The organism is Nocardia sp. NPDC051981 (assembly GCF_040680715.1).
In the GTDB taxonomy this organism is placed as follows: domain Bacteria; phylum Actinomycetota; class Actinomycetes; order Mycobacteriales; family Mycobacteriaceae; genus Nocardia.
This window is the reverse complement of sequence record NZ_JBFAXK010000001.1, coordinates 1-55,939: the sequence shown is the minus strand read 5'-3', so window position 1 is coordinate 55,939 and position 55,939 is coordinate 1. Positions and strand designations below refer to the sequence as shown.

The window sequence follows — 55,939 nt, the reverse complement described above, 5'->3', positions numbered from 1 at the left end:
GCGCGGACAACGCCACCGTCGGTCTGTTCACCTACCCGGTGCTGATGGCCGCCGACATCCTGCTCTACCGGGCTCAGCTGGTGCCGGTCGGCGAGGACCAGCGCCAGCACCTGGAGCTGACCCGAAACCTGGCGCAGCGCTTCAACACTCGCTACAAGAAGACCTTCGTGGTGCCCGAGCCGCACATCGTGACCGGCACCGCCAAGATCTACGACCTGCAGGATCCGACCGCCAAGATGAGCAAGTCGGCCAACAGCGACGCGGGCCTGCTCAACCTGCTCGACGATCCCAAGGTCTCGGCGAAGAAGATCCGCTCCGCGGTTACCGACACCGAGCGTGAGATCCGCTACGACCCGGAGACCAAGGCGGGCGTGAGCAATCTGCTGGTCATCCTCAGCTCGCTGACCGACACTCCGATTGTCACGCTCGAGCAGGACTACGCCGGCAAGGGCTACGGCGACCTGAAATCGGACACCGCCGACGCACTCATCGAGTTCGTGACGCCGCTGCGCGCGAAGGTGCAAGAATACATGTCCGACCAGGGTGAACTCGACCGCATCCTCGCAGCGGGGGCCGAGCGGGCGCGGGAGGTCGCCGGGAAGACTCTCGCGCAGGTGTACGACCGGGTGGGCTTCCTGGCCCGCTGAACCGGCCGCCGCGCGGCCGGGTGTGCGGAGGTGGCGGTGTGTTCGGGAACGTGAAGGCGTGGATCGCGCGGCAGATCCAGCGTCGTCCCTGGCTGGATCACGTGGTCCGCGCGGGCGAGCGCTATCAGCGTCAGCGCGGCGACTACTACGCCGCGGGCATCACCTATTTCACGGTGCTGTCGCTGTTTCCGCTGCTGATGGTGGGTTTCGCGGTGGCCGGCTTCGTGCTGTCGCGGAATCCGCAGTGGCTCACCGATATTCAGAACAAGATCGTCGAGAATATTCCGGGCGACGCGGGCGGCCAGATCAACGACCTGATCAATCGGGCCGTGGAGTCGCGGACGGGCGTGGGCTCCATCGGTCTGGTGACCGGCGCCTACGCCGGGCTGGGCTGGATCGGCAACCTGCGGGCAGCGCTCAGCGAGCAGTGGGATCAGCCCAGTAAGCAGCGAAACTGGTTCCACGCCAAGGTCTCCGACGTGCTGGCGCTGATCGGGCTGTTCCTCGCCATCCTCGTCTCCCTCGGCCTGTCCGTGCTGGCCTCCGGCGGCCTGATCACCCACCTGCTCGACCGCCTGCACGTGCACGAGGCGGCCTGGGCGAAGGTCCTGCTCACCGTGGCGTCGCTGGTGCTGGCGGTGGTGGCGAACTGGGCCGTGTTCGTCTGGATCATCGCGCGCCTGCCGCTGCATCCGGTCACCTTCCGCAGCGCCGCCCGCGCGGCCATGATCGCGGCGGTCGTCTTCGAGGCGTTCAAGCAGCTGGCCTCGATCATTCTGCGATCGGTGGTCAACGGCCCGGCCGGGGTGGTCTTCGGGCCGATCATCGGCCTGATGGTCTTCAGCTACTTCACCGCGCGGATCATCCTCTTCGCCACCGCCTGGGCCGCCACGGCCGCGGACAACGAGGTGCCCGCCGAGATCCCGCCGCCCGCCCCCGCGATCATCCGCCCCCGGATGACCGCGGGCGGACTCTCCGCCGGAGCGGGTGCGGCCTGGTTCGGCGCGGGAGCCCTTGCGGCGACACTGCTCTCGATGCTGCGCCGCCGCTGACCGCTCAGCGGCGGCGGTTCATCCGGCGCGCGCTCAACAGCAGCACCAGGACCAGGACCACGCCGACGGCCATCAGGGCGATCCGCAGATCGTGGTGGTCGGAGCTGGAACCGGAATCCGCGGCCGGGGCGGGCTCGGCATCGGTCCGGGCGGGCGGACTCGCCAGTGCCACCGAGGGATTCGCGCCTTCGGAGCTGCCGTCGGGCATGCTGCCCACGGTCGCGCCGGCCGGTAGCGCGAAGGCGTAGTCGAGCAGTTTGGCCGCCTGCTCCCACGGCCGGAAGGGCCGCACGTCCGCCTTGAGCAGCGTCACCACATAGCGGTGGCCATTGCGCTGCGCGGCCGCGACGAAGGTCTGCCGGGCGTCGTCGGTGTAGCCGGTCTTGCCGCCGATCGCGCCGTCGTACTCGAAGAGCAGATGGTTGTCGTTGCCGATCGGGAAGCCCGGATGATCCTTGTCGTCAGGGTTTTTCGGGTCGGCCGGGTAGCCGGGGAAGTCCACCTGCTCGGTGTGGATCAGCTCCGCGAACAGCGGCAGCGTCATCGCGTGCCGGAACAGCAGCGTCAGGTCGTAGGCCGAGATGCTCATGCCCGGCCCGTCCAGACCCGAGGGCGTGGCGGCCCGGGTGTCCAACGCCTGCAACTGTTTCGCGAGTGTGTTCATCTTGGCGACGGTGGCGTCGTCCCCGCCCAGCTGGGTCGAGATGGCATGCGCCGCATCATTGCCCGACGCCATGATCAGCGCCTGGAACAGCTGCTTGTTGGTGTAGTGCCCACCCGGTCCGATGCCGACCCGGGTGCCGTCGGCATTGGCGTCGTCCTGCGTGCCGATCACCGTCCTGTCCAGGTCCAGCGCCGGGATCGCCACCGACGCCAGCAGCACCTTGATGGTGGAGGCGGGCCGGTAGCGCCCATGCGGATCCTTGGCCGCGATGACCCGCCCGGTATCCAGATCCGCCACCTCCCAGGCGGTGGCCGAGATCCCCTCCGGCAGCGGCCCCGCCCCCGACGGCAGGATGACGCCGCACCCGCCGAGCTGCTTGCCCCCGATCGGCGGATTCGGAATCGGCAGCGCCGCCGGCGCCGTCTGCCCCGGCTCGGGCGTCTCGGAGGTGTCGATGGGCGGCGGCGGAGCCGTCTTGTTCGGGCAGCCGTCGGTATTGGGTGTGGTGAACGGCGTTGTCGTGGCGGACGGTTGGGCCTGCGCCGCACCCGGTAGCGGCCCGAAGGCGACCCCGGCGAACACGGTGAGACCAGCCGCCAGGGCCGCGACGGTGACAAGGGGGGCGCGCCGCCGACCAGCGGCCGGGTGCACGGTTCGGCGCGAATACCTGCGGATACTCATCGCGCCAGACTCTATAGCCGACCGGTCACCCCGGCGCGCGATGTGCCGCGGCGCGGCCGCGACCGTGTCGGCTTGGGGGAGCGGCTAGTTGGCGGTGTGGGTGACCGGGCAGCCGTGGGCCAGGGGGCCGAGCAGCTTGTTGTTGTCGTAGAAGTGCTCGAGCTCGAGGATGCGCAGGTCCTCGGAGACCTTGGCGATGGTGACGCCGGTCATCTCGATGAGTTCGCCGGTGGGCTGGTGGCCCTTGTACTCGCCCTCGTAGCGACCCCAGTGGCGCCACTTGAAGGTGACGGTCGGCGGGCCGGACAGCACCTCGAGCACCTCCCAGAAGAAGCCGCCCGGGAACGCGGTGTGGAAGATCTTGTGCGAGGTCTCGAAGGTCTCGCCCGCGGCGTCGTAGAAGGGGTTCTCGCCGATCAGGATGTTGTAGGACCCGATGCTCGCGAATTCCTCTGCGTCCTGCCAGTTTCCGCCGTTGACGCGGCCGCGGTAGTGCTCGGCTACCAGCGACACCCAGGTGGCCGGGTCCTTCTTGTGCGAGACCTCCATTTCGAAGACCTTCACCAGCTCTTCGACGATGTGCTCCAGCGAATCCGGCGCGTGCTGGGTGGTGCGCTCGACCGGAATGACTTCCTTGCTCAGGTGGTAGTCGGGCGCGCCTTCACGCCAATCCTCCGGTGCCGCAGCGGCTATGACGGCGTCACGGCCCTGCAGGTGCAGCGGGGTCTCGACGGATTCGGTTGCTTGGTCGGTCATTTCGTGCCTCACGTGTCCAGACCCGTTGGGGGGTCATCGATCTCAGAAACGGACCGCATGACGGTAACAGCACGGGGACTTCATGTCGCGACAAGCATTTGGGACTCCAGTACCAGACAGCGGAATGGTGATTCACCCCATCCCGGTCCGCCTCGACCCATGACACGACAAGAATTGACAGTCTCTCCGAAATGAGAGATTCTCTCATTATCGAGAAGATCCCAAATGATTGGAACTGTCATGAAAGCTCAGGGAGTGCGCCGCTGGCTGGCGCTGGGAGCCCTGGCGGTCGCCATGCTGACCATCGGCCTCGACGTCACCGTGCTCACCGTCGCCCTGCCCACCCTCGCGGTCGACCTGCACGCCGATACCTCCGCGCTGCAGTGGTTCAGCAGCGCCTACACCCTGGCCCTGGCCGGCTTCATGCTCCCGGCGGGAGCCCTCGGCGACCGATACGGGCGCAAGAAGTTCCTGCTCGCCGCGCTGCTGCTGTTCGGCGTGGCCTCGGTGGCGTGCGCCTTCGCCACGTCCTCCGGCCAGCTCGTCGCCGGCCGCGTGGTCCTCGGCCTGGCCGCGGCGATCATGATGCCGCTGTCCATGGCGGTGCTGCCCACCCTCTTCCCCGAGCAGCGCGAACGGCAGCGGGCCATCACCATCTGGATCACCTCGACCGCCATCGGCCTGCCCCTGGGCCCGATCGTGGGCGGCTGGCTGCTGCAGCACTACTGGTGGGGCTCGGCCTTCCTGCTCAATGTGCCGCTGGTGATCATCGGCGCGACCGCCGTCGGCCTGCTGGTCCCGGAATCCAAGAGCGAGAGCACTTTCCGCATCGATCTGCCCGGCACTCTGCTGTCCGCGGCCGGAATGCTCGGCATCACCTACGGTTTCATCCGCTGCGGTCAGGAGGGCTGGGGCGACGTCCTGGCCTGGACCGCCATCGCCGCGGGCGTCGTCCTGGGTGGAGCATTCGTGCTGTGGCAGCGTCGCACCGCGCACCCGCTGGTCGACCTCGGACTCTTCGGTGAGCCCGGATTCCGTTGGGGCACAGTGTTCATGGTGCTGGTGAACTTCGCGATGTTCGGCCTGTTCTTCACCATGCCGCAGTACTTCCAGGCGGTGCTGGGAGCCGATACGCTCGGCAGCGGCCTGCGCCTGCTGCCGCTCATCGCGGGCCTGGCCGCCGGCTCTCGGGTGGTGGACAAGCTGCTGCCGAAGGTCGGTGTCCGCACCGTGCTGGTTGCCGGATTCGCCTTGCTCGCGGCCGGTCTCGCCATGGGCGCGCTCATCACCGCGGACAGCGGATACGGCTTCGCGGCCGCTTCGCTGGTACTGCTCGGACTCGGGATGGGATTCGTGATGCCCGCGGCCATGGGCGCGGCCACCGACGACCTCACCCCCGAGCGGGCTGGTTCCGGATCCGCGCTGCTGCAGGCGCTGCGGCAGGCGGGCGGCACCATCGGCGTCGCCATCCTCGGCACCGTGCTGTCCACCCAGTACCGCTCCGGCCTGGGCGATCTCGACCGCGCACCCATCTCCGACGGCGTGAACGCCGGGGTCGGCGTGGCCCGCAAGCTCGGCGACCCGGCCCTGCTGGCCCACGTGCAGAGCGCCTTCGTCGACGGCATGAGCGCAATGCTGTGGGTCTGCACCGCCATCTGCGCGGTCGCCGCGGTGCTGGCCGCCTTCGTGATCCGCCGCAAGGATCCGGTCGTGACCACCGATCTCGATGCGGGACAATCGGTTCATGTCGGCTGAGACTGCCTCCGCGACGCCTCCGGCCCCGGTGAAGACCGCGGCCGGGGGCGGCCTGCGTGAACGCAAGAAGGAACGCACCCGCCGCACCATTCGCACCGAGGCGTTCCGCCTGTTCCGCGAGCAGGGCTACAACGAGACCACGGTCGAGCAGATCGCCGCGGCCGCCGACATCTCGCCCAGCACCTTCTTCCGGTACTTCCCCTCCAAGGAGCAGGTGGCGCTGGCCGACGATCTGGACCCGATCATGATCGCGTCCATCGAGAAGCAGCCGAAGGAACTGTCCATGCTGGCCGCGTTCAAGCAGGCCACCCTCGATTCCTTCGCGTCCCTGTCGCCCGAGGAATTCGCCTTCGAGCAGCAGCGGGTGGAATTGCTCTACTCGATTCCGGAGCTCCGGGGAGCGGTGGCCCGGGAGTTCGAGCGCAGCATCGAACTGATCGTCGAGATCATCGCGCGGCGAACCGGCCGTGCCGCAGGGGATTTCGAGGTGCGGGCCTTCGCGGGTGCGCTCAGTGGAGCGATGATCGCGTTCATCGGCGAGGCGCCGTTCACCCCGGAGCAGATCATGCGCGTGATCGACTTCCTCGAGGCGGGTATGCCGCTCTAGGCTGGTTCCACTGCTGTGAGCCGCTCCACCGTCTCATCGGTCATGGTCTCGAAGAACCCGCCGACCACATCCTCGATCTCGCCGACGGATTCGGCGCAGTACAGAATCGGCTGGTAGTGGGTGATGTCGTAGGAGATGGTCCCCATGGCGTGAATGTCCAGCGGCCGCAGCTCGGCCTGGCGGAACTCCTCGATCTCCCCGAACGAGGACAGCAAGCCCGCGCCGTAGCAGCGCACTTCGCCGTGCTCGCGCAGCACCCCGAACTCCATCGAGAACCAGAACACGTCGGCCAGGAACTTCAGCGCCCGCTGGGTCTCCAGGCGGGCCACTGCCGCGCCGACCGTCTCGTACACGGCCGCGAAGCGCGGGCTGGCCAATTGATTGGCGTGCCCGAGGATTTCGTGCACGGCGTCCGGCTCGGGGGTGTAGAGCGGCGCGGAGTGGTGGCGAATGTACTGGGTGGAGTGGAAGATCCGGTCGGCGAACGAGCCGAAGAACTCCCGCAGCGGCACCAGTCCGGCGGCAGGCGCGTACCGGAATCCGGTGAGCGGCAACAGCTTCGCGGTCACCTCGTCGAGTTGCGGAATATGGTCCGAGGGCAGCCCGAGGCGCCCGGCCGCCGTGATCACCTCCGCGCACGCGTAGCGCTCCCGCTTGCGCGCCAGTTCGGCGGAGACGATCCGCCAGACCTGCTGCTCCTCCGCGGTGTAGTCGATGCGCGGCACCTGTGCCCCGGGCCGGTACTCCAGCGCCATGGCGGCGATCGCATTGCGGCGGGCCCGGTACACGGGGTCGTGCACACCCGGATGCTCGTCGCTCAAGTGCACTGTCACATCGCCGTCGGTCCCCTTTGTGACCGGCGAGTACAGCTGAGCCTCGGTGAACATACTTCGATGCAAGCACCGGCATGTGATCTAGACAACGAAAAGCCGCCCAGCTGGTCAGATTGACCAGCTGGGCGGCGTCGGTGTCGATGAACGACGAGTGGCGAGCCGCTGTCAGGTAGGCATTTGTACCCGTATCCAACGCGGCGGCTCGGCCGGTCTCCCGGCGGGCCCGTTTGCAGCCGGGCCCGCCGGGAGGTGGTGATCAGCGCGGCGCGTTGGCCGGGTCGAGCAGGGTCGGGGTGCGGCCCTCACGGTGCGCCTGCTTGGCGTCCTCGAAGAACTCGCGGCTGAACAGGGCCGACAGCACCGCGATGCCGCCGCGGTGGATGCGGAACTCGCTCTTGGTGCTGGAACCGGTGAGCCGGATGACGCGGCCGGCCGCATCCTGCGGGCGGGCCATGTCCTTGACCCGGCCGCGACCGGTCCAGGCCAGCGCGGTCTGGTCGATGACCGCGTCCTCGGGGACCAGCAGCTTGACCATGGCGTGGTCGAGGTCGGCGTGCACCACGATCTCCTGCTCGCCCTCGATCCAGGGTGAGCGCAGGTCGATGACGACGCTGCCGTAGCGGGCCTTCACCTCGAACGAGGAGGAGTGGGTCCAGTCGCCCAGATGCTTGGTGGTGGCGTGGTCGGTGTGGATCTTGACGGTGTCGGCGCCGGTGTTCATGGCTCTGTCCTTTCGGAGTGGTGGTGCTGGTCGGGTTCGCCTGCTCCTCAATAGTGGCACATAAACTAGTTACTATGCAACTAGTTCTTCGAAACTAGTTTTTGGGCACCTAGTAGAATGGGCGGTATGACAGCATCGACGCAGGCCACGCCGTTCAAGCGGTCGCCCCTGGCCATGGCGGTGCTCGGCATCCTGCACCTGGAGCCGATGCACCCGTACGCCATCCAGCGCCGCATCAAGGAGTGGGGCAAGGACAAGGTCGTGAACGTGGGGCAGCGCGCGCAGCTCTACAAGACGATCGCGCGCCTGCAGGAGGCCGGCCTGGTGGCCGTGCGGGAGACGGGGCGCGATCAGCAGTACCCGGAGCGCACCGTCTACGAGATCACCGACGCGGGCCGGACCTCGTGCATCGCCTGGATCAACGAGATGGTCAGCACGCCGCGCAACGAATTCCCGGAATTCCCCGCGGCACTGTCGTTTCTGATGCTGCTCACCCCCGCCGCCGCGCACGTCGAACTCGAGAAGCGGGCCGCCGCCCGGCGGGCCGACCTGGAGGCGATCGACGCGGGCATGGCGCAGGCCGGGCAGTTCGGGCTGCCGCGCATCACCATGCTCGAGGACGAATACCAGCGCGCTCTCATCGCCGCCGAATCGCACTGGCTGGAAGGCGTTCTCGCCGACCTCGCCGACGGCAGCCTGACCTGGTCGTGGGAATCCCTGGCGCGCTTCCAGGACCAGACCACGGTGTAGGCGAACAGCGCGCACCACACGCGAACGGCCTTGGCCCGCAATACGACAAGGCCGCCCGCATCCGAAGATGCGGGCGGCCTTCGAGTTTCGCCCCGGGCTCCGGGGTTTCAGGGGTTCACCCCTGAGGGTCCCGGGAGTGGGTAATCCTTACCGTGCGAACAGGAGGGCGCGCTTGACCTCCTGGATCGCCTTCGTGACCTCGATGCCACGGGGGCAGGCGTCGGTGCAGTTGAAGGTGGTGCGGCAGCGCCACACACCCTCGACATCGTTGAGGATGTCGAGGCGCTCGCGGGCGCCCTCGTCACGGCTGTCGAAGATGAAGCGGTGCGCGTTCACGATCGCGGCCGGGCCGAAGTAGCTGCCGTCGCTCCAGTACACGGGGCAGGAGGTGGTGCAGCAGGCGCACAGGATGCACTTGGTGGTGTCGTCGAAGCGGGCGCGGTCGTGCTGGGACTGGATGCGCTCGAACGTCGGCTCGTTGCCACGGGTGATCAGGTACGGCTTGACGGCCTTGAAGGCGTCGAAGAACGGCTCCATGTCCACCACGAGGTCCTTCTCGACGGGCAGGCCGCGGATCGGCTCGACGGTGACCGTCAGCTCCTTGCCGCCCTTGGGCAGCATGTCCTTCATGAGGATCTTGCACGCCAGGCGGTTGACGCCGTTGATCCGCATGGCATCCGAGCCACACACGCCGTGCGCGCAGGAGCGGCGGAAGGTGAGCGTGCCGTCCAGGTAGGACTTGATGTAGATCAGCACGTTCAGGAACCGGTCGGTCGGCAGCACCGGAACCTTGAATTCGTCCCAGTGCTGGCCCTTCCCGTCCTCCGGGTTGAAGCGGGCGATCTTGACCGTGATCATGGTCGACCCGTCCGGCACCGGAGCCGGCTTCTGTGGCGTTTCAGCGACAGCAGTCATCAGTACTTACGCTCCATCGGCTCGTAGCGGGTCTGCACCACCGGCTTGTAGTCCAGGCGGATGTCGGAGATGAGCTCCGGGCTGGTCTTGTAGGCCATGGTGTGCCGCATGAAGTTGACGTCGTCGCGGTCCGGGTAGTCCTCGCGCGCGTGGCCGCCGCGGGATTCCTTGCGGTTCACCGCACCCGCCACGGTCACCTCGGCCAGCTCCAGCAGGAAGCCCAGCTCGACGGCCTCGAGCAGATCGCTGTTGTAGCGACGGCCCTTGTCCTGCACGGTGATCCGCGAGTAGCGCTCCTTGAAGACCTGGATCTCCTCGAGCATGGACTTGAGGCTCTCCTCGGTGCGGTACACACCGGCCTTGTCGTCCATGGAGTTCTGCAGCTCGGTGCGGATGTCGGCGACGCGCTCGTTGCCGTGGTCGCTGAGCAGGCCGGCCAGCCAGTCCTGCACCATCTGCGCGGGGTTCTCCGGCATGTCCACGAACTCGGCACGCGCGGCGTACTCGGCGGCGGCGATGCCCGCGCGCCGGCCGAACACGTTGATGTCCAGCAGCGAGTTGGTGCCCAGACGATTGGCGCCGTGCACGGACACACACGCGCACTCGCCCGCGGCGTACAGGCCGGGAACGATGTCGGTGTTGTTGCGCAGCACCTCGCCGCGGATGCGGGTCGGGATGCCACCCATGACGTAGTGACAGGTCGGCATGACCGGCACCGGCTCCTTGACCGGGTCCACACCCAGGTAGGTGCGGGCGAACTCGGTGATGTCGGGGAGCTTCTCCTCGAGCACGTCCTCACCGAGGTGGGTCACGTCGATGAGCACGTAGTCCTTGTTCGGGCCGGCGCCGCGGCCCTCGCGTACCTCGAGCACCATGGAGCGCGCGACGATGTCACGCGGCGCGAGGTCCTTGATGGTCGGCGCGTAGCGCTCCATGAAGCGCTCACCGGAGGCATTGCGGAGAATGCCGCCCTCACCACGCACGGCCTCCGAGATCAGGATGCCCAGGCCGGCGAGGCCTGTCGGGTGGAACTGGTGGAACTCCATGTCCTCCAGCGGAAGCCCCTTGCGGAACACGATCGCCATGCCGTCACCGGTGAGGGTGTGGGCATTGGAGGTGGTCTTGTACATGCGGCCCGAACCACCGGTGGCGAAGATGATCGCCTTGGCGTGGAACACGTGCAGCTCACCGGTGGCCAGCTCGTAGGCGACCACACCGGTGGCGACGGGGCCACGGTCGGTGTCGGTGAGGATCAGGTCCAGCACGTAGAACTCGTTGAAGAACTGCACGTCGTGCTTGACGCAGTTCTGGTAGAGCGTCTGCAGGATCATGTGGCCCGTGCGGTCGGCGGCGTAGCACGCGCGGCGCACCGGCGCCTTGCCGTGGTCACGGGTGTGGCCGCCGAAGCGACGCTGGTCGATCTTGCCCTCGGGCGTGCGGTTGAACGGCAGGCCCATCTTCTCCAGGTCGAGCACGGCGTCGATGGCCTCCTTGGCCATGATCTCCGCGGCGTCCTGGTCGACCAGGTAGTCACCACCCTTGACGGTGTCGAAGGTGTGCCACTCCCAGTTGTCCTCTTCGACATTCGCGAGCGCGGCGCACATACCGCCCTGCGCCGCACCGGTGTGCGAGCGGGTCGGGTAGAGCTTGGTCAGCACGGCGGTGCGGACCCGAGGACCGGCCTCGATCGCCGCACGCATTCCAGCGCCACCGGCACCGACGATCACGACGTCGTAGCGGTGCTCCTGAATCGGTCGGGATTCACTCATCGAGGTGGCCTGTTCCTAACTGATGTTGGGGTCGAAGGTGAAGATCACGTAGGTGCCGGTGACCATGACCAGGATCATGGACACGACCAGCAGCGTCTTCAGCCAGAAGCGGGTGGAGTCCTTGCGCGCGTAGTCGTCGATGACGGTGCGCAGGCCGTTGCCGCCGTGTAGCTGGGCCAGCCACAGCATGGTGAGGTCCCAGATCTGCCAGAACGGCGAGGCCCAGCGGCCGGCGACGAACGCGAAGTTCAGGCGGTGCACACCGCCGTCGAGCATCAGCATGATCGTCATGTGGCCGATGACCAGCACGACCAGCAGCAGGCCGGAGGCACGCATGAACAGCCAGGCGTACTTCTCGAAGTTGTTGCCGCCGGCGCGACGGGGGGCGCGCGGAGCGTCGAGGGAGGCGGGGCGGTCGTAGGACTTGCCGAGAACGGGTGCGGTCATGTCGGCTCTCAATTCGTCAGCAGGTAGAAGAACTGGCGGCCGACGCCGGCGCCGGCGACGACGATCCAGATCGCCAGCACGACCCAGAGCATCTGCCGCTGATAACGGGGGCCCTGCGACCAGAAGTCGACCAGGATGATGCGGATGCCGTTGAACGCGTGGAACAGCACGCAGACAACGAGGCCCATCTCCATCAGGGCGACGACGGGGTTCTTGTAGGTCTCGATCGCGTGGTCGTAGGTGTCCGGGCTGACTCGCACCAACGCGGTATCGAGGACGTGGACGAACAGGAAGAAGAAGATCGTCACGCCGGTGATGCGGTGCAGAGCCCAGGACCACATGCCGGGGTCGCCTCGGTACAGGGTCCGCTTCGGCTTGGCCGGAGCTTCTAGCGTGGTCATAGAGTGCGGTGCCTCCAACGTCGTTGATGGACCCGGTCAGAATCCGGCGCGGAGCCTTCGGACTGTCGAAACCACCTGCTCACGAGCGGAATCACACGTCCGGTGGCAGTGCTGCAGGCCCGCTTCGGGTACCTGAACCGATCTGTCGTGAACTCTAAACCCCGCTGTGAAGGGGAACTAATTCGGCGTGCCGCTCGTTGGGCCAAATTGTTGTGAGTTAGGTTTGCCTTTCCTGATTTTTGCGACCAGGCGGAACGCCTATCGCGCGGGTGCTGCCACGTCCATGGGAGGATGGTCCGAAATGTCGGATATTGACTGGAAGACCCTGCGTGGCAAGGCTTTTGAAGTCATGCAAGAGGCTTACGCCCCTTACTCCCGATTCCCCGTCGGGGCCGCGGCTCTCACCGCCGATGATCGCGTGGTGAGCGGCTGCAATGTGGAAAATATCTCATACGGTTTGGGCCTCTGTGCCGAATGTGTACTGGTCGGTAACTTGATTTCGACCGGAGGCGGGCGACTCCGGGCGGTCTCGGTCTGCGATTCCCGAGGCGCCGTGCTCATGCCCTGCGGACGCTGCCGGCAGATCCTGCTCGAACACGGTGGCGGCGAGTTGCTCGTCGATCACCACGACGGCCCGCTCACCCTGAACACCCTGCTGCCGGACTCCTTCGGCCCCGGCGACCTCGCCGCCGGACAACTCTGACCGTCGGTGCTCGAGTGCTATAACCGCTGATCGCCGTGGCGCGCGCGGGAATCCGTGCACATCGGGCCGGGCGCATGCCAGGGTGGAGGGTGTGAGTGTGCACTCGGCGGTGGACGTGATTCGGGCCAAGCGTGACGGCGGTGAACTCAGCGACGCGCAGATCGATTGGGTGGTGGACGCGTTCACCCGCGGAGAGGTGGCCGACGAGCAGATGTCGGCGCTGGCCATGGCCATCGTGTGGCGCGGCATGACGCGGCGCGAGACCGCGCGCTGGACCCGGGCCATGATCGACACCGGGAAGCGTTTGGACTTCACCGATCTGGGCCGTCCGACCGTCGACAAGCACTCCACCGGCGGGGTGGGGGACAAGATCACGCTGCCGCTGTCGCCGCTGGTCGCGGCGTGCGGGGCCGCCGTGCCCCAGCTGTCCGGGCGCGGATTGGGCCACACCGGAGGCACTCTCGACAAGCTGGAGGCCATTCCCGGCTGGCAGGCCGACATTCCGGTGGACCGCATGCGGAAACTGCTGTCGGATCCCGCCGTCGGGGCCGTAGTGTGCGCCGCCGGGGCCGACCTCGCGCCCGCCGACAAACGGCTCTACGCCCTGCGTGATGTGACCGGGACCGTGGAGTCCATCCCCCTGATCGCCAGCTCCATCATGAGCAAGAAGATCGCCGAGGGCACCGGGGCGCTGGTGTTGGACGTGAAGGTCGGTCGCGGGGCCTTCCTGAAGCAGCTGGATCAGGCACGCGAACTCGCCACCGCCATGGTCGAACTCGGCACCGACGCGGGCGTGCGGACGGTGGCGCTGCTCACCGCCATGGACACCCCGCTCGGCCATACCGCCGGAAACGCCCTGGAGGTCTGCGAATCCCTGGACGTGCTGGCGGGCGGCGGCCCCGCCGATGTCGTGGACCTGACCCTCGCCCTGGCCCGGGAGATGCTGGCGCAGGCCGGGATCACCGGCATCGACCCGGCCGACGCCCTCGCCGACGGCCGGGCCATGGACCAGTGGCGAGCCATCGTGCGCGCCCAGGGCGGCGACCCGGACGCGCCGCTGCCGCAGGCCCGCCACACCGAAACCCTGCGCGCCGACGGCGGGGGCACGTTGACCCGCCTCGACGCCCTCGATGTCGGACTGGCCGCGTGGCGGCTGGGCGCGGGCCGGGCGCGGCAGGGTGATCCGGTGCAGGCCGGGGCGGGTATCGAAATGCATGCCAAGCCAGGCGATTCCATAGTTCCGGGGCAGCCGCTGCTGACCCTGCACACCGATACTCCGGAGGCGTTCCCGGTCGCGCTCGAGATCCTGCGGGGCGCGTACACCATCTCCGAGACCGAGCCGGTGGAACAGCAGCCGCTGATTCTGGGCCGCATCACCGCCTGACCCGGCCTAGCCTGGGATTGTGAAGCACAGAACCGATTTCCGAGGCCGGGCCGCGGCGGCGGCCGCGCTGGGCGTGTTCGGCCTCGTCGCGCCGCTGGGTGCGGTGCTGCCCGCCGCGTGGTCGCCGGCGCCGGTCGCGCAGGCCTCGCCCGCGGACAATATTCCATCCGATTCCTCCGGAGACCATCAGCCGAACTCGCTCTCGCGCGGCGATGTCACGCCGCCCTCGACCGAGAAGAAGGCCAAACCGTCACCCGTCTACACCAGCTGTGAACAGGTATGGGCGCAGGGCGGAGGCCCGATCTACCTGGGCCAGCCCGGGTATTCGGTGCTGCTCGATCCGGACGGGACCGGCGTCGCCTGCTCCCGCTAGGTGCTCGCCGGTGCCCGATAGGTGAAGGATTCGTATTGGTCAGCAACGTGACGGCAACGACATGCCGAACTGTGGGGTGAGTCCGGTCAACCGCCCTGCTGCGGCACGGGAATGCGGCTAACGTTGCTACATGACTGGACCGATGCCCCTCACTCTCGCTTCGATCCGCCAGGCTCCGAAGGCGGTCCTGCACGATCACCTCGACGGCGGGCTGCGGCCCGCGACCGTGCTGGAGCTGGCTCGCGCCTGCGGCTATGACCAGTTACCGGCAGGCGATGCCGCCGCGCTGGCGGACTGGTTCCGGGACGCGGCCGACAGCGGCTCGCTCGAGCGCTATCTGGAGACCTTCGCGCACACCGTCGCCGTCATGCAGACCCCCGAGGGCCTGCGCCGGGTGGCCCGGGAATGCGCCGAGGATCTCGCCGCCGACGGCGTCGTCTACGCCGAGGTGCGGTTCGCGCCCGAGCAGCACCTCGAGGCCGGGCTCACCCTCGACGAGGTGGTCGAGCACACCATCGCCGGATTCCGCGAGGGCGAGGCCCTGGCCGCGGCCGCCGGCACCCCGATCACCGTGGTCTGCCTGCTCACCGCCATGCGGCACGCGGCCCGCTCCCGCGAGATCGCCGAGCTCACCGTGCGCTGGCGCGACCGCGGCGTCGGCGGCTTCGACATCGCGGGCGCGGAGGCGGGCTATCCGCCCAGCCGCCATCTGGACGCCTTCGATTACATGCGGGCCAACCTGGCGCACTTCACGATTCACGCGGGCGAGGCCTTCGGGCTGCCGTCCATTCACGAGGCCGTCGCGTTCTGCGGCTGTGAGCGCCTCGGCCACGGTGTGCGCATCACCGACGACATCACCGATTCGGCCGACGGTCCCAAGCTCGGCGTGGTCGCGAACTATGTGCGGGACATGCGAATCCCGCTCGAACTGTGTCCGTCCTCCAATGTGCAGACCGGCGCGGTGCCCTCGCTCGACAAGCACCCCTTCGATCTGCTGGCCCGCCTGCGCTTCCGGGTGACGGTCAATACCGACAACCGGTTGATGAGCGACACGACCATGAGCAAGGAGATGCTCAAGCTGTCGGAGACCTTCGGCTACGGCTGGAGCGATCTGGAACGCTTCACCATCAATGCCATGAAGTCGGCGTTCATCCCGTTCCCGGACCGTCTGCGCCTGATCGACGAGGTGATCAAGCCGGGCTACGCGGTATTGCTGGGGTAGGTTGTCCCGCAAAGCAATTCGGGCCGCACCCGGAGGTGCGGCCCGAATCGTGTCTCCGATCAGCCCTTCTGCAGGCGTCCCTCGAAGGCCGACTCCAGGACCTTCCAGGCATCCGCTTCCGCCGCGAACGGCGGGTTGGGGGCCATCCGGGTCGGGTCGGGGTTGAGCAGGTAGGAGACGTACCAGCCCAGCGGGGTGGACACGGCCAGGGCCGATTCGACGGAGTCGTCCTCCGCATAATCGGCTGCGTCGGTGAACAATTCGACGGCCAGGTCGAGCTGGTCGGTGTCCACGGACTTGGGGCCGGCCGCCAGATCCTCGGACAGGCCCGGCAGGACGTAGACGTTCTCCTCGTCGACCTCGACATCGAGGGAGCCGTCCACGGCGGCGGTCTGCACCTCGCCGTAGGTGCTCACCCGGGCCAGGTCGTGGTTGTGGTCGTCGGCCAGGTAGCGGGCCAGGGCGCGCTCGGAACCGAAGACCGTGATGTTGCCGTCCTTGCCCAGGAAGATGGGCTCGTCGTCGACGTAACAGCGCAGGGTGAAGACGGTGCCGTCGGAGGTGACGATCTTGACCGGGTCGATGCCGACCTCGTGCCAGAACGAGAGCTCCTCGTCCTCTTCGTCGTCCTCGTCCAGGTCGACGGCCTCGATCTCGTCGTCATCGCTCTCGGCCGCGTCCTCGGCGTCGACGATGTTCTCCTGCGCCGCAAGCAGTTCCGCCTCGGCGACCGAGACCGCGTCGGCGTCCACCTCCGGAATCGTCACCACCGAGTCGATGGCGTCGATGACCGCTTCCCAATCCTTGGCGATGGCCGCGCCGATCTGGTCCCACAGTTCCTCGCCCTCGCGCCCGGCGAAGGCGCCGACGCCGCCGGCCAGTGCGCCCAGCACCGGGTGCGAGCCGAAGAACTTGGTGACGGTGTCGAGTTCGCACACGTCGCCGATATTGCGGACCATCTCGAGGGTCTCCTCGAGCTCGGAGACCACCTCCGGGTCGGGGTCGTCCGCGGCCAGCTCGGGCACGCCGACCAGATCGAAGACGTACTGCTCCTCCGGCTCCAGTTCGGCCGCCGACAATCCGGCGATGATCTTCCAGGCCGGATGATCCACCAGATCGTTGTCGGAGTTGGTGCGGATGAACGCGGCCAGCTCCGCGACGGACTCGAATCCGTACAGGTCTTCCTCGTGACCGAGGAACGCCTGCCACTCATCGTCACCGTCTCGCCAGCGGGGTGCCCAGAGGGTGACAAGATCGCCTTTGGTCAGGCCGAGCGCGATCGGGACGATGTCTCCAGAAGCCATGACCGGAAGCCTATCCAGTCGTCGCGTCAGGCACTATCCGGGCCGCCCCCCAACATTTCTGGAGGCGTCTCCGCCGGACAGTGAGTCGTTCAATCGGGCAATGATTCGGGAGCGGCGCGCGGTCGCCTCGGCGACCGCCTGCCGACACGTCCAGAGGATCAGCCGCGACACCTCGGCGGGAGCGCGCGAGGCCACCGACTCGGCCAGCCACAGCCTGGTCAGCGCGCCGTCGCCATCGACCTCGGCGGTCACCGCACCGTCCTCGGATGTGCAGCGGCCCCTTATTCGGGACAGCCCGTGCAGCGTGGCCTCGAGCGCTTCCAGCTTGTCGTTGACGCCCTTGACCAGTGCGTCCATTTCGGCGCTCATCAGTTCCACAGCCAACTGGTCTGTCCGGTATCGGTGTCGTCGAGCCGGTCCAGCTCGTCCGCCGCGGCCCGCCCGGTGGGCAGGCCCAGCCGGTCAAGCATCGCCTCCGGGACGCCGGCCTCGGCCAGCTGCTCGCGCCGCCGCGCCCGGGCCACGATCGCCGAGCGCTGGGTGAGCCGCAGCATCTCGGCGGCGAGAGCCGGTGCGCCGTACCGGTATTCAGCGCGCTCGAACCGGATCTCCACCGGTATGCCGTGATCGGTGGCGCGCACCGTCATCGTGCCGGATCGATTGGTGGCCGCGGCGACGGTCACCGCCGGAATCTGTGGTCGCGTCATCCTGTCTCCCTTCGAAACGCCTGTTCGTGGCCCGAATGCCACAGCTGTGGGCCGGTAGTACCTAGGCGGTGGGCCGGTAGAAACCGAGGAACCGCATCCCGCTGTTCTCGGTCCGGATCGGCCCGACCCGAACCGGATCGCCCGCCTCCACCAATTGCCCGTTCCCGATCACCATCGCGACGTGGCCGTCCCACACCGCAAGATCTCCGGGCATCAAGTCCCCTGGACCGACCCGCTGGTGCCCGTACCCCTGCTCCTGCGCCAGCCGCGGCAGCGAGACACCCGCCTGCGCATAGGCCCACTGGGTCAGACCGCTGCAATCCATCCCTGCCCCGGGCGTCTCCCCACCCCACACATACGGCGTCCCCACCGCGCTCAACGCATTCCGAACCGCGTCCGCCGCCTGCTGATTCGGCGCTTCGACGGTGCTCCCATCCGGCAGCGTCACCCGCACCCCACCCCCTTGCGGCCGCGTAACCGTCGAATCATGGCCGCGATCAGGCGTCTTCAGCGTCGCCACCGATGCCGGGCCGGTGTGCAGGCCGCCCGGCGAGAGCCCGGACCCGAGCAGTGTGTCCCCGGCCACCGCGACCGCGCCCCCGGCGGCCGCGAGGCTCGCGCCGGCCTGCGGCGCCACACTGTCCATCGGCATGCTCGCCGCCGGTACGACCACCGCATCGCCCGGTCCGGACGACCCGGGTGTCACCTGGCCGGGCGCCGGGACAGGTAGCGCCAACTCCGCCATGAGCGCAGTCTCCGAATCCAGTTCGGCCCGCACCCGCTCGACCACCCGCATGGCCTGCCCGATGTGATCGATCGCCGACTCCACCAGGGCCGCGACCCCACCCGCGGTGAACCCGGCCGCACCCATCGCCTCGACTTCCACCGTGAACGAACGCAGAATCTCCTCCACCTCCCGCCGCCCGGCGGCGACCTCCGCATCCGCCCGCGCCACGATCGCCGCCATGGCCCGCCCCCGCTCCGCCGCCATGGCGGCCGAGGTCTGGACCCGCAGCCCCTCGACCACCGCCGCATCACCGGCCCGCCCCCGCCACGCGTCGGACATCCGGTCGACACTCGCCTGACTCTCGGCGCGAACCTGCTCCACAGCAGCCGACGTCTCCCGCAGCACCTCGGCGGCCCCGCCGGACCCGGACCCGAAGCTGCGCAGCAACTCGACGATCGGCTCCGCCAGCGCCCCGACCGCCGGCTCCCCGCTCATCCGCCCACTCCCGCCCGAGTCCTCGCGCACGGCAACCTCTTTCGATCCACCCCGCCGCATCGCCCTGCCGCCCAGCGGATCTCGGGTGCTGCTGTCACGCGCTCGACTCCGTGCCGACAGCGGCCAGCGTCGCGGCGTACGCGCTGTCGTGGCCGGTGTAGGCGGACGTGGCGGTGGAGGTGGTGGCGCTCGTGGCGGCGAGGGCCGTCGAGACCTCGTCGAGAGTGGTCACGTGGGTGCCGTGCGCCGCGGCGTAGGCGGCGAGGAAGTCGGTGCCGATGAGGCCGAAGGCGGGCACGAGTAGCTCGGGGGCGGCGGTGGCGGCATGCGCGGCGGCGGCCGCGAGGTCTGCGGCGAGGACGGTGGTGGTCGTCGCGTAGGCGGTGAGGCCGTCGGAATGGATCGAGAGGCGGTGCATGAATGCCCCCTTCATGCCGGTCGCGGGGATGGATGTGTGCTGCACGGGGTTGGACGCGGGGCGGAGCCGGGCGGTTCCCGGGGCGGAAGAATTCCGGCGGGCGGGGATCGCGGACGGCGGTGCTGACCTATGGTTTTCGTATGCGCACACTCGTCGTGGACCATCCGCTCGCTGCCGCTTTGCTGACCACCATGCGAGATGCCCGGACGACCAATCCGACCTTCCGGGCCGCGCTCCGGGACCTGACCGGGATTCTGGTCTATGAGGCCATGCGGGAAGCCCCGGTGGAGCGATTCCCGATCGCCACGCCGGTGGCCGCCGCGGACGGGACGCGGCTGAATGCTCCGCCATTGCTGGTTCCGGTGCTGCGCGCGGGGCTGGGCATGGTGGAGACCGCGGAGAACCTGATTCCGGACGCCCGGATCGGGTTCGTCGGCCTGGCCCGCGACGAAGAGACGCATCAGCCGACCCCGTACATGGAGTCGCTACCCGACGACCTGTCCGGCACCCCGGTCATGGTGCTCGACCCCATGCTCGCCACCGGCGGCTCCATGGTCTACACCCTGGACCTGCTGGCCACCCGCAATGCTCGCGACATCACCGTGCTGTGCGTGGTCGCCGCACCGGAAGGCATTGCCGCCCTGGAGAAATCGGGTCATCCCGTGCGCCTGGTCACCGCCTCGGTGGACCGCGGCCTCAACTCCGCCGCCTACATCGTCCCCGGTCTCGGCGACGCCGGCGACCGCCAATTCGGCCCGCGCTGAACCACTTCCGGGCTCAGAGCTTCTCGCAGAACACCCGGATCTCGGAGAGCCGCCGCGCCGCCGCGGCCTTGGCTTTCGCGAGCCCGTCCCGATCGGCCACGGGCACGAACGTTTCCAGATAGCACTTGAGCTTCGGCTCGGTACCGGACGGCCGGACCACTACGCGTACCGTCGGGCCCTCGAAAACCAGTGCGTCGGTACGCATCTGCCCGCGCAGCCGGGCCATATCGGTGCAGCTCACCGCTTCCCCGGCGATCTCGGTCGGTGGGATCTCACGCAGCCGGGCCACCACGGCCGCAGCCTCGCTCACATCCGGCAGTCGCAACGACACCTGATCCCCGGCGTGCACACCGAATTCGACCGCGAAGTCGTCGAGGACGTCGAACAGGGTCCGCCCGTCCGCCTTCACCTGTGCCAACAGATCCGCCGCGATGACCGCCGCGGAGATACCGTCCTTGTCGCGCACCGCGGCCGGGTCCACGCAGTGGCCGATCGCCTCCTCGTACGCGTACACCAGGCCCGCGCCCGCGCGGGCCAGCCACTTGAACCCGGTCAGCGTCTCCGCGTACCGCGCCCCGCGCGCCGGAGCCAGCTTGCTCAACAGCCGCGACGACACGATGGTGGTGGCCACCAGGGAGTCCGGCGCGGCCGTCCGCAGCACGAAATCGCCCAGCAGCACCCCGGTTTCGTCGCCCCGCAGCATCCGCCACCCGTGCGGTCCCCGCACCCCGAGCGCGCACCGATCCGCATCCGGATCGAGCGCGATGGCGATATCCGCGTCCAGCCGTTCGGCCAGCCCCAGCAGCAGATCAGCCGCGCCCGGCTCTTCAGGATTCGGAAACGCGACCGTCGGAAAATCCGGATCCGGCGCGAACTGCTCGGTGACCACCAGCACGTCGCCGAACCCCGCACCCCGGAGTGCGGCCACCGCCAACTCCCCGCCGACCCCGTGCATGGCGGTCAGCGCGATTCGAATCTCACTGCGCCGCCGGGTCGCGGCCTCGCCGCCGATCAGGCTGGGCAGCAGGGTGACTCGGGCCAGATAGCGGCGGACGATCTCCTCGCCCAATTCTGCGGCGGGAGTGCCTGCGGGCAGTCCGAGAATGCCCGGGTCCGGGGCGGCCGGTCCGGGATCGGTGCGGGGGATGTGCCCGGTGACGGCGTCGATGCAGCGCTCGATCTCGGCGTCGGCGGGTGGGATGAGCTGGGAGCCGCCGTCGAGGTAGACCTTGTAGCCATTGTCGGTGGCGGGGTTGTGGGAGGCGGTTATCTGTACTCCGGCAACGGCTTTCAGTTCGCGGACCGCGAAGGCCACCACCGGTGTCGGCAGCGGGCGGGGGAGGGTCAGCACCGAGAAACCGGCCGCCGCGAAGACTTCCGCCGTCGCGGCGGCGAATTCGGCGGAGCCGTGCCGGGCGTCGCGGCCCACTATCACCAGTCCGCCGCCCAGGCAGCGGTCGCGCAGCCAGGCGGCGATCCCGGCGGAGGCCCGCGAGACGGTGTCCACGTTCATGCCGTCCGGGCCGTCCTGGAGCGGACCGCGCAGCCCGGCGGTTCCGAAGCGCAGCATCCCCGCGCGCCTAGAGGCGTTCCAGCACGCCGCGCAACAACTTGCCCAATCGCGGTGCGGCGGCGTGGCCTTCGGCCAGCACCTCGGCGTGCGAGAGGTGCGCGCCGGTGACCCCGGCGGCCAGGTTGGTGACCAGCGAGATGCCGAGCACCCTGGCCCCGCCCTCGCGGCAGGCGATGGCCTCCAGCACGGTGGACATGCCGACCAGGTCCGCGCCCATGGTGCGCAGCATGCGGATCTCGGCGGGGGTCTCGTACTGCGGCCCGGTCAGGCCCGCGTACACGCCCTCGGTCAGGCCGGGCTCGATTTCCTTTGCCAGCGCCCGCAATTCGGGATCCCAGGCGTCGACCAGGTCGACGAAGTTCGCGCCCTCGATGGGGGTGCGCCCGGTCAGGTTGATGTGGTCGGAGATGAGTACCGCCTCGCCGACCGACAGCCCGTCGCGAATCCCGCCCGCGGCATTGGTGAGCAGCACGGTCCGCGCGCCGGCGGCCAGTGCGGTGCGCACATTGTGCACGACCTGGCCGGGCGCGTGGCCCTCGTAGAGATGCTGGCGGCCCATGAGCAGCAGCACCGGCGCGTCACCGACCGTGACGGAATGAATGGTGCCCTGATGCCCCTGGGCGGTGGGCGATCCGAATCCCGGCACCTCGGCCATCGGAATGGAGGCGGCCGGTTCGCCGATCTCGGCGGCAGCTTCCTGCCAGCCGGACCCCAGCACCACGGCAATCCGGTGCTGCTGCACTCCCGTTCGTTGCGCAATGGCTTCGGCGGCTAGTTCGGAAACCCCGCCCATGGCCTTCTCGGCTAGCATGTCGCCCACCCTAGTACCAGGTGATCTCGCACGCCCCGGGTGTGCCCGCGACCTGCCGCTTTCATTCCCTTTGTCGGAACCGCCTCCCGCAATTTCTGCGCCCGGCTCGGGTGCCGCCTGCAGTCGCGCATGCGTGCCGGCGGTCGGGTGCCGACCCGATTTCGGGCGCACCCGATGAGTTACCCCGATCCTCGCGAAATCGGTCGTCGGGTCGGCATAAATACCCGTCGGTAGGTATCTGCCCCGCCCCCGCTACGCTGCACGCATGCCGTATTTGAAGCGTGATGGGGATGTGTTCGTGCTGTACCTCGGGACCGAGGGACAGGCCATCGACAACGAGAACCGCTTCCACCCCGACTGGATCACCGAGGTCCACGCGCTGCTCGACGAGGTCGAGGCGTCCGAGGGCCCGGCCGCCCTGGTGGTCACCGCCGACGGCAAGTTCTTCTCCAACGGCCTCGACACCGACTGGCTGTTCGGCAACTTCGACAAGAACTGCTGGTACCTCGACCGCGTGCACTCGCTCTACAGCCGTCTGCTGGCCTTCGGCCTGCCCACGGTCGCCGCGGTGAACGGCCACGCCTTCGGTGCGGGCGCCATGCTCGCCACCTCCTGCGACTTCCGGGTCATGCGCGCCGACCGTGGCTTCTGGTGCCTGCCCGAGGTGCACCTGGGCATGCCGTTCACCGTCGCCATGAACGCGCTGCTGACCAATCGCCTGGTCAATCAGGTCGCGGTGGAGGCCATGACCACCGGCCGCCGCTACGGCGCCGATGACGCCATCGCCGCGGGCATTGTGGATGCCAAGGCGGATGCGGATGTGTTGCTTGCCACCGCGGTCGCGCGGGCCGACATGCTCAAGGGCAATCGCAAGCCGAACCTGCCGGTCATCAAGCGCGCGCTGCACCAGCAGGCGCTGGCCGGGCTGGCCGTGGAGACGACCCCGGAGAACCTGGCCTTCAATCCGTAAGGGTCCGTTCCTTCCGCTGTGCCGGGGTTCGAGGGCTTGTCCTCGAACCCCGGATTTCTGAGCGTGCCGCGATGATTTCTGCGTGTCCCGCACTCTGCCGGAGATTTTCCGGCTTACCTGCTGCGACAGAGTTGCGCGGCAGTGCGAGACTGTTGGAATGTCACCATCGCGCAACGGCGATGACCGGAGATCCTGCGTACCGATCGGTCGGCACGACTCGTCCGTGCCGTCCTCGAATGCTGCCGTGGCATCGGCGGATCCGGCCCTGCTCGCCGCGGCCGACGCGGCCGTCGCCGGGTACCGCAATCGGCTGATCGCACTCTCCCACGACATTCATGCGGAACCCGAGCTGGCCTTCGAGGAATTCCGCAGCGTCGCAAAGACAATCGAGCCGTTGCGGGAACGCGGATTTCGCATCGAATCCGGCGTGGCGGAACTGCCGACCGCATTCACCGCCGAATACGGCAGCGGAGACCTGGTCGTCGGCATTTGTGCCGAATATGACGCCCTCCCCGAAATCGGCCACGCCTGCGGCCACAACATCATCGCCGCCGCCGGGGTCGGCGCGGCGCTGGGCCTGGCCGCGGTCGCGGACGCCTGCGGCATCACGGTGAAGGTGCTGGGCACGCCCGCCGAGGAGTCCGGCGGCGGCAAGGTGCTCATGCTCGAGCGCGGCGTCTTCGACGATGTCGCCATGGTCATGATGGTGCACCCGGGCCCGGAGGACATCGCGGGTGCGCATTCGCTGGCCCTCGCCGATTTGTCGGTGGTTTTCCACGGCCGGGAATCGCATGCCAGCGCCGCGCCGCAGTACGGGCGCAATGCCCTCGATGCCGTGACCGTCGCGCAAGTTGCTCTAGGTTTGCTACGGCAACATCTCCTGCCCGGACAACAACTCCACGGTATAGTCGGATCGGGCGGCGTCGCCCCGAATATCGTGCCCGGACACGCGGAACTGCTGTATTACCTACGTGCGGTCGACTCCGCGACCCTCGATGATCTGATGCAACGAGCATCGGCATGTTTCGAGGCAGGTGCCCTGGCGACCGGGTGCACACACGAAATCCGGAAGCTTGCGCCGACATACACCGAGCTCACTCCCGATAGCGCGCTACTGTGCGCCTATCGCGAGCAGATCACCGCACTCGGCCGCGAGCCGATCGCCCCGGAATTCGAGGCGGCACGGCCGCTGGGCAGCACCGATATGGGCAATGTCACCAATGTCATCGCCGGTATCCACCCGGTCATCGGCATCGATGCAGGCGGTGCGGTGACCCACCAGCCCGCGTTCGCGGCTGCCGCCGTGAACGCGTCGGCCGATCGCGCCGTCCTGGACGGGGCAACGGCACTGGCTCGCACCGCGATACACATCGCAGGCGACAAATTGCACAGGGATAGGTTGTCGGAACGAGTCATACAACGGCAGTTTCAGCGACAGGAGGACATTCGGTGAGCACAACCGGCCGGTCCGCGGCGCGCGTCAACGGACCACTGGCGGCGTCGTGCGTGAACAACACGCAGACGCCGGCCGGCGCCGCGACGGAATCGGCGACCGGGTACGAGGTAGTGGAGTCGTGGCTCGCGGAGCACATGGACGACCTCACGACGTGGCGTCGCCATATCCACGCCAACCCGGAGCTGTCCCGGACCGAGTTCGGTACCACCGAATTCGTGGAGTCATGGCTGGTCAAGGCCGGGCTCGAGCCGCGCAAGCTGCCGAACGGCACCGGCCTGATCTGTGACATCGGCCCCGATGGCCCGCGCATCGGCCTGCGCGCCGACATGGACGCGCTGCCGCTGCAGGAGTACACCGGGCTGCCGTTCGCCTCCACCGTGCCGGGCGTCTCACACGCCTGCGGGCACGACGCGCACACCGCGATCCTGCTCGGCACCGCGCTGGCGCTGGCCGAGATCGAGGACCTGCCGGTCGGCGTGCGGCTGGTGTTCCAGCACGCCGAGGAGGTCATGCCCGGCGGCGCCGTCGATATGGTCGCCGCGGGCGCCATGGAGGACGTCTCGCGCATGTTCGCGCTGCACTGCGACCCGCGGCTGGAGGTGGGCCGGGTCGGTATCCGGGTCGGTCCGATCACCTCGGCCGCCGACACCGTGGAGCTGGTGCTGGACTCGCCCGGCGGCCACACCTCCCGCCCGCACCTGACCAGCGACCTGGTCTACGCCATTGGCACGGTCATCACCGGCCTGCCCGGCCTGCTCTCCCGCCGCATCGACCCGCGCACCAGCACGGTCATGGTGTGGGGCGCGGTGTCGGCGGGCAAGGCGCCCAACGCGATTCCGCAGACCGGCATGCTCACCGGCACCGTCCGCACCGGCGATCACGCCACCTGGTCGCTGCTCGAGCCCATGGTCCGCGAGATCGTCGAGGGCCTGCTGGCCCCTACCGGCGTCCGATACCAGCTCAACTACAAGCGCGGCGTGCCGCCGGTGGTCAATGACGAGCAGGCCGTGCGCATGTTCGAGGACGCCATCCGCGGTCTCGACCCCGACGCCCTCGCCGACACCCCGCAGTCCGGCGGCGGCGAGGACTTCTCCTGGTATCTGGAGGAGGTTCCCGGCGCCATGGCCCGCCTCGGCGTCTGGTCCGGGCAGGGCGAGCAACTCGACCTGCACCAGCCCACCTTCGACCTCGACGAGCGCGCCCTCGCCGCCGGAGTCCGGGTCTTCACCAACATCGTGCTGAACGCCCGCTGACCAACGACAACGAGGCCGGGCCGCACTGAAAAGTGCGGCCCGGCTTCACGTTTCGGGGAATTGCTTCGCCTTGCCGACGGGAATTACTTCACCTTGTTGGCGATGTCGCCCCAGGCGTGCCAGCGGTCGATCTCGATCCAGGCGGAGACGCGCTTCTGGTCGCGGACGGCGTAGTCGCTGCCGATGTAGTGCTGGGCGATGCGGTCGATGACCGAGGAGTCGGGGTCGTTCTCCAGGGAGACGATGCGGCCCTGGATGCTGACGTGGCTGTACCAGTTGTCGCCGTCGAGAACGGTGAGGCTGATGCGGGGATCCTGGCGCAGGTAGTCCAGGCGCTTACGGAAGTCGGCCAGGTTCACCAGGATTCGGCCGTTCTCGTACAGATACCAGGTGGCGACCGAAACCGGCTGGCCGTCCGGGCGATTCGAGGCGAAGATCGCCGGGTTGGGGCGGGACAGGAATTCGGCGATCGGCGCGGGCACGGGGGTGGCGGGCATCGGCTTCACTCTTTCGACGGTTCGGAGATCGTTTCCGGTTCCCGTAACAGCGGCGCCGCGCCGAATCTTCCGGCCCCGGCCCCGCTGATCCGTCGCACCGCGTCCGATGCCCCGCGCGTGCTAAGGCCCGAAGGTGCCGGGGCCGACGTTCTTGCTGTTGCGGGTGCGTAGCGCGTGCGTGTAATCGTTTGGCGCACCGGCCTTCTCGGCGGCATCGGCGATGACGCCCAGGTAGCGCGCGGAGGGTAGCCCGCCCTCGTAGGCATCCAGGACATAGAGCCAGGCCAGCACCGGCTCGTTGCCGGTCCCTGCGTTCGTGGTGACGCGCAGGCGGATCTTCTTGTGGATGCCGAAGTCCGAGCCCTCCCAGCGGTCGAGGCTCAGCTCGTCCTCACTGGGAACGTCGTAGAGCACCACGAAGACCCGTTGCCCGGCCTCTTCGACCACCGTCGCCAGCGGTCCCTCCCAGCCGATGTCGTCCCCGGCGAAGGTGAGGCGCCACCCTTCCAGCCAGCCGGTTCCATACACAGGGGAGTGCGGACAGCGCTTGAGCATCTGCTCGGGATCCATGTTGGACCCGTAGGCGGCGTAAATCGGCACGGTAGAAGCCTATCGAACAAACCCGCAAGACCATCCCCGATCCCGATCACAAGGCGGTTCGCACGGGCCCGATCGATTGCCAAGGAGTCGCCAAAAGGACTCGTCCGCCCCGCTCGGAGCCGGTTCTGCCTGGGGTGACAGCGAGTTCGCGCGCCCCCGTCATGACACGCCGCCTCGCCGAATGGAATGCGCCACAGTGCGAAAATTGTCCGGAGACGCGGTTAAAGCTGTGGGTAGCTGCGGGGATAACGTTAGAGACCGGCACCGGAGATCCCGGGCGCCGATCTGAAAGCGGAGGAACAATGACCCGCATTGCGATCATCGGTGGCGGCCCCGCCGGATATGAAGCGGCGCTGGTGGCGGCACAGCACGGGGCGCCGGTCACGCTGATCGACAGTGACGGCATCGGCGGCGCGTGCGTGCTGTGGGATTGCGTGCCGTCCAAGACCTTCATCGCCTCCACCGGCGTGCGCACCGATCTGCGCCGCGCCCGTGACCTGGGCATCACCGTGCATCCCTCGCAGGCGCAGGTGCGCCTGGCCGAGGTGAACTCCCGCGTCAAGGCGCTCGCGCAGGCCCAGTCCTCCGACATCCGCGCCAAGCTGCAGACCGCCGGCGTGACCGTGCTGTCCGGCTACGGCGAACTCATCGACCAGGCCCCGGGTCTGGCCACCCACCTGGTCAAGGCCACCCTCGCCGACGGTCAGGAGCGGGTGATCGAGGCCGAAGTGGTGCTCATCGCCACCGGCGCCAGCCCGCGCGTGCTGCCCGGCGCGGAACCGGACGGTGAGCGAATCCTGAACTGGCGTCAGCTCTACGACCTCAAGGAGCTGCCCGAGACCCTGGTGGTCGTGGGTTCCGGTGTGACCGGCGCCGAATTCGTCTCCGCCTATACCGAGATGGGCGTGCACGTGAAACTCGTCTCGAGCCGCGACCGCGTGCTGCCCGGCGAGGACGCCGACGCCGCCCTGGTGCTGGAGGATGCGCTGGCCGAGCGAGGCGTGGAGCTGGTCAAGCACGCCCGCGCCGACGCGGTGGAACGCACCGCCGAGGGCATCGTGGTGAAGCTGTCCGACGGCCGCAATATCAGCGGCACCCACGCGCTGATGACCGTCGGTTCCATTCCGAACACCACCGGGCTGGGTCTGGAACGGCTCGGGATCGAGCTGGACAAGGGCGGATACCTGCGGGTGGACCGGGTTTCGCGGACCACCGCGCCCGGCGTCTACGCGGCCGGCGACTGCACCGGCCTGCTGCCGCTGGCCTCGGTGGCCGCCATGCAGGGCCGCATCGCCATGTACCACGCGCTGGGGGAGGGCGTGCAGCCGATTCGCCTGAAGACCGTTGCCTCCGCCGTGTTCACGCGCCCGGAGATCGCGACCGTCGGCGTCTCGCAGACCGCCATCGACAATGGCGAGGTCCCGGCCCGCACGGTCATGCTGCCCCTGAACACCAATCCGCGCGCCAAGATGTCGGGCCTGCGACGGGGTTTCGTGAAGATCTTCTGCCGCCCCGCCACCGGCGTGGTGATCGGTGGTGTCGTCGTGGCCCCTATCGCCTCGGAACTGATCTTGCCGATCGCGCTGGCGGTGCAGAACAACCTCACGGTGAATGATCTGGCGCAGACGTTTTCGGTGTATCCGTCGCTCACCGGATCGGTCACCGAGGCCGCGCGTCAGCTCATGCGGCACGACGATCTGGACTAGCCGCAACACGTTTCGGGCTCCTTTGTTACCGGCCCGTCTTGCTGCCTTGTCTCCCTTGTGATTAAGTTCGCGGCGGAAGCGATCGGCAGGGCGGTCGCGAGCGTTACGTAACGGGGGGTTCTCAATTCCCCTCCGATGCGAGGCTCTTCGATGCCCGGAGCGATCGTGCCGCCGAGGGACGAAGGAATTGAGCGAAACGTGAAGCACCGCAAGCCGAGTCGGATCAAGGCGAGCACCTCCCTGACGCTGGCCGGTGCGGCCGCGGTGGTGTCGCTGCTGTCCGCGCCCGCCAATGCCGCCCCCGCCGACCCGGGCGCGGTCCCGGCCGATCAGCAGCAGCCCGACGGCACCCAGCCGCCCACCGAATCGCCGGCCCCGGACGCGAAGGCGCAGGTCGTGCCCGCGCCCAAGCCGGAGAACGTGCAGCCGGGCACCACCAAGCCGCAGCAGAGCCAGCCGGGCGTCACCACCCCGACCACGCCCAACACCCCGGCACCGGACAACGGTGCGGCCAAGCCGGATTCGGGTCAGCCGCAGGGCGCCACCCAGCCGGACGGCGCCACCCCGAAGCCGGACGCCAACGCGCCCAAGAGCGATCCGAACGTGCAGCCGGCCGGTACCGACCCGCAGCCCGCGCAGCCCAAGTCGGTGCGGCCCTCCCAGCCGGGTGTGACCGTGCCGCGCGTGGCGCCGCTGCCGGTGCCGGGTCAGTCGACCCAGGCCCAGCCCGCGGTCACCACCCCGCAGCCGAACCAGCCGGGCCAGCAGACCCAGCCCGGCCAGCCGACCCAGCCGACCCAGCCGGGTCAGCAGGGCGCGCAGCCGGTGAAGCCGAACGACCAGAACGCGCAGCCGGCCGTCACCACCCCGAACCAGGACCCGGCCGTGGACACCATGACCGGCCAGCCGACCGTCGACCCGCAGCAGCAGCCGCACTGGCAGTCGCCCGCGGTGGACACCGCCCCGGCCGCGCCGGTGGTCGAGATGACCGGTCCGCACACCGAGCTCGGCGTCAACCTCGACGGCGGCGCGGTGCTGCCGGGCTGGGCCGCCAACACCCACCACTTCAGCAACCTGGACGGTTACGTCGGCACCATCGGCTACACCACGCCGGGCGGCATCGGTGAGGCCGGCATGTCGCTGGACTTCACCAAGGTCAACCAGATCAAGGTGACCGCGTTCGCGGGCAATGGTCCCGACAACGACCAGAAGATGGAGTTCGTGCTCGACACGGCCGCGGCCAATGCGGCCAAGGCCGATGCCGAGAACTTCATCCGCCTGCTGCCGGGCGGCGCTACAGTCCTGGAGGCCGCGGCCCAGATTGGTAAGCTCCCCGAGGGCGATCGGCCGTCGCAATCGGTCGACGTCGCCGGGGTAACCGCGCAGGTGGGCGGTTCGGTTCAGTACTGACAGGTCCGTCAGGGACCGGATACGGTGCCGGCGGGAGCAGTGTTGTCGCGTGGGGCGGTCGGGAGCGACCGCCCCACGCGTCTGTGGCGAAAGGACGGGTGATGGCTTCGGGCAAGGACGAATCCGCCGACCGTCAGATATCCGAGGGTGAGCAGCCGGAATCGGCCGGTACGCCGGACTCCGGGTTCGGGCCCTCGCTCAATGATTTCGGGCCGTCGCTCAATGATTTCGGCCCCTCGCTGAACGACTTCGGCCCCGCGCCCACCGCCGCCGCCCCGGGCTGGAGTCCCGCGCCCGCTCCGCAGAGTCCCGATCTGTCCTGGCGGCCCGCGGGCGCGCCGCCGCAGTTTCGCGCGCCCGACGCGTGGCAGCCGGTCACCGGTCAGTACCCGCCCGTCACCGGCATGTCCACGGGCCAGTATCCGGCCGTGGACGGCGCCGGGCAGCCCGCGAGTGCCGCCGATGTCGAACAGACCGTGAGAATCCCGCCTGGCGGGTCGCAATCGGCAGCCGCGGACGCGGCGATGCCCCGCCCCGCTGATCCGGGGGCCGCCGAACGGAATTCGGCGGGCCGCGACGAGACCGCTGAGCCGGACGGGCCCGCGGATTCCTGGTGGCGCTCCGCGCCCAGCGGCTTCCCGCCCGCGCCGCCATCGGAATCGGCTGCGGCCCAAGAGGAATCGCTGTCCTGGGCGGACGATCCGATCGCCAAGGCGCTGGCGCCGAAAACCCCTGTGCCGGAACGTAAACCGGAATCCGAGGGCCCGCCGTGGCGCCGGATCGGCCTGATCGCGGGCGCGGCGGTGCTGGTGCTGGCGGTGGCGGGCGCCGCGGTCTTCGCGGTCACCCGAGGCAAGGACGACACGGCGGCAGGCGGGGCCACCACCACCGGCGCGGCCGCGCCCACCGCGACCGACGCCGCGCTGAGCTGCCCGGCCAAGCAGGACGGCAAGCTGACCATCGGCAACGGCGCGGGCGGCACCGGCAGCGGTGTCGACGCGATTCTCGGCTTCGAGCACGCCTTCTACGTGGACCGCAACGGCGCGAAGGCGCGCACGTTCGTGGTGCCGGAGGCGACGACGGTCCAGCCGGCCGACGTCATCCAGCACAAGGGCATCGATCTGCTCAAGCCGGGCACCACCTACTGCCTGAAGATCGTCGAGGTCGGCCCGGAGTCCCACGACGTGGACATCACCGAGCATCACGCGGACGGCACCACCGATGTCTACACCGAGCACATCGTGACCACGGTGCGTGACGGTAAACACCTGATCATGTCGATCGAGTAGCCGGACCTGGGCGTCTGGTGGAAGCCGGGCCGGTCCACCGGCGCCGAAGTGGACCTATCGTCCCATGATTCGGGAATGGGATTTCATATCCTGGTAGGCATGTGACATGGTGGAATTTCGCATACCCCGGTATCGCCTTCGGAGGTGTTTCCATGTCCGCGACCTTCCCGCCCCTCGCGCGGCGTCTCGACGGCCTGCAGAGTTCGGCGATTCGTGACCTGCTCAAGCTCACCTCGCGCGCGGACATCATCAGCTTGGCCGGAGGTTTGCCGGACGCCGAACTCATGCCCCGCGACCGCATCGCGGTAGCCGCCGACGCGGCGCTGTCCGACCGCTCCCGGCTCCAGTACACCGAGTCCCCGGGCTGGGGCCCGCTGCGCGAGGTGCTGGCCGTCCGCGAGTCCGCCCGGCTGGGCCGCGCGGTCCCGGTCGAGGAGATCTTCGTGACCCACGGCTCGCAGCAGGCGCTGTCGCTGCTGTCGGAGGTGTTGCTGGACCCGGGCGCGCTGGTCGTGGTGGAGGATCCCGCGTATGTCGGTGCGCTGCAGGTCTTCCGGGCCGCCGGGGCGCGCATCGTGGCCGTGCCCCTGGACTCCGAGGGCATGCGCCTGGACGCCCTGCGTGAGCTGCTGGCGGCGGGGGAGCGCCCGGCCGTGGTCCACACGGTCAGCAACTTCCACAATCCGGGCGGGGTCACCCTGAGCCCCGAGCGTCGCCGCGAGCTGGCGAATCTGGCCGAGCAGTACGGCTTCTGGATCATCGAGGACGACCCGTACGGCGAACTCTGGTTCGACCGGCCCTCGCCCGCGCCGGTGGCGACCTACTCGCCCAACGTGATCCGCCTCTCCAGCGCCTCGAAGATCCTCGCCCCCACGCTGCGCGCGGGCTGGATGATCGCCCCCGCCCCGGTGTGCCGCGCCGTGGAGCTGCTCAAGCAGGGCGCGGACCTGTGCGGTTCGGCGCTGACCCAGCAGATCACCGCGGACCTGCTCGCCGACACCGAATGGCTTGCCGGCCATGTGGATTCGGTCCGCCAGGTCTACGGCACCCGCGCCAAGGCGCTCGTCGACGCCGTGCGCGGCCGCTTCGACGACCGTGTCTCCAGCACCGACGCCGCCGGCGGCATGTTCGTGTGGGTCGACTTCACCGACGGCACCGACACCACCGCCCTGCTGTCCCGGGCGCTCGACGCGGGCGTCGCGTACGTTCCCGGCAATGCCTTCGCCGTCTCCACGGACTACACCCACTCGATGCGGCTGTGCTTCACCACCTCCGACGAGGCGACGCTCGCGGAAGCCGTCGACCGGCTGGCCAAGGCGCACGCGTCGGCGTAGTGCCCACACCCGGTCGGGCGCAGTGCTCGCACCCGACCGGGAGTAGTGCTCACACCCAGTCGTAGGTGCGTTCCACCGCCTTGTTCCACTCGCCCATGAGGTGGTCGCGGTCGGCGGCCGGCATGGCCGGGGTCCAGCGTTTGTCCTCGGCCCAGTTGGCGCGGATGTCGTCGGTGGAGGACCAGTAGCCCACCGCGAGACCGGCCGCGTAGGCGGCGCCCAGGGCGGTGGTCTCGGTGACGACCGGCCGGACCACGGTGGCGTCGAGGATGTCGGACTGGAACTGCATGAGCAGTTCGTTGACCACCATGCCGCCGTCCACCTTGAGGGTGACCTTCTCGACATCCAGGCGCTGCGCGTCGGCATCGGCGCGCATGGCGTCGATGACCTCACGGGTCTGGAAAGCGGTGGCCTCCAGCACGGCTCGGGCCAGGTGCCCCTTGGTGACGAAACGGGTCAGGCCCGCCACCACGCCGCGCGCGTCGGGCCGCCAGCGCGGGGCGAACAGGCCGGAGAAGGCGGGAACCACGTACGCGCCGCCATTGTCGGCGACCGTGCGGGCCAGCGGTTCGATCTCCTCGGCGGCGGAGATGATGCCCAAATTGTCGCGCAGCCACTGCACCAGCGAACCGGTGACCGCGATCGAGCCCTCCAGGGCGTAGACCGCGGGCTGATCACCGAGCCGATAGCAGACGGTGGTGAGCAGCCCGTGCTCACTGAAGACCGGGGTGGTGCCGGTGTTCATGAGCATGAAATTGCCGGTGCCGTAGGTGTTCTTGGTGTCGCCCGGGGACAGGCAGGCCTGGCCGAAGGTGGCGGCCTGCTGGTCGCCGAGAATGCCGGCCACCGGGACGCCGGACAGGGCGCCGGTGGTGATGGGCGCGTAAACCTCGGAGCTGCTGCGGATTTCGGGCAGCATGGCCATGGGCACGCCGAATTCAGCGCAAATCTGCGGATCCCATTGCAGCGTGCGCAGATCCATCAGCATGGTGCGCGAGGCATTGGTGACGTCGGTGATGTGCAGGCCGGTCAGGTTCCACAGGATCCAGCTGTCCATGGTGCCGAAGCACAGTTCCCCGGACTCGGCGCGCTGTCGCGCGCCCGGCACAGCGTCGAGGATCCAGCGCAGTTTCGGCCCGGCGAAATAGGTGGACAGCGGCAGGCCGGTGCGGTCGGCGTAGCGGTTCGGGCCCTGGTCGCCGGCGAGTTCCGCGGTGAGGTCGGCGGTGCGGGTGTCCTGCCAGACGATGGCGTTGTGGATGGGCTTGCCGGTGGCGCGTTCCCAGACCACGGTGGTCTCACGCTGATTGGTGACACCGGCGGCCGCCACCTCCGCGGCGCTGATGCCGCAATTCCGCAATGCCTCGGCGATGACCGATTCGGTGTTGCGCCAAATGGATTCGGGATCGTGTTCGACCCATCCGGGTCGCGGGAAGAGCTGTTCGTGTTCGCGCTGAGCGACTCCGGCGATTCGGCCCTGATGATCGAAGACGATGCACCGACTCGACGTCGTGCCCTGATCGATGGCGGCCACATAGCGACGCATTGATCGAGGCTAACCGACCGGGCCTACTACTGTGGGCTACGGTAGCGCTGGGTAGCCGAAAATTAGCCCGGAGGAGTCTCGCATGATGAATCAATCGCGATCGCAGTTCCTCGGCCCCGAGCAGCGTGAGGCTGCCTGGGGGCGGCTCGGCAAGGACACCTTCGACGTCATCGCCATCGGCGGCGGCGTGGTCGGCGCCGGAATCGCGCTGGACGCCGCCACCCGGGGCCTGGAGGTCGCCCTGGTCGAGGCCCGCGACCTGGCCTCCGGTACCTCCAGCCGCTCCTCCAAGATGTTCCACGGCGGTCTGCGCTACCTGGAGATGATGGAATTCGGGCTGGTCCGTGAGGCTCTCAGGGAGCGCGAGCTGGCGCTGTCCACGCTGGCGCCGCACCTGGTGAAGCCGCTGAAATTCCTCTACCCGCTCACCCACCTCGGCTGGGAGCGTCCCTACGTGACCGCGGGCCTGGTGCTCTACGACACCATGGGCGGCGCGAAATCCGTTCCCGGACAGCATCATCTGACCCGTTCGGCCGCGCTGCGGCAAGCCCCCGGCCTGAAGCGCGACGCCCTCACCGGCGGGGTGAACTACTACGACACCGTCGTCGACGATGCCCGCCACACCATGACCGTGGCCCGCACCGCCGCCCACTACGGCGCGGTCATCCGCACCTCCACGCAGGTGGTCGGCTTCCTCAAGGAGGCGGACCGAGTGGTCGGCATCAAGGCGCGCGACACCGAGGACGGCCGCACCACCGAGGTGCGCGGCAATGTCGTCATCAATGCCACCGGCGTGTGGACCGACGAAATCCAGTCGCTCGCACAGCAACGCGGCCGATTCCATGTGCGCGCGTCCAAGGGCGTGCACATCGTGGTGCCGCGCGACCGCATCGCCAGCGATACCTCGCTCATCCTGCGCACCGAGAAGTCCGTGCTCTTCGTCATCGCCTGGAACACCGACCACTGGATCATCGGCACCACCGACACCGACTGGAACCTCGACCTCGCACACCCGGCTGCCACCAAATCCGATATCGACTACCTGCTCGGACAAGTCAACAAGGTACTGGTCACCCCGCTCACCCAGGCCGATATCACCGGCGTCTACGCGGGTCTGCGGCCGCTGCTGGCGGGGGAGAGCGACGAGACCTCCAAGCTGTCCCGCGAACACGCGGTGGCCCGCATCGCCCCCGGCCTGGTCGCCATCGCCGGCGGCAAGTACACCACCTACCGGGTGATGGCCTACGACGCGGTCGACGAAGCGGCGCAGTACATTCCGCAGCGGGTGCCGCCCACCATCACCGAGAAGGTGCCACTGCTGGGCGCGGACGGCTATCACGCGCTGATGAACCAGACCCCGCACCTGGCCGAGAAGTACGGCGTCCACCCGTACCGGATCCAGCACCTGCTCAACCGCTACGGCTCCCTCATCGACGAGGTGCTCGGCCTCGCCGACGGCAAACCCGATCTGCTGCAACCGATCACGGATTCACCCGGCTACCTGCGGGTGGAGGCCGTCTACGCGGCCGCCGCCGAGGCCGCCCTGCACCTGGACGACATCCTGGCCCGGCGCACCCGCATCTCCATCGAATACGCCCACCGCGGTGTCGATTCCGCCGACGAGGTGGCGCGGCTGGTGGCCCCGGTGCTGGGCTGGTCGGAGGCCGATATCGAGCGGGAGGTGGCGATCTACACCGCCCGGGTCCGGGCCGAGATCGACTCCCAGACCCAGCCCGACGACGCCTCCGCCGACGCGCTGCGCCTGGTGGCCCCGGAGGCGCGCCGGGAAGTGCTGGACGCTCAGCGCACCAACTTGTAGTTGAACTCGGTGGTGCCCAGTGCGCCCATGAGCCGCACCCACAGCGGCAGCATTATCTCGGTGCCGCGGGCGGTGGTGATATCGCCCAGGTCGATGATGTCGCGCCAGCCGAACTCGCGCAGCAGGCCGCTCACGGTCTCCTTGGCCTCGGCGTCGTCACCCGAGACGAAGATCGTGTGGTCGCCGCCCGCCACCCGCTCCGGATGCACCATCACCTCGGCGGTGACGGTATTGAGCGTCTTCACCACCTGCGCCTCGGGAAACGCCCGCTGCACCTGCTCGCCGACCGAATCGGTGTTGCAGATCGCGAGAAACGGCGGAAAACCGAGCGAGAAGTCCAGCGGATTCGAGATGTCCACCACCACCTTTCCCGCCAGCTGCGCCGCCCCCGCGCCCGACAGCGCGGCCACACTGGCCTGCCCCGCCGTCGCGTTGATGATCAATTCCGCCCCGGCCGCCGCCGCTGCCGCCGTGGCCAGCGGCGCCGGAAACGGCTCCTCCTCCCGCGCCTCCGTGGCCTGGACATCCCGGGTCCCGATTACCACGTCATGTCCCAGTTCCACCAACCGCGCCGACAATGTCCGCCCGACCGCCCCCGTGCCCAGGATTGCGATTTTCATGCCCGCAACCATAGGCCCGGAAACCGGGCCCGGTAACGCATTCCGGCAGCGACGAATCATGCCTGTCGCGTGAGATACCGGGACACGGCCCGGCGGCCGCGAGCGGTCAGCGGTGGGGCGGCTGGCACCGGGGGCAGAAGTAGATGCCGCGTTCGGCGCGGGTCGGGTTCGCGTCGTCGCCGAGCAGATGGACGACCAGGGGCGTGCCGCAGCGGGGGCAGGGGCGGTGCTGACGACCGTATGCCTGTGCGCGCCAAGGTGGTTCGTGGGCGGCCTTGACCAGGACACGGTGGGCCTCGTCGACCAGGGCGGGCAGGTCCTCGATCTCGCCGACCGGGGTGGCGGGATGGACGCGGCGGAGGAAACAGACTTCGCTGCGGTAGATATTGCCGATCCCGGCGAGGTTGGTCTGATCGAGCAGGGCCAGGCCGATGGGGCGGCCGGGGTCGCCGGACAGGCGGCGGACCGCCTCGGCGGGATCCCAGTCCGGGCCCAGCAGATCGGGGCCCAGGTGGTCGGTCGCGGTGTGTTCGTCGGGGCGGCGCAGGACTTCGACCAGGCCGAGGGAGAAGCCGACGGCTTCGGCGTCCGCGGTGGCCAGGATCAGGCGCGCGGTGAAACCCGGTCTGGTCCACCGCTGTCCGGGGGCATAGACCCGCCACTCGCCTTCCATCTCGAGATGGGTGTGGATGCTCAGGTCCGGAGTGCGGACGAACAGGTGCTTGCCGTAGGTCCCGACGCTCTCGATCTCCCGGCCCCTCAGGTCGAGGGTCGCGTATCTGGGCACCCGGAAGTCGCTGCGGGCCAGCACCTTGCCCGCCAGGGCTTTTCGGAGCCGGTTGGCGGTGAGAAAGACCGCGTCGCCCTCAGGCATGCGGGCTCACGGGCGGCTCCGTAGCCGGAAGCCCTTCGGGGTCGTCGCGAAACCGGCCTCGGTGAGGAAGCCGGCGAAGGTGTTGCCGTGCACCGATTCCCCGTTCACCCGGTCGATGACCAGGGAGTCCACCCGGCGGTCGTGGACCAGGGCGGCCAGGGCGGTGGCCGCGGCGGTGCGCACCGCCGGGTCCTCGGTGAAGGTGAGCAGGGTCTTGCCGCCGCGCTCCAGATACAGCGCGAGTTCGCCGTCGACCAGGACCACCAGCGCACCCGCCTTGCGCCCGGGACGGTGTCCCGCCCCCTCGGCCGCCGCCTTGGGCCAGGGGAGCGCCGCGCCGTACGGATTCGCCGGATCGCAGGCCGCCAAGGCCACCGCGATGCCGACCGGCTGGGGCGAGAAGCCATCGCCCGCCGTACGAGTGCGATCGGTGTCGAAGGAGCGCAGGCGGTCCACCACGTCGGTGGTCGAGAACTGCGCGCCGCCCAGCGAATCCACGAAGTATCCGCGACGGCAGCGGCCGCGATCCTCGAACTCGGTGAGCACCCGGTACATGAGTGCGAATCCGCCCGGCACGCCTTCGCTCTGCACCGAGCCACGAGTCAGCACGCCGTACCGCTCCAGCAGCACATCGGCGGTGGCGTGGGCGCGAATCGTGGTGTCGGCCACCCGTTCCGGCAGCAGCGACCAGCGGCCCGCCACCTGTGGCGAGGCGGTGCGGGCGGGCATTCCGGTGCGCGGCAGGTACATCCGCCCGCGTGGGGCCCGGCGCGGCGTCCGATGCGCGGTGGTGGTGCGGGTGGTGCCCGCCAGCAGGGCGCGCACGGGCGCGAAGGTGTCGCCGCCGATGTGCCCGGCCCACACCAGATCCCACAGTGCGGTCGTCACGGTGGCCTCGTCGTCGGAGCCGGCACTGTCCACCAGCTGCCGGAAGAAGTACGCGCCCCCGGTATTGCCCGCGACCACCTGGTATTCACCCTTCGGCAGCGTGGTGCCGACCGGCTCCTCGCCCTCCGCCCCCGCGACCCGCGCGGCCGCATCGACGGTGCCGCCGATCACGGTGGCCCCCAGGGTCGTCAGCAGCCCGATGTGCCGCTCGGTGAGATCGATGTCATCGGGCGGCGGCAGCGTCAGTCCCGCCTGTTCGGCCGGATGCAGGGCGATCCAGCCGTCCTTGGCGGTGATCGACCCGTGCCCCGACCAGATCACCTCGCCGGTGGCCATGAGCTCGTCCAGCATGGCGGGGGAGTAGTCGCGCACCCGCAGCGGCAGGATCAGCGATTCCCACGCCGAGGCCGGAATCGGCACGCCCGCAAGCTGTTCCACCACCGCGGCGACGCCGTCCACGCCGCGCAGCTCCCCGGAGCCGACATGCTGCCAGGACGGCAGGAAGCGGCCCAGCGCGGCGGTCGCCACCGGTTCCACCTCCTTGCGGGCGGCGGCCAGCGAGCGCCGGCGCAGGCGGCGCAGCACCTCGCTGTCACACCACTCCGCGCCCGCCGCACCGGGCGTGAATTCGCCCTCCACCACCCGCTTCTCGAGCGAGAGGCGGTGCAGCGCGGTGGCCGCCACGGCGGGGCCCAGCCCGAAACGATGCGCCGCCTGCGTCAGGGTGAACGGCCCGTGCGTGCGCGCGTAGCGGCCGATCAGATCGCCCAGCGGATCGGCGACCGGCTCGACGAAGGCCGCCGGGACCCCGATGGGCAGCGGCACGCCGAGCGCGTCCCGCAGCCGCGAGGCGTCCTCGATGGCCACCCACCACTGCGACCCCGCGAAGGAAACCTCCAGCGCCCGGCGCGATTTCACCAGCTCCGCGAACCACTCGCGCGGCTCCGCCACGCACCGCTCGGCCGCCTCCGCGGCCGTCAGCGGGCCCAGCAGCCGCAGCAGATCGGCCAGCCCCTCCAGATCCCGCGCCTGCCGCTCGGGCGTGAGCCGCTGCAATTCCCGCTCGGTCTGCGCCAGCACCCCGGCATCCAGTAGCTCCCGCAGCTCGACCCGGCCCAGCAGCTCCGCCAGCAGGCTGGAATCGAGCGACAGCGCCGCCGCCCGCCGCTCCGCCAGCGGGCTGTCACCCTCGTACATGAACTGCCCGATGTAGTCGAACAGCAGGGAATTCGCGAACGGCGACGGCGTGGCCGTCTCCACCTCGACCAGCCGGATCTGCCGCCGCGCCACCCGGCCCAGCAGGTCCCGCAGCGAGGGCAGGTCGTAGACGTCCTGGAGGCACTCCCGCACGGTCTCCAGCAGGATCGGGAACTCGGGGAACTTGCGCGCCACGTCCAGCAGCTGCGCCGCCCGTTGCCGCTGCTGCCACAGCGGCGCGCGTTTGCCCGGATCCCGGCGCGGCAGCAGCAGCGCCCGCGCCGCGCACTCCCGGAATCGCGACGCGAAAAGCGCGGAGCCGCCGACCTGTTCGGTCACCAGATCGTCGATCTCGTCGGTCTCGAACACGAACAGCTCGGCCCCCGGCGGATCGTCGGTGGTGTCCGGCAGACGCACCACGATCCCGTCGTCCGACGGGGTCGGCGCGGCATCCACCCCGAACCGCTCCCGCAGCCGGGCCGCGACCGCCAGCGCCCACGGCGCGTGCACGGGCAGCCCGTACGGCGAGTGCAACACCACCCGCCAGTCACCCAGCTCGTCCCGGAACCGCTCCACCACCAGCGTCTTGTCCGTCGGCAGCTGCCCGGTGGCCTCCCGCTGTTCGGCGAGCAGCGCCACCAGATTCCCGGTCGCGTTCTCGTCCAGGCCCGCTGTCCGCGAGACCCGCTCGAGTTCGGATTCCGGCGTTGGCTTGCGCCCGGCGGTTTTCGAGGCGCGTGCTTTCGAAGCAGCGGATTTCGGAGAGTCCTCCGCCTTGGCTTCGGGATCGTGACCCGCGGCGAATTCGGCCAGGGCCTGTGCCAATTCGACCGGGGCCCGCCCCTTGGATTTCCCGGTTGCTTTCGGTCCGGCCGTCTGGGGCTCGGCCGTGCCTCGCCCGGCCGCGCGGTGCTGTTCGACGGCCTGCCCGGCGAGGCGCACGAATTCACCCAGCGCCGCGCCCAATTCGGCGGGTCGGCCCAGGGAATCGCCGTGCCAGAAGGGAAGCCGGCCGGGGAGCCCGAAAGCGGGTGTCACCAGCACTCGATCGAAGGTGATCTCCTCGATCCGCCAGCTCGTCGCACCCAGGGCGAAGACATCGCCCACCCGCGACTCGTAGACCATCTCCTCGTCGAGTTCGCCGACGCGGGATGCTTTTTCGCCCACCATGAAGACCGGGAACAGGCCGCGGTCCGGAATCGCCCCGCCCGAGGTCACCGCCAGCCGTTGCGCGCCGGGGCGGCCGGTGAGGGTGCCCGCGTCGCGGTCCCACACGATGCGCGGCCGGAGTTCGGCGAACTCGTCGGAGGGGTAGCGTCCCGCCAGCAGGTCCAGGACCGACTCGTAGGCCGAACGGGGCAGCGCCGCATAGCTTCCCGTGCCGCGGACGGTGTCGAACCAGGCATCGGCGTCGATCGGCTCCAGGGCGCAGGCGGCCACGGTCTGCTGGGCGAGGATGTCGAGCGGGTGAGTGGGGACCTGCAGTTGCTCGATCTGCCCCGCCGTCATGCGCAGGGACGCCACCGCGCAGTGGATGACATCGGTGCGGTGCTTGGGGAAGATCACGCCCCGCGAGATCTCACCCACCTGGTGCCCGGCCCGGCCCACCCGCTGCAACCCGGAGGCCACCGACGGCGGCGCCTCCACCTGCACCACCAACTCGACCGCACCCATGTCGATGCCGAGTTCGAGGCTGCTGGTGGCGACCACGCAGCGCAGCCGCCCACTCTTGAGGTCGTCTTCGATGAGCGCCCGCTGCTCCTTGCTCACCGACCCGTGATGGGCGCGCGCGAGAAGCGTTGTGGCGCCGTGGATCACCTCCGTGGACGCGCCCAGCTGGGCGGGCGGCGCGTGCTCGGTGTCCACTGCCTCGCCGATGCGCGCCGCATACGCCTCGTTCAGGCGCGCCGTCAGCCGCTCCGACAGCCGCCGCGAATTCGCGAACACGATCGACGACCGGTGCTCGAGCACCAGATCCACGATGGCCTCGTCCACGTGCGGCCAGATCGAGCCCGGTTGATCCGAATCCTCCGCGCCCGCATCGGGTTCGGTCATATCGGGCACCGGCACCCGCACCGACAGGTCGAAGGTCTTGGGCGCGGGCGGCGCGACAATGGTGATGGGCGCGCTCCCGACCAGGAACCGCCCCACCTCCTCCGGCGGACGCACCGTCGCCGACAGCCCGATCCGCTGTGCCGGACGTTCGAGGCGCGGGGAGGCGGAGCGGAGCAGGTCCAGTCGCGCCAGTGAAAGCGCGAGGTGCGCACCGCGTTTCGAGCCCGCGATGGCGTGCACCTCGTCCACGATCACCGTGTGCACCCCGCTCAGCGTCTCCCGTGCCGCCGAGGTCAGCATGAGGAACAGCGATTCCGGCGTGGTGATCAGAATGTCCGGCGGCGTGCGCTGCATGGTGCGCCGATCCGCGGCGCTGGTGTCACCGGAACGCACCCCCACGCGAATCTCCGGTGCTGCCACACCCAAACGCTTGGCCGTCTGCGTGATCCCGACCAGCGGCGCTCTCAGGTTCCGCTCGACATCCACGGCCAGCGCCTTGAGCGGAGAGATATAGAGCACCGACGTCTTGCGCGGCCCCTCGGCCGGCTCCCGGGTGGCCAACTGGTCGATGGCCCACAGAAACGCCGACAGCGTCTTACCCGACCCGGTGGGCGCGATCACCAGCGTGTGCTGCCCCGCCGCGATCGATTCCCACGCCCCCAGTTGCGCGGCCGTCGGCGCGGGGAACGCACCGTCGAACCACTCTCTGGTAGCGGGTGAGAACCGATGCATGGCCCCAGTCTGCACCCGCGCACCGACAGACTCCGCCAATCTGTGGGGGCAACCCCGTCATACACGGCATCGCGATACGCCTCCAGATCCCGCGCGTAGGCTTCGGACCGTGCAGAAGGTGCTCCGACTCGACCTGGTCAGTCACGGTATGACCGAGGCGATGCGCAGAGCACGATTCCCGGTCGATGAACCCCTCACGGAAGCGGGCCGCCGCGCGGTCTCCGCCTGCGGCCGCCTGACCGCCGCCCGGGTGATCACCGCCCCCGAGCGCCGCACCGTCGAAACCGCCACCCTCATGGGGCTCATGGGCGACGAGGACGATCGACTACGCGATCTCGACGCCGGGGCCTGGCGCGGTGGCGAACTCATGTCCGTGCCCAAGGAAGACCTCTATCTCTGGCTGACCGACCCGGGCTTCCGCGGTCACGGCGGCGAGGCGGTGGTCGACGTCATCGAGCGCACCGGCGAATGGCTCGCCGATATCGCCCTCGACGGCGAACCCACCATTGCCGTCACACATCCCGCGGTGATCCGCGCCGCGCTGCTGGTCACCCTCGACGCGCCCGCAAAGTCCTTCTGGCGCATCGATGTTCCGCCCGTCACCGTCACCCGGCTGCACTATCGGGGCGAATGGACGCTCCACTTCCGCTCGTGACCAGCTAGCTCTGCGGAATGCGCTGCGCGGCGGCCAGCATGGCCCGCACGGCGTCGGTGATCAGGCGGGCCGAGATCCCGGGGTCCACGGCGCGTTGAATGCCCAGGCCCAGGCCCAGACTCAGCAGCGTGGTCGCGGCGTCCTCGGCCGAGATGGGCAGGGTCAGGTGCATGGAGTCGGCCAGCGCCTGCAGCTGAACCGCGACCGCGCCGCGCATCATGCTCAGGCTGGAGACCAGCGCGGCCTGCAGATCCGGGTCGTCGCGGGCCACGATGGCGAACTCGAATTCCAGCAGGGTCCAGCCGACATCGCCGAGTGTGCGCTCGGCCCAGCCCTGGAAGCGTTCCATCCGCGCCTCCAGGTCGTCCTCGCCGGCGAGCAGGTCGCTCAGCTCGGTGAACTTGGTCTCGTGGATGAGCGCCAGCACCTCGAGGCAGAGCGCGGATTTGGTCCGGAAGTTCGAGTAGACCGCGCCCTTGGAGTACCCGGCCTCCTCGGCGACCCGTTCCAGGCTGGTCTTGGCATATCCGTCCGTCAGGAACATCTCGCGCGCGGTGGCGAGCAGGTCCGCGCGGGTGCGCGCCTGGCTCTCGGTCCTGGTCAGTCGTGCCATGGCCACGATTCTATGTACTCCAGGATTTGAGATACCGACGGTATGTGAAAACTGCTAGTCTGCGAAACCATGAGTAACAGGAACGGGTCACAGCGACGTGGCCTGGCCATCGGGTGCGGCGGCACGGTCGGCATGGCCTGGATCGTCGCCGCGCTGGCCGCGGTACGGGACGTGCTCGACTGGGACCCGCGCATCGCCGACGTCATGATCGGCACCTCGGCGGGCGCGGAGGCGCTGACCATGCTGGGCAGCGGCATCGGGGTCGACGACCTGGTCGCCATGCAGCGCGGCACCGCCACCAACCCGATCCTCACCGACCACATGCGCTCGGAGCCCGGACGATTCCCGCCGCTGCCGCGCCCGCGCCTGGGCGCGCCCGGCCGCGCGGTCCGGGAACTGCTGGCCCGTCCTGGCAACGGTCACGCCCTGCTCACCGCGGGCAGTGGGTTGCTGCCGCAGGGGGGCGGCGACCCGGCCTGGCTCCAGCGACTGGCCGAGCGGCTGAACCCCGGCCGGGACTGGGTCCAGCACCCGGCGACCTGGCTGGTGGCGATGGACAATGCCAGCGGCGAGCGGGTGGCCTTCGGCTCCCCGTCCGCACCGGACGCGAATCTCGGTGCGGCCCTGCGCGCTTCGTGGGCGGTGCCCGGCTGGTTCCCGGCCGTCCCGATCGCGGGCCGCCGGTTCATCGACGGCGGCGCGGCCTCCACCGCGTCCGCCGACCTGCTCATCCCGGCCGGCCTCGACGAGGTCGTGGTGATCGCCCCGATGGCCTCCACCGGCCGCCTGCCGGTCACCGGCCCCGGCCACTTCCTGGAGCGTCAGCTGCGAAACCGGATGAGCGAGAAGCTCGATGCCGAGATCGCCCTGCTGCGCGCCAGTGGCGTGCGGGTGCTGCGCATCGACGCCACGGCCGGGGATCTCGCGGTCATGGGCCCCAACTTCATGGACGGCCGCCGCCGTCTCGGCGCCTTCGAACACAGCCTGGGCAGCACCCGCCGCCAGGTCGAACAGGGAGAGTTCAGATGAGCCTCTTCGGAAACCGCTATCCCGCCATCGAATTGACCGGCGCCCGGGTCCTGATCACCGGCGCGGGCCGCGGCATCGGCCAGTGCACCGCCGAGCTCTTCGCGAGCAAGGGTGCGCGGGTCGCCATCGCCGATGTGGACACCGCCGCCGCGCAGACGGCCGCGGACACCCTGGACGCCAGGGCTTTCGAGCTCGACGTGCGCGACCGGACCCAGTGGGACAAGGTCGTCGCCGACTTCGGTCCGGTCGACATCCTGGTCAACAATGCGGGCGTGATGCCCGCGGGCGCCTTCCTCGACGAACCGGATGCGGTGGGCCACACCACCATGGACGTCAATGTCTGGGGCCTCATCCACGGCATGCGCGCCGTCGTCCCCGGGATGATCGAGCGCGGCCACGGCCACGTGGTGAACGTCGCCTCGCTGGCCGGCAAGATCCCGATCCCGGGCCTGGCCGTCTACAACGCCAGCAAGTTCGCCGCCGTGGGCCTGTCGGCCGCCACGCGTCTGGAGTTCGCGCCGCACGGCGTCAGCGTCAGCTGCGTCATGCCGTCGGCCGTACGCACCCGCCTGTCCTCGGGCCTGGCGCTGGGCGGCGGCATGCCGACCGTCGACCCGGAGGACGTGGCCGAGGCCGTGCTCGGGACCGTGCGCACCCGCCGCGCCGAGGTCGCCGTCCCGAACTACCTGGCCCCCATCGACGTCGCGCTGGCCGCCGCGCCCGAGCCCGCGGTCCGCCTGGTGCGCAGGCTCTGCAACGGCGACCGGGCGCTGCACCCGGCCGACGAGCAGGTGCGCGCGCGATACGAGGAACAGGTGCGCGCGATCGCCGCCGAGGAAGACCGGCCCGAGGTATAGGTGGTCCGGCGGGGCCGAGGGGTGCTACTCGAACCGAATGCCTTGCGCCAGCGGCAATTCGGCGGAGTAGTTGACGGTATTGGTGGCCCGGCGCATATACGCCTTCCAGGAGTCAGACCCGGACTCCCGGCCACCGCCCGTCTGCTTCTCGCCGCCGAACGCGCCGCCGATCTCGGCCCCCGAGGTGCCGATATTGACATTGGCGATGCCGCAGTCCGACCCGTCGGCGGCCAGGAACCGTTCCGCCTCGCGCTGGTCCCGGGTGAAGATCGACGACGAAAGTCCCTGCGGCACACCGTTGTGCAGCTCGATGGCGGTGTCCAGGCGGTGGTAGGTGAGTGCGTACAGGATCGGCGCGAAGGTCTCCTCCCGGACCACCGCGGTCTGCGCGGGCATGCGTACCAGGGCCGGGCGGACGTAGAAGGCGTTCTCGCCCGGCCCCTCGATACGCTCACCACCGCAGATCAATTCACCGCCGTCGGCCAGCGCGCGCTCCAGCGCCGCCCGCATGCCGTCGTAGGCCCGCTCGGTGATGAGCGGCCCGACGAGAACGCCCTCCTCGAGCGGGTTACCCACGCGCAGTTGGCGATACGCCGCCGAGATCCGATCCAGCAGCGGCCCGGCCACATCCACCTGCACGATCAGCCGCCGCAGCGTCGTGCACCGCTGGCCCGCGGTGCCCGCCGCCGCGAAAACGATTCCGCGCGTGGCCAGGTCGAGATCCGCCGAGGGGGTGACGATCGCGGCGTTGTTGCCGCCCAGCTCCAGCAGGCAGCGACCGAACCGCGCCGCCACCCGCGGTGCGACCTGCTGCCCCATCCGCACCGACCCCGTCGCGCTCACCAGTGCCACCCGCGGATCGTCCACGAGCTGCTCGCCGATCGCCGCCGGGCCCTGGATCAGCTGGTGCACTTCGGGATCCACGCCCACCTCCCGCGCCGCCCGGCGCAGCAGGGTGTGACAGGCCAGCGCGGTCAGCGGCGTCGCCTCCGACGGCTTCCACACCACGGTGTCCCCGCACACCAGCGCGACCGCGGTATTCCAGGCCCACACCGCGACCGGGAAGTTGAACGCCGAGATGACCCCCACCACCCCGAGCGGATGCCACGTCTCCATGAGCCGGTGCCCGGGCCGCTCCGACGGCATGGTCCGCCCGTACAGCTGCCGCGACAGCCCGATGGCGAACTCGCAGATATCGATCATCTCCTGGACCTCGCCGCGCGCCTCCGCGCCGATCTTGCCCGCCTCCACAGTGACCAGTTCGCCCAGCTCGTCGCGGTGCACGGTGAGCAGCGCCGCCAGCCGCCGCACCACCGCGGCCCGCTGCGGCGCCGGTACCGTGCGCCAGCTCCGGAAGGCGGTCTCGGCGCGGGCGATGGCGGCGTCGACCGCGGCGGAATCGCTGGCGCGCAGGGTGATCAGCTCGTCGCCGGTGATCGGGGTGCGGGCCGAGAGTTCACCCGGTTGGGGCGTTTCGACACCGAGGCGTTGCAGCAACTTCTCCGTTTGCTCACGGAGCTCACGGGTCACCCCGTCTGACAGTGCGTGACTCATTACATGCTCCAGGTTGGGTTCCGGCACCGAGTTCGGTTCGCTGCGTTAGCCTTCGCTGATGGCGGATACACCGGCGAAACTTGTACTCGACGACATCGATCGACTGCTGATCCGTGAGCTGATTGCCGATGGTCGCGCCACCCTGTCCAATCTGGCGGAGAAGGCCAACCTTTCGGTTTCCGCGGTGCAGTCGCGGGTGCGGCGGCTCGAGGCGCGGGGCGTGATTCGCGGCTACACGGCGAATGTCGATCCCGAGGCGCTGGGCCAGATGCTGTCGGCTTTCGTCGCGATAACTCCTCTCGACCCGTCTCAACCTGATGACGCACCCGCACTGCTCCAGCACATTCCGGGTATCGAAGCGTGTCACTCGGTCGCCGGCGATGAGAGCTACATGCTCATGGTGCGGGTGGCCTCGCCCAGGCACTTGGAGCAGCTGCTGCAGGAGATCCGAGCGACGGCCAACGTCCGGACGAGAAGCACCATCATTTTGCAGACATTCTATGACAAGTAAGGTCGCAGCGGCCGCAGACATTCAGGTATCGCGCCGGTCACGGGCGTAATTATTCCGGAACTTACCGGCATGGCCGTAAAAGTTCATTTACGCTGGGTGACGTGACCCTCGAACTCGATCGGCTCGGGGCGGCCGCCGAAACCACCCTTGTCACCCCCGCCCGGGTGCATGAGATCCTCGCCGGGAGCATTCTCGCCGACGGCTTCGACCTGGTACTGGACCTGCGCGAGTCCCGCGGCCGCCGGCTCGTGGACGCCCGCGACGGCACCGCGTACCTCGACATGTTCGGCTTCTTCGCGTCTTCGACGCTGGGCATGAACCACCCCGCCCTGCTGGGTGACAAGCCCTTTCTGGCCGGCCTCAGCGCGGCCGCGCTCAACAAGCCCAGCAACTCCGACGTCTACACCGTCGAAATGGCGCGCTTCGTGGACACTTTCGTGCGCGTGCTCGGTGATCCGCGGCTGCCGCACCTGTTCTTCATCGACGGCGGCGGCCCCGCCGTCGAGAACGCCCTCAAGACCGCCTTCGACTGGAAGTCACGCCACAACGAAATGCACGGGCGCCCAGGTGAACTCGGCACCAAGGTGCTGCACCTGACCGGAGCCTTCCACGGCCGCACCGGCTACACGCTCTCGCTCACCAACACCGACCCGGTCAAGACCGCGCGCTTCCCCAAGTTCGACTGGCCCCGGATCGACACCCCGTATGTCGGACCCGATCATCCCGACATCGAGGCCGCAGAGCGGCACGCGCTCGACCAGGCGCGCCGCGTATTCGCCGAAAACCCCTACGACATAGCGTGTTTCATTGCCGAGCCGATTCAGGGAGAGGGCGGCGACCGGCATCTGCGCCCGGAGTTCCTGCGCGCGATGCAGCAGCTGTGCCACGAGCACGACGCGCTGTTCGTTCTCGACGAGGTGCAGACCGGTGTCGGCATGACCGGCAGCGTGTGGGCCTACCAGCAGCTCGGCCTCGAACCGGATGTCGTGGCCTTCGGCAAGAAGACCCAGGTCTGCGGCATCATGGCGGGCGGCCGGGTGGACGAGGTGCCCGACAACGTCTTCCATGTCGGCTCGCGCCTGAACTCCACGTGGGGCGGCAATCTGGCCGACATGGTCAGGGCCCGGCGGGTTTTCGAGGTGATGGAGCACGAGGATCTGGTGGGCCGGGCCCGGGAGCTGGGCCCGTACCTGCTCACCCGGCTGACCGAATTGTCCACGGCCCATCCGGAAGTCACCGATCCGCGCGGTCGCGGCCTGATGTGCGCCATCACCCTGACCACCCCGGAGCGGCGCAACGAAGTGGTGAACCGGCTGCGCGAGCAGGAGCACGTCCTGATCCTCGGCACCGGCGAGCGTGGCATTCGGTTCCGGCCGCCGCTGACGGTAACCGAGGCGGAGCTGGATGAGGCTGTGGACGCCCTCGGACGCGTATTGGCCTGAGCCGCAACCCGACCGGTTGCGTCCGAGTTGCCCGTGTTTGCTGAATAGTCGCTTTTGTCCGAACCGCGTGGCGCGCAGCGACACTCCGTGATCGCGCCGCGAACCTCCATGTCGCCGCCTACTATTCGACGACATGTCAGCTCACCGCAATGCCGCCATGGCACGGTGCACCCTGTGATCGCGCGCCGTGCACGTCTGGGTCTGGTCATCTCCATCGCAATGCTGGCCGGTTGCTCGAGTGGTGGTGCGGTCACCGTGCCGCGCCCTTCCGCGCCCCCGGCCACCCCGCCCGGTGCGGCGGCGGCGCCGGACCTGCTACCCGGCATGCCGCCGCCACTCTCGCCCAACGACGTCTACGCGGCCACCCGCGAACTCAGCCCCGCCGTGGCCGATCAGCCCACCCGTGTCTACGTCCCCAACAGCGAATCCAACACCATCACCGTCATCGACCCGGACACCTTCGAGGTCATCGACACCTATCCGGCCGGTGGCCGCGAACCCCAGCACGTCGTCCCCTCCTACGACATGCAGATGCTCTACGCCAACAACGATCTCCCCATCGGCAGCGGCAGCCTGCTGCCCATCGACCCCCGCACCGGCGAGGCGGGCGACCCCATCCCGGTCCGCGATCCGTACAACATGTACTTCACCCCGGACGGCAAGTACGCCCTCGTCGTCGCCGAGGCCGATCGCTCCCTGGACTTCTACGACCCGCACAGCTGGGAGAAGCTGCACGACATCGCGGTCCCCGACTGCCCGGGCGTCAACCACATGGACTTCACCGCCGACGGCCGCACCGCCCTGGTCAGTTGCGAATTCGGCGGGCGCCTGGCCGTGGTCGACATCGCGGGACTGCGCCTGCTGCGCATGATCGACCTGCCCGGCGGCCGCTCCGGCATGCCGCAGGACGTCAAGCTCGCACCCGACGGCCGCACCTTCTACGTGGCCGACATGATGGCCAACGGCATCTACGTCTTCGACGCCGAGACCTTCGACAACACCGGCTTCATCGCAACCGGCGCGGGCACCCACGGTCTCTACATCACTCGCGACTCCAAGCAGATGCTCATCACCAACCGCAAGGAGGGCAGCATCTCGGTCCTGGACTTCGCGACCGGACAGCTGGCGAGCAAGTGGCGGATCCCCGGCGGCGGCAGCCCGGATATGGGAAATCTCTCCGCCGACGGCCGCGTCTTCTGGGTCTCGGGCCGCAACAACAGCGAGGTCTACGCCATCGACATCGTCGAGTGGAAGCTGCTCGCGCGCATCCCCGTCGGCCGCGGCCCGCACGGTCTCACCATCTGGCCCCAGCCGGGCAGATATTCGACCGGCCACACCGGCGTCATGCGTTGAGCCCCTCGGCTTTCCGAGGCGCGTGGGGCCCGGAATCCCGCCGGCCCGCGGTGTGTGGACCCGGCCAAAACCGAGCCGGGATGACTGGGGGAATTTGCTATTGAACAGCGTTCGAGTCGAGCCGGTGCGGTGCTCGAATCGCGCTCTCTACCTGCGGCTTTCTACTGGCGGGTAGCCAATAACCGTACTCGCGAGTAGCCCCGTCTGGATTACGAAGGGGGTCTGGTACTGGTTACACTCCCCGTCATGACGAGTGTCCAGCAGCAGCCTTCGCCGGGGTCGGCGGGCGCCCCTGATATCCACACCACCGCCGGCAAGCTGGCTGACCTGCGCAATCGGCTGGAAGAGGCCAAGCACCCGATGGGTGAGGCCGCGGTCGACAAGGTCCACGCCAAGGGCAAGATGACCGCGCGCGAGCGCATCCTCGCCCTGCTGGACGAAGGCTCGTTCGTTGAACTCGACGCCCTGGCCCGCCACCGCAGCGTGAACTTCGGCCTGGAGAACCAGCGTCCGCTGGGCGATGGCGTGGTCACCGGCTACGGCACCATCGACGGCCGCGACGTCTGCATCTTCTCCCAGGACGTCACCGTCTTCGGTGGTTCCCTCGGCGAGGTCTACGGCGAGAAGATCGTCAAGGTCATGGACCTGGCGCTCAAGACCGGCCGCCCGCTGATCGGCATCAACGAGGGCGCCGGCGCGCGCATCCAGGAAGGCGTCGTCTCCCTGGGCCTCTACGGCGAGATCTTCCACCGCAACATCCAGGCCTCGGGTGTCATCCCGCAGATCTCGCTGATCATGGGCCCGGCCGCCGGCGGTCACGTCTACTCGCCCGCGCTGACCGACTTCGTGGTCATGGTCGACCAGACCTCGCAGATGTTCGTCACCGGTCCCGACGTCATCAAGACCGTCACCGGTGAAGAGGTCACCATGGAGGAGCTGGGCGGCGCCCACACCCACATGGTGAAGTCCGGTGTGGCGCACTACGTCGCCTCCGGCGAGCAGGACGCCCTGGACTACGTCCGCGACCTGCTGAGCTACCTGCCCAGCAACAACCGCGCCGAGGCTCCGCGCTTCCCGGCCACCGCCGCCGCGGGCGCCATCGAGGAGAACCTCACCGAGGCCGACCTCGAGCTGGACACCATCGTCCCGGACTCGCCGAACCAGCCCTATGACATGCACGAGGTCATCAAGCGCCTGGTCGACGACGAGGAGTTCCTCGAGGTCCAGGCCGAGCGCGCGATGAACGTGATCGTCGGCTTCGCCCGGATCGACGGCCGCAGTGTCGGTTTCGTCGCCAACCAGCCTTCCCAGTTCGCGGGCTGCCTCGACATCGACGCCTCGGAGAAGGCCGCGCGCTTCGTGCGCACCTGCGACGCCTTCAACGTCCCGATCATCACCCTGGTCGACGTGCCCGGCTTCCTGCCCGGCACCGGCCAGGAGTACAACGGCATCATCCGGCGCGGCGCCAAGCTGCTCTACGCCTACGGTGAGGCTACTGTGGGCAAGATCACAATCATCACCCGCAAGGCCTACGGCGGCGCCTACGACGTCATGGGTTCCAAGCACATGGGCGCCGACGTGAACCTGGCGTGGCCGACCGCGCAGATCGCCGTCATGGGCGCCTCGGGCGCCGTCGGTTTCGTCTACCGCAAGCAGCTGCAGACCGCGGCCGCCGAGGGCAACGACGTCGACGCACTGCGCCTGGAGCTGCAGAACGAGTACGAGGACACCCTGGTGAACCCGTACGTGGCGGCCGAGCGCGGCTACGTCGACGCGGTCATCCCGCCCTCGCACACCCGCGGCCAGATCGTGTCGGCGCTGCGGCTGCTGGAACGCAAGATGGTGTCCCTGCCGCCGAAGAAGCACGGCAACATTCCGCTCTGATAATGCGATATGCGCGGTGTGTGGGGCGCACACTGTCGAATGGGACAAAGGTCTCGTACCGCGCACGATCGCCTCATCCGAGCGAAGATGTTCAGGAATGGCCCTCGCCGTCGAGGGTTGTAACGAATACCGTTTGCGGCCGGACAAACACGGGCCACGAACGCGCCGCACACCCTGCGGCGAACGGACAGGAGGACTGGCGCTGTGACGACCATGGCCGATGAAGAAGTACTGCGCGCCGCCGAACTGGATCTAGCAACCGTCGATGAACTGGCGGACGCCGTCGACACGGCCCTCACCGAGGTCGCAGCGTCGAGCACCGACCCGGTCATCCGGGTCCTGAAGGGCAACCCGACCGACCTCGAGCTCGCCGCCCTGCTCACCGTGTTCGCCGCCGCGTCCGCGAGCGCCGCGGCCGCACCGGCCGAGACCGGCCCGGCCGACAACTGGGGTGTGCCGACCCTGATGCACCGCGGCTCTTCGCCCTTCTCGCCCTACGCTTTTCCGGCGCTGTCGCACCGGCGTGACTGACGGCCTGTGACCGTCTTCGTACTAGCGTCTCAATCTCCGGCCCGGCTCGGCGTCCTGCGCAATGCGGGCGTCGAGCCGGTCGTGCGGGTGTCCCATGTGGACGAGGACGCGGTGGTCGCGGCGCTGCCCGCGGATACCGCACCCGATCGTGTCGTCATCGAACTGGCCCGCGCCAAGGCACGTGAGATCGCCGGCCAGCTGGCGGCCGATCCCGCCTTCGCCGATTCCGTTGTGGTGGGCTGCGATTCGATGCTGCTCGTGGACGGCATACTCCAGGGCAAACCCCTGACCCCCGAGGTCGCCCGCACGCGCTGGGCCGAGATGGCCGGGCGGAGCGCCGATCTGCTCACCGGGCACTGCGTGCTGCGGCTGCGTGCCGGTGAGGTCACCGCCGAGGCGGCCGACTGTAGTTCCACCACGGTGCATTTCGCCAAGCCCGAACCCGATGAACTCGACGCGTACATCGCGACGGGGGAACCGCTGCAGGTGGCCGGATCCTTCACCCTGGACGGCCTGGGCGGCTGGTTCGTGGACAAGATCGACGGTGATCCGTCGAGTGTGATCGGTATCGGCCTGCCGCTCGTGCGCCGGCTACTGGCCGAAGTAGGCGTCGGAATTGCGCAGCTGTGGGTCGGTGGCCGCGCGTAGCTGCGGTTCGGTGGCGGTCCGCAGTTGCGGTGCGATGCGGCCGGTCGAGGGCGCTAGTCGAGGCTCGCCGGACTCGGCCTGACCCTCCTCGCGCCCGGCCTCGCCGGGACGCCCCTGTAGTAGTTCCAGACGGGCGACACACAGTTCGGGTTCCACGAACGGGTGTAGGCGCACGGTCACGCTCTCGCGGCCGCCGTTGCGGTCCAGTACTTCTCGCATGAGTCCCAGGTGCACGCCGCACACCACCTCGGAGTGGGTGCGGGCCAGTTCGCGTAGCGGGCAGGCGGTCATGCGGATCAGGGTGGACTCTTCGGTCTCGCCGGCCTGGTCGCGTTCAGGGGCGAAGCCGAGCTCCGACATCAGCGTGACGGTGAGGTCCTTGGCGTCTTCCAGCGTTTCGACGGGCTGGTCCGCCGCTTCCAGTTTCGAGCCCCAGGCGCGCCCGGCCGCGATGGCGGCCTCGGAGCGGCGGCGCGGATCGCTGCCCAGCTGATCAGCGAGCACCTGCGCCAATTCCTGATAACCCACCGATCGCTGTACAGCGGTATAGCCGATGCGCGGGCGACCGCGGCCGCGCGGCGGCTGCTGAAATTGGCGGACCAGCGATTCCCGGGTTAGGACGTCCAAATGAAAACGCACCGTTGTCACATGTTGTCCGGTGACGCGCGCCAGTTCCTGGGCGTCGAGAGGCTCGCTGGCGCCACGTAGGATCGCAAGCAGTCGCCGTCGCGGCCAAGAATCGGACATAGCTCACCCCTCCTCTCGAGAGACTTTATCGGATGAAGCTGCGCTTAATTCGCTCAATCATCCGATTCGTGATCTGAAACGAGTTACGTAACCGCCACATGCCTACGATCGGTGTCGAGATTCGAACCGCCAATACCTAACCCACCACGCGTGAAGGACCACAACGTGCCCGTCGCTCCGGATCCGCATCACTCGTTCGGCTCCTACGCACATCCTCACCGACTAGTAACCACAGAGTGGCTATCGGCAAACATCGGCACGCCGGGACTCAAGATCATCGAGTCCAACGAAGACATATTGCTATACGACATCGGGCATGTGCCCGGCGCCATCAAGATCGACTGGCGCACCGAGCTGATCGATTCCCGCACCCGTGACGTCGTCGACGGCGTGGCCTTCGCCGAACTGATGCGGGCTAAGGGCATCGAGCGCGACGACACCGTGGTCATCTACGGCGACAAGTCCAATGGCACCGCGGCCGCCACCCTGTGGGTGTTCTCCCTCTTCGGACATGAGGACGTGCGCCTGCTGGACGGCGGCCGCGACGCCTGGATCTCCGAGGCTCGCGACACCACCTTCGAGGTGCCCGCGGCCGGGCTGGGCGACTATCCGGTGGCCGATCGTGACGACAAGTCCGCCCGCGCGTTCCGTCAGGACGTGCTCGCGCACTTCGGCGGCCCGCTCATCGATGCGCGCGGGTTCGACGAGTACACCGGCGAGCTGGTCGTTCTCGATCGCCCCGAGGAACAGGCGCTGCGCGCGGGCCACATTCCCACCGCTGTCAATATTCCGTGGACCTCCTCGGTGGGCGCGGACGCCCGCTTCCGGCCGCGGGCCGAGCTCGATGTCATCTACGGCGCGGTGGTCACCGGCGTCGCGCCGCTGGTCTACTCGCGAGTCGGCGAACGGTCCGCGCTGACCTGGTTCGTGCTGACGTATCTGCTGGGCGTGCCCGGTGTGCGTAACTACGACGGCTCCTGGACCGAGTGGGCCAATGCGGTCGGCGCCCCCATCGTGATCGGCGAAGAACCCGGCGAGCCGCCCGCGGTCGTGGCAAGCTCGTAACGCCCGCGCCCCTCCCGGGGTATGCACAGGGGAAGGTCGCGGGAGAGTCTGGTAGAACAGGTTCTAAAAAAGACCGTTCGAAGAGTCGCATTGCTCACTCTTCGGGCCTACTCTTCGGTAGCCCTATCCTCGGTTCGGTGATTGTTGGCACGATGCCTACACTGCCGACAGACGAAAGTATCCAGAGCACAGGAGGCTCAGTGCCCAACCATGCCAACGCGCAGATCACAAAGGTCCTCGTAGCCAACCGAGGCGAGATCGCCGTGCGTGTGATCCGGGCCGCCAAGGACGCCGGTATCGCCAGTGTGGCCGTATACGCCGAACC

The 55,939-nt window shown here is 68.9% G+C and carries 53 protein-coding genes (1 of these 53 cut by a window edge); 29 read left to right on the top strand and 24 right to left on the bottom strand.

Annotation, left to right across the window (positions count from 1 at the left end):
- On the top strand, positions 1-647 hold the 3' portion of the coding sequence (trpS, locus tag AB0L60_RS00265) for a tryptophan--tRNA ligase (RefSeq protein ID WP_364605204.1). The gene continues 379 nt to the left of window position 1, outside the view; only the last 647 of its 1,026 coding nucleotides appear in the window; its start codon lies off the left edge, out of view; its stop codon occupies positions 645-647.
- Between the two features lie 38 nt (positions 648-685).
- Positions 686-1,699 (top strand): inner membrane protein YhjD, encoded by a 1,014-nt coding sequence (gene yhjD, locus AB0L60_RS00260; RefSeq protein ID WP_364605202.1) that lies wholly within the window; start codon positions 686-688, stop codon positions 1,697-1,699.
- Between the two features lie 4 nt (positions 1,700-1,703).
- Here yhjD and AB0L60_RS00255 read toward each other — a convergent pair whose 3' ends face one another.
- Positions 1,704-3,044, bottom strand: coding sequence for a serine hydrolase (locus tag AB0L60_RS00255; protein ID WP_364605200.1), 1,341 nt, complete (start codon positions 3,042-3,044; stop codon positions 1,704-1,706).
- An 84-nt stretch (positions 3,045-3,128) separates the two neighbouring features.
- Positions 3,129-3,800, bottom strand: coding sequence for a SnoaL-like polyketide cyclase (locus tag AB0L60_RS00250; RefSeq protein WP_364605198.1), 672 nt, complete (start codon positions 3,798-3,800; stop codon positions 3,129-3,131).
- A 240-nt stretch (positions 3,801-4,040) separates the two neighbouring features.
- On the opposite strand from AB0L60_RS00250, the gene AB0L60_RS00245 reads away from it, so the two are divergent.
- Positions 4,041-5,555 carry an MFS transporter gene (locus AB0L60_RS00245; RefSeq protein ID WP_364605196.1) on the top strand — a complete coding sequence of 505 codons (1,515 nt, stop codon included), beginning with the start codon at positions 4,041-4,043 and terminating at the stop codon, positions 5,553-5,555.
- Complete coding sequence (locus AB0L60_RS00240; protein WP_364605194.1) at positions 5,545-6,162, top strand: TetR family transcriptional regulator; 618 nt, start codon at positions 5,545-5,547, stop codon at positions 6,160-6,162. Before AB0L60_RS00245 ends, AB0L60_RS00240 begins: the two co-directional genes overlap by 11 nt.
- Here AB0L60_RS00240 and AB0L60_RS00235 read toward each other — a convergent pair.
- Positions 6,159-7,049, bottom strand: a complete 891-nt coding sequence (locus tag AB0L60_RS00235; RefSeq protein WP_364605192.1) for a phenylalanine 4-monooxygenase — start codon at positions 7,047-7,049, stop codon at positions 6,159-6,161. The two genes, AB0L60_RS00240 and AB0L60_RS00235, sit on opposite strands and share 4 nt — an antisense overlap.
- 202 nt (positions 7,050-7,251) lie before the next feature.
- Positions 7,252-7,716, bottom strand: a complete 465-nt coding sequence (locus AB0L60_RS00230) for a hypothetical protein (protein ID WP_364605190.1) — start codon at positions 7,714-7,716, stop codon at positions 7,252-7,254.
- A 126-nt stretch (positions 7,717-7,842) separates the two neighbouring features.
- Between AB0L60_RS00230 and AB0L60_RS00225 the strand changes: the two genes are divergently transcribed.
- Entirely contained in the window at positions 7,843-8,466 is a 624-nt protein-coding gene (locus AB0L60_RS00225) for a PadR family transcriptional regulator (RefSeq protein ID WP_364605188.1), read from the top strand.
- Between the two features lie 147 nt (positions 8,467-8,613).
- Here AB0L60_RS00225 and AB0L60_RS00220 read toward each other — a convergent pair whose 3' ends face one another.
- The 4 genes from AB0L60_RS00220 to sdhC are packed head-to-tail and all read right to left on the bottom strand — an operon-like array spanning position 8,614 to position 11,998.
- Entirely contained in the window at positions 8,614-9,381 is a 768-nt protein-coding gene (locus tag AB0L60_RS00220; protein ID WP_354830189.1) for a succinate dehydrogenase iron-sulfur subunit, read from the bottom strand.
- The gene (gene sdhA / locus AB0L60_RS00215; protein ID WP_354830187.1) at positions 9,381-11,150 is read right to left on the bottom strand and encodes a succinate dehydrogenase flavoprotein subunit; all 1,770 of its coding nucleotides are present in this window, start codon (positions 11,148-11,150) and stop codon (positions 9,381-9,383) included. Before sdhA ends, AB0L60_RS00220 begins: the two co-directional genes overlap by 1 nt.
- A gap of 15 nt (positions 11,151-11,165) precedes the next feature.
- Entirely contained in the window at positions 11,166-11,597 is a 432-nt protein-coding gene (locus AB0L60_RS00210; RefSeq protein WP_364605185.1) for a succinate dehydrogenase hydrophobic membrane anchor subunit, read from the bottom strand.
- A gap of 8 nt (positions 11,598-11,605) precedes the next feature.
- Positions 11,606-11,998: a succinate dehydrogenase, cytochrome b556 subunit gene (gene sdhC / locus AB0L60_RS00205; protein WP_364605183.1), complete on the bottom strand. Its 393-nt coding sequence runs from the start codon at positions 11,996-11,998 to the stop codon at positions 11,606-11,608.
- Between the two features lie 301 nt (positions 11,999-12,299).
- Between sdhC and AB0L60_RS00200 the strand changes: the two genes are divergently transcribed.
- From AB0L60_RS00200 to AB0L60_RS00185, 4 genes are all read left to right on the top strand, one after another.
- Positions 12,300-12,701, top strand: coding sequence for a cytidine deaminase (locus AB0L60_RS00200; RefSeq protein WP_364605181.1), 402 nt, complete (start codon positions 12,300-12,302; stop codon positions 12,699-12,701).
- A gap of 97 nt (positions 12,702-12,798) precedes the next feature.
- Positions 12,799-14,085 carry a thymidine phosphorylase gene (locus AB0L60_RS00195; protein WP_364606672.1) on the top strand — a complete coding sequence of 429 codons (1,287 nt, stop codon included), beginning with the start codon at positions 12,799-12,801 and terminating at the stop codon, positions 14,083-14,085.
- A gap of 19 nt (positions 14,086-14,104) precedes the next feature.
- A complete protein-coding gene (locus AB0L60_RS00190; RefSeq protein ID WP_364605179.1) occupies positions 14,105-14,458 on the top strand; it encodes an excalibur calcium-binding domain-containing protein in 354 nt (117 codons plus the stop codon).
- 130 nt (positions 14,459-14,588) lie between these two features.
- Positions 14,589-15,680, top strand: a complete 1,092-nt coding sequence (locus AB0L60_RS00185) for an adenosine deaminase (RefSeq protein ID WP_354830180.1) — start codon at positions 14,589-14,591, stop codon at positions 15,678-15,680.
- A 59-nt stretch (positions 15,681-15,739) separates the two neighbouring features.
- Here the strand turns inward: AB0L60_RS00185 and AB0L60_RS00180 are convergent, their stop codons facing one another.
- The 5 genes from AB0L60_RS00180 to AB0L60_RS00160 form a co-directional block, all read right to left on the bottom strand.
- A complete protein-coding gene (locus AB0L60_RS00180; RefSeq protein WP_364605177.1) occupies positions 15,740-16,984 on the bottom strand; it encodes a primosomal protein in 1,245 nt (414 codons plus the stop codon).
- Between the two features lie 33 nt (positions 16,985-17,017).
- On the bottom strand, positions 17,018-17,353 hold the full coding sequence (locus tag AB0L60_RS00175) for a YbaB/EbfC family nucleoid-associated protein (protein WP_364605175.1): 336 nt from the start codon (positions 17,351-17,353) through the stop codon (positions 17,018-17,020).
- A complete protein-coding gene (locus AB0L60_RS00170) occupies positions 17,353-17,691 on the bottom strand; it encodes a hypothetical protein (RefSeq protein WP_364605173.1) in 339 nt (112 codons plus the stop codon). The genes AB0L60_RS00175 and AB0L60_RS00170 overlap by 1 nt, the downstream gene beginning before the upstream one ends.
- Before the next feature lie 61 nt (positions 17,692-17,752).
- Positions 17,753-18,913 carry an NlpC/P60 family protein gene (locus AB0L60_RS00165; protein WP_364605171.1) on the bottom strand — a complete coding sequence of 387 codons (1,161 nt, stop codon included), beginning with the start codon at positions 18,911-18,913 and terminating at the stop codon, positions 17,753-17,755.
- Between the two features lie 94 nt (positions 18,914-19,007).
- Complete coding sequence (locus AB0L60_RS00160) at positions 19,008-19,331, bottom strand: type VII secretion target (protein ID WP_364605169.1); 324 nt, start codon at positions 19,329-19,331, stop codon at positions 19,008-19,010.
- Positions 19,332-19,471: 140 nt separating this feature from the next.
- Between AB0L60_RS00160 and upp the strand changes: the two genes are divergently transcribed.
- A complete protein-coding gene (upp, locus tag AB0L60_RS00155) occupies positions 19,472-20,095 on the top strand; it encodes a uracil phosphoribosyltransferase (RefSeq protein ID WP_364605167.1) in 624 nt (207 codons plus the stop codon).
- Positions 20,096-20,108: 13 nt separating this feature from the next.
- Here the strand turns inward: upp and AB0L60_RS00150 are convergent, their stop codons facing one another.
- Positions 20,109-21,665, bottom strand: a complete 1,557-nt coding sequence (locus tag AB0L60_RS00150; protein ID WP_364605165.1) for a phospho-sugar mutase — start codon at positions 21,663-21,665, stop codon at positions 20,109-20,111.
- A gap of 10 nt (positions 21,666-21,675) precedes the next feature.
- A complete protein-coding gene (locus AB0L60_RS00145) occupies positions 21,676-22,479 on the bottom strand; it encodes a purine-nucleoside phosphorylase (protein ID WP_364605163.1) in 804 nt (267 codons plus the stop codon).
- A 265-nt stretch (positions 22,480-22,744) separates the two neighbouring features.
- Between AB0L60_RS00145 and AB0L60_RS00140 the strand changes: the two genes are divergently transcribed.
- From AB0L60_RS00140 to AB0L60_RS00130, 3 genes are all read left to right on the top strand, one after another.
- Positions 22,745-23,449: an enoyl-CoA hydratase/isomerase family protein gene (locus AB0L60_RS00140; RefSeq protein WP_354830166.1), complete on the top strand. Its 705-nt coding sequence runs from the start codon at positions 22,745-22,747 to the stop codon at positions 23,447-23,449.
- A gap of 244 nt (positions 23,450-23,693) precedes the next feature.
- Positions 23,694-24,902 carry a M20 family metallopeptidase gene (locus AB0L60_RS00135; RefSeq protein WP_364605160.1) on the top strand — a complete coding sequence of 403 codons (1,209 nt, stop codon included), beginning with the start codon at positions 23,694-23,696 and terminating at the stop codon, positions 24,900-24,902.
- Positions 24,903-25,039: 137 nt separating this feature from the next.
- The gene (locus AB0L60_RS00130; RefSeq protein WP_364606669.1) at positions 25,040-26,158 is read left to right on the top strand and encodes a M20 family metallopeptidase; all 1,119 of its coding nucleotides are present in this window, start codon (positions 25,040-25,042) and stop codon (positions 26,156-26,158) included.
- 83 nt (positions 26,159-26,241) lie between these two features.
- Here the strand turns inward: AB0L60_RS00130 and AB0L60_RS00125 are convergent, their stop codons facing one another.
- Both AB0L60_RS00125 and AB0L60_RS00120 read right to left on the bottom strand, forming a co-directional pair.
- Entirely contained in the window at positions 26,242-26,655 is a 414-nt protein-coding gene (locus tag AB0L60_RS00125; protein WP_364605158.1) for a PPOX class F420-dependent oxidoreductase, read from the bottom strand.
- A 120-nt stretch (positions 26,656-26,775) separates the two neighbouring features.
- The gene (locus tag AB0L60_RS00120) at positions 26,776-27,255 is read right to left on the bottom strand and encodes a gamma-glutamylcyclotransferase (RefSeq protein ID WP_354830161.1); all 480 of its coding nucleotides are present in this window, start codon (positions 27,253-27,255) and stop codon (positions 26,776-26,778) included.
- A gap of 302 nt (positions 27,256-27,557) precedes the next feature.
- Here AB0L60_RS00120 and AB0L60_RS00115 point away from each other — a divergent pair, with 302 nt between their 5' ends.
- The 4 genes from AB0L60_RS00115 to AB0L60_RS00100 all read left to right on the top strand — a co-directional run bounded on the left by AB0L60_RS00115 (position 27,558) and on the right by AB0L60_RS00100 (position 32,994).
- The gene (locus AB0L60_RS00115) at positions 27,558-28,961 is read left to right on the top strand and encodes an NAD(P)H-quinone dehydrogenase (RefSeq protein ID WP_364605155.1); all 1,404 of its coding nucleotides are present in this window, start codon (positions 27,558-27,560) and stop codon (positions 28,959-28,961) included.
- Between the two features lie 198 nt (positions 28,962-29,159).
- Positions 29,160-30,371, top strand: a complete 1,212-nt coding sequence (locus tag AB0L60_RS00110) for a hypothetical protein (protein WP_364605153.1) — start codon at positions 29,160-29,162, stop codon at positions 30,369-30,371.
- 101 nt (positions 30,372-30,472) lie between these two features.
- Positions 30,473-31,660 carry a hypothetical protein gene (locus tag AB0L60_RS00105; RefSeq protein WP_364605151.1) on the top strand — a complete coding sequence of 396 codons (1,188 nt, stop codon included), beginning with the start codon at positions 30,473-30,475 and terminating at the stop codon, positions 31,658-31,660.
- Positions 31,661-31,812: 152 nt separating this feature from the next.
- Positions 31,813-32,994 carry a PLP-dependent aminotransferase family protein gene (locus AB0L60_RS00100; protein WP_364605149.1) on the top strand — a complete coding sequence of 394 codons (1,182 nt, stop codon included), beginning with the start codon at positions 31,813-31,815 and terminating at the stop codon, positions 32,992-32,994.
- 49 nt (positions 32,995-33,043) lie between these two features.
- Here the strand turns inward: AB0L60_RS00100 and glpK are convergent, their stop codons facing one another.
- Positions 33,044-34,540 carry a glycerol kinase GlpK gene (glpK, locus tag AB0L60_RS00095; RefSeq protein WP_364605147.1) on the bottom strand — a complete coding sequence of 499 codons (1,497 nt, stop codon included), beginning with the start codon at positions 34,538-34,540 and terminating at the stop codon, positions 33,044-33,046.
- An 82-nt stretch (positions 34,541-34,622) separates the two neighbouring features.
- Here glpK and glpD point away from each other — a divergent pair, with 82 nt between their 5' ends.
- Positions 34,623-36,359, top strand: a complete 1,737-nt coding sequence (gene glpD, locus AB0L60_RS00090; protein WP_364605145.1) for a glycerol-3-phosphate dehydrogenase — start codon at positions 34,623-34,625, stop codon at positions 36,357-36,359.
- Here glpD and AB0L60_RS00085 read toward each other — a convergent pair.
- The 3 genes from AB0L60_RS00085 to AB0L60_RS00075 all read right to left on the bottom strand — a co-directional run bounded on the left by AB0L60_RS00085 (position 36,341) and on the right by AB0L60_RS00075 (position 42,725).
- Complete coding sequence (locus AB0L60_RS00085) at positions 36,341-36,979, bottom strand: NAD(P)-binding domain-containing protein (protein ID WP_364605143.1); 639 nt, start codon at positions 36,977-36,979, stop codon at positions 36,341-36,343. The genes glpD and AB0L60_RS00085 overlap by 19 nt on opposite strands.
- A gap of 106 nt (positions 36,980-37,085) precedes the next feature.
- A complete protein-coding gene (locus tag AB0L60_RS00080) occupies positions 37,086-37,853 on the bottom strand; it encodes a DNA-formamidopyrimidine glycosylase family protein (protein ID WP_364605141.1) in 768 nt (255 codons plus the stop codon).
- A 6-nt stretch (positions 37,854-37,859) separates the two neighbouring features.
- On the bottom strand, positions 37,860-42,725 hold the full coding sequence (locus AB0L60_RS00075) for an ATP-dependent helicase (RefSeq protein WP_364605139.1): 4,866 nt from the start codon (positions 42,723-42,725) through the stop codon (positions 37,860-37,862).
- A gap of 109 nt (positions 42,726-42,834) precedes the next feature.
- Between AB0L60_RS00075 and AB0L60_RS00070 the strand changes: the two genes are divergently transcribed.
- On the top strand, positions 42,835-43,380 hold the full coding sequence (locus tag AB0L60_RS00070; protein ID WP_364605137.1) for a histidine phosphatase family protein: 546 nt from the start codon (positions 42,835-42,837) through the stop codon (positions 43,378-43,380).
- Positions 43,381-43,384: 4 nt separating this feature from the next.
- On the opposite strand, the gene AB0L60_RS00065 is transcribed toward AB0L60_RS00070, so the two are convergent.
- Positions 43,385-43,993 (bottom strand): TetR/AcrR family transcriptional regulator, encoded by a 609-nt coding sequence (locus AB0L60_RS00065; RefSeq protein ID WP_364605135.1) that lies wholly within the window; start codon positions 43,991-43,993, stop codon positions 43,385-43,387.
- Positions 43,994-44,062: 69 nt separating this feature from the next.
- Here AB0L60_RS00065 and AB0L60_RS00060 point away from each other — a divergent pair, with 69 nt between their 5' ends.
- Together AB0L60_RS00060 and AB0L60_RS00055 are read left to right on the top strand one after the other, a co-directional pair.
- Positions 44,063-45,022 carry a patatin-like phospholipase family protein gene (locus AB0L60_RS00060; protein WP_364605133.1) on the top strand — a complete coding sequence of 320 codons (960 nt, stop codon included), beginning with the start codon at positions 44,063-44,065 and terminating at the stop codon, positions 45,020-45,022.
- A complete protein-coding gene (locus tag AB0L60_RS00055; RefSeq protein ID WP_364605131.1) occupies positions 45,019-45,879 on the top strand; it encodes an SDR family oxidoreductase in 861 nt (286 codons plus the stop codon). Before AB0L60_RS00060 ends, AB0L60_RS00055 begins: the two co-directional genes overlap by 4 nt.
- Before the next feature lie 24 nt (positions 45,880-45,903).
- On the opposite strand, the gene AB0L60_RS00050 is transcribed toward AB0L60_RS00055, so the two are convergent.
- Entirely contained in the window at positions 45,904-47,433 is a 1,530-nt protein-coding gene (locus tag AB0L60_RS00050) for an aldehyde dehydrogenase family protein (RefSeq protein WP_364605129.1), read from the bottom strand.
- Positions 47,434-47,491: 58 nt separating this feature from the next.
- Here AB0L60_RS00050 and AB0L60_RS00045 point away from each other — a divergent pair, with 58 nt between their 5' ends.
- The 6 genes from AB0L60_RS00045 to AB0L60_RS00020 all read left to right on the top strand — a co-directional run bounded on the left by AB0L60_RS00045 (position 47,492) and on the right by AB0L60_RS00020 (position 53,802).
- The gene (locus tag AB0L60_RS00045) at positions 47,492-47,944 is read left to right on the top strand and encodes an Lrp/AsnC family transcriptional regulator (protein WP_040855781.1); all 453 of its coding nucleotides are present in this window, start codon (positions 47,492-47,494) and stop codon (positions 47,942-47,944) included.
- A 101-nt stretch (positions 47,945-48,045) separates the two neighbouring features.
- On the top strand, positions 48,046-49,386 hold the full coding sequence (gene lat / locus AB0L60_RS00040) for an L-lysine 6-transaminase (protein WP_364605126.1): 1,341 nt from the start codon (positions 48,046-48,048) through the stop codon (positions 49,384-49,386).
- 174 nt (positions 49,387-49,560) lie between these two features.
- Positions 49,561-50,739, top strand: coding sequence for a beta-propeller fold lactonase family protein (locus AB0L60_RS00035; protein WP_364605124.1), 1,179 nt, complete (start codon positions 49,561-49,563; stop codon positions 50,737-50,739).
- A gap of 246 nt (positions 50,740-50,985) precedes the next feature.
- A complete protein-coding gene (locus AB0L60_RS00030) occupies positions 50,986-52,623 on the top strand; it encodes an acyl-CoA carboxylase subunit beta (RefSeq protein WP_354830132.1) in 1,638 nt (545 codons plus the stop codon).
- A gap of 213 nt (positions 52,624-52,836) precedes the next feature.
- Complete coding sequence (locus tag AB0L60_RS00025) at positions 52,837-53,154, top strand: acyl-CoA carboxylase subunit epsilon (RefSeq protein ID WP_364606666.1); 318 nt, start codon at positions 52,837-52,839, stop codon at positions 53,152-53,154.
- Between the two features lie 6 nt (positions 53,155-53,160).
- Entirely contained in the window at positions 53,161-53,802 is a 642-nt protein-coding gene (locus tag AB0L60_RS00020) for a nucleoside triphosphate pyrophosphatase (RefSeq protein WP_364605122.1), read from the top strand.
- Here the strand turns inward: AB0L60_RS00020 and AB0L60_RS00015 are convergent.
- Positions 53,746-54,549, bottom strand: a complete 804-nt coding sequence (locus AB0L60_RS00015) for a transcriptional regulator (protein ID WP_364605120.1) — start codon at positions 54,547-54,549, stop codon at positions 53,746-53,748. The two genes, AB0L60_RS00020 and AB0L60_RS00015, sit on opposite strands and share 57 nt — an antisense overlap.
- Before the next feature lie 165 nt (positions 54,550-54,714).
- Here AB0L60_RS00015 and AB0L60_RS00010 point away from each other — a divergent pair, with 165 nt between their 5' ends.
- Positions 54,715-55,614 (top strand): sulfurtransferase, encoded by a 900-nt coding sequence (locus tag AB0L60_RS00010; RefSeq protein ID WP_364606663.1) that lies wholly within the window; start codon positions 54,715-54,717, stop codon positions 55,612-55,614.
- 200 nt (positions 55,615-55,814) lie between these two features.
- A partial coding sequence (locus tag AB0L60_RS00005; RefSeq protein ID WP_364606660.1) for a biotin carboxylase N-terminal domain-containing protein occupies positions 55,815-55,939 on the top strand: 125 nt, incomplete at its 3' end.

What these genes read in the sequence shown, in the direction of transcription:
- AB0L60_RS00255 (WP_364605200.1), bottom strand. Translation starts at nt 3,044, where the DNA reads ATGAGTATCCGCAGGTATTCGCGCCGAACCGTGCACCCGGCCGCTGGT.
- AB0L60_RS00250 (WP_364605198.1), bottom strand. Translation starts at nt 3,800, where the DNA reads ATGACCGACCAAGCAACCGAATCCGTCGAGACCCCGCTGCACCTGCAG.
- AB0L60_RS00245 (WP_364605196.1), top strand. Translation starts at nt 4,041, where the DNA reads ATGAAAGCTCAGGGAGTGCGCCGCTGGCTGGCGCTGGGAGCCCTGGCG.
- AB0L60_RS00240 (WP_364605194.1), top strand. Translation starts at nt 5,545, where the DNA reads ATGTCGGCTGAGACTGCCTCCGCGACGCCTCCGGCCCCGGTGAAGACC.
- AB0L60_RS00235 (WP_364605192.1), bottom strand. Translation starts at nt 7,049, where the DNA reads ATGTTCACCGAGGCTCAGCTGTACTCGCCGGTCACAAAGGGGACCGAC.
- AB0L60_RS00230 (WP_364605190.1), bottom strand. Translation starts at nt 7,716, where the DNA reads ATGAACACCGGCGCCGACACCGTCAAGATCCACACCGACCACGCCACC.
- AB0L60_RS00225 (WP_364605188.1), top strand. Translation starts at nt 7,843, where the DNA reads ATGACAGCATCGACGCAGGCCACGCCGTTCAAGCGGTCGCCCCTGGCC.
- AB0L60_RS00220 (WP_354830189.1), bottom strand. Translation starts at nt 9,381, where the DNA reads ATGACTGCTGTCGCTGAAACGCCACAGAAGCCGGCTCCGGTGCCGGAC.
- sdhA (WP_354830187.1), bottom strand. Translation starts at nt 11,150, where the DNA reads ATGAGTGAATCCCGACCGATTCAGGAGCACCGCTACGACGTCGTGATC.
- AB0L60_RS00210 (WP_364605185.1), bottom strand. Translation starts at nt 11,597, where the DNA reads ATGACCGCACCCGTTCTCGGCAAGTCCTACGACCGCCCCGCCTCCCTC.
- sdhC (WP_364605183.1), bottom strand. Translation starts at nt 11,998, where the DNA reads ATGACCACGCTAGAAGCTCCGGCCAAGCCGAAGCGGACCCTGTACCGA.
- AB0L60_RS00200 (WP_364605181.1), top strand. Translation starts at nt 12,300, where the DNA reads ATGTCGGATATTGACTGGAAGACCCTGCGTGGCAAGGCTTTTGAAGTC.
- AB0L60_RS00185 (WP_354830180.1), top strand. Translation starts at nt 14,589, where the DNA reads ATGACTGGACCGATGCCCCTCACTCTCGCTTCGATCCGCCAGGCTCCG.
- AB0L60_RS00180 (WP_364605177.1), bottom strand. Translation starts at nt 16,984, where the DNA reads ATGGCTTCTGGAGACATCGTCCCGATCGCGCTCGGCCTGACCAAAGGC.
- AB0L60_RS00175 (WP_364605175.1), bottom strand. Translation starts at nt 17,353, where the DNA reads ATGAGCGCCGAAATGGACGCACTGGTCAAGGGCGTCAACGACAAGCTG.
- AB0L60_RS00170 (WP_364605173.1), bottom strand. Translation starts at nt 17,691, where the DNA reads ATGACGCGACCACAGATTCCGGCGGTGACCGTCGCCGCGGCCACCAAT.
- AB0L60_RS00165 (WP_364605171.1), bottom strand. Translation starts at nt 18,913, where the DNA reads ATGAGCGGGGAGCCGGCGGTCGGGGCGCTGGCGGAGCCGATCGTCGAG.
- AB0L60_RS00160 (WP_364605169.1), bottom strand. Translation starts at nt 19,331, where the DNA reads ATGCACCGCCTCTCGATCCATTCCGACGGCCTCACCGCCTACGCGACG.
- upp (WP_364605167.1), top strand. Translation starts at nt 19,472, where the DNA reads ATGCGCACACTCGTCGTGGACCATCCGCTCGCTGCCGCTTTGCTGACC.
- AB0L60_RS00150 (WP_364605165.1), bottom strand. Translation starts at nt 21,665, where the DNA reads ATGCTGCGCTTCGGAACCGCCGGGCTGCGCGGTCCGCTCCAGGACGGC.
- AB0L60_RS00145 (WP_364605163.1), bottom strand. Translation starts at nt 22,479, where the DNA reads ATGCTAGCCGAGAAGGCCATGGGCGGGGTTTCCGAACTAGCCGCCGAA.
- AB0L60_RS00140 (WP_354830166.1), top strand. Translation starts at nt 22,745, where the DNA reads ATGCCGTATTTGAAGCGTGATGGGGATGTGTTCGTGCTGTACCTCGGG.
- AB0L60_RS00130 (WP_364606669.1), top strand. Translation starts at nt 25,040, where the DNA reads ATGGACGACCTCACGACGTGGCGTCGCCATATCCACGCCAACCCGGAG.
- AB0L60_RS00125 (WP_364605158.1), bottom strand. Translation starts at nt 26,655, where the DNA reads ATGCCCGCCACCCCCGTGCCCGCGCCGATCGCCGAATTCCTGTCCCGC.
- AB0L60_RS00115 (WP_364605155.1), top strand. Translation starts at nt 27,558, where the DNA reads ATGACCCGCATTGCGATCATCGGTGGCGGCCCCGCCGGATATGAAGCG.
- AB0L60_RS00105 (WP_364605151.1), top strand. Translation starts at nt 30,473, where the DNA reads ATGGCTTCGGGCAAGGACGAATCCGCCGACCGTCAGATATCCGAGGGT.
- AB0L60_RS00100 (WP_364605149.1), top strand. Translation starts at nt 31,813, where the DNA reads ATGTCCGCGACCTTCCCGCCCCTCGCGCGGCGTCTCGACGGCCTGCAG.
- glpK (WP_364605147.1), bottom strand. Translation starts at nt 34,540, where the DNA reads ATGCGTCGCTATGTGGCCGCCATCGATCAGGGCACGACGTCGAGTCGG.
- glpD (WP_364605145.1), top strand. Translation starts at nt 34,623, where the DNA reads ATGATGAATCAATCGCGATCGCAGTTCCTCGGCCCCGAGCAGCGTGAG.
- AB0L60_RS00085 (WP_364605143.1), bottom strand. Translation starts at nt 36,979, where the DNA reads ATGAAAATCGCAATCCTGGGCACGGGGGCGGTCGGGCGGACATTGTCG.
- AB0L60_RS00080 (WP_364605141.1), bottom strand. Translation starts at nt 37,853, where the DNA reads ATGCCTGAGGGCGACGCGGTCTTTCTCACCGCCAACCGGCTCCGAAAA.
- AB0L60_RS00075 (WP_364605139.1), bottom strand. Translation starts at nt 42,725, where the DNA reads ATGCATCGGTTCTCACCCGCTACCAGAGAGTGGTTCGACGGTGCGTTC.
- AB0L60_RS00065 (WP_364605135.1), bottom strand. Translation starts at nt 43,993, where the DNA reads ATGGCACGACTGACCAGGACCGAGAGCCAGGCGCGCACCCGCGCGGAC.
- AB0L60_RS00060 (WP_364605133.1), top strand. Translation starts at nt 44,063, where the DNA reads ATGAGTAACAGGAACGGGTCACAGCGACGTGGCCTGGCCATCGGGTGC.
- AB0L60_RS00055 (WP_364605131.1), top strand. Translation starts at nt 45,019, where the DNA reads ATGAGCCTCTTCGGAAACCGCTATCCCGCCATCGAATTGACCGGCGCC.
- AB0L60_RS00050 (WP_364605129.1), bottom strand. Translation starts at nt 47,433, where the DNA reads ATGAGTCACGCACTGTCAGACGGGGTGACCCGTGAGCTCCGTGAGCAA.
- AB0L60_RS00045 (WP_040855781.1), top strand. Translation starts at nt 47,492, where the DNA reads ATGGCGGATACACCGGCGAAACTTGTACTCGACGACATCGATCGACTG.
- AB0L60_RS00030 (WP_354830132.1), top strand. Translation starts at nt 50,986, where the DNA reads ATGACGAGTGTCCAGCAGCAGCCTTCGCCGGGGTCGGCGGGCGCCCCT.
- AB0L60_RS00025 (WP_364606666.1), top strand. Translation starts at nt 52,837, where the DNA reads ATGGCCGATGAAGAAGTACTGCGCGCCGCCGAACTGGATCTAGCAACC.
- AB0L60_RS00015 (WP_364605120.1), bottom strand. Translation starts at nt 54,549, where the DNA reads ATGTCCGATTCTTGGCCGCGACGGCGACTGCTTGCGATCCTACGTGGC.